The organism is Streptomyces sp. NPDC001093 (assembly GCF_040298985.1).
Taxonomy (GTDB): domain Bacteria; phylum Actinomycetota; class Actinomycetes; order Streptomycetales; family Streptomycetaceae; genus Streptomyces.
Genome location: NZ_JBEPBF010000012.1, coordinates 1 through 57,671, shown reverse-complemented (window position 1 = coordinate 57,671; position 57,671 = coordinate 1). Strand labels below are relative to the sequence as shown.

Here is a 57,671-nt window from a genome sequence, read left to right as displayed (position 1 = left end):
TGCATGTGCGTGGAGGTCTACAAGGACGCGGCCGTGCTGTGGGTCCATGACGCGGGACGGGATGTGTCCAGGGTCCGGGCACGGTCCGCGGGGATATCGCTGGATGAGCTGACGGACAGTGGTCTCGGGCTGCTACTCGTCGGGGAGTTGGCCTCCGCGTGGTCGGTCTGGCCGACCGCGATCGGCAAGGAAGTAGTCGTAGTTCTCGCCCTGGACTCCGGTGAGCTATCCGAGCGGGACGTTCTTCCGTACGTCCCAGCGGTACGTCCGCCCGTCACGGCGGAGTCCCACCAACTGGGCAGCATATACGGTGAGTTCGACGGCTGGAAGAGCGCGGAGCCCTGAGACCGCCTCCACGACGGGAGCGGCGGGGCGCTGACGATTGTTGTAGGCGAGGCTCAGGTGCGGACGGAAGGCGGACGTCGGCTTCTTCGGGGGGAGGCCAACGCCGCTCCCTGCCTCGGCCAGCGCGTGATGGAGCTGGAGCAGGGGTTCCCAGGGACCGAGGGACAGGCGGACAGCACCTCGGGAGCCGGCCAGCGGCATCGCGCGTATGGAGAAAGCGGAGGGCAGCAGTGCCTCCGCCTCGCGCGCCAGGGTGTCCAACTGGCCGGGGGTGACGACGCCCGGCCGCCCGACTCGGGCGAGGGTGATGTGGAGGCCGTCCGGCGGCACCGGGTCGAGGCCGAGGTGCCCGAGCTCCTGCTGGCAGTGCGCGGCGAGATCAGCGAGCCGCTGATCCTCCGGGAAGGTCAGCATCCAGTAGTACGCCCGGCTACCGTCCGACCAGCCGGGGCGTGCCCAGTGGTCGATCATCTCGTCGAGTGCACTGAACGCCGCCCAGTCGTGGGCCGCGGTGACCGCCGGGTCGTGTGTGTCGGCGGGCGGCTCGGCAGGGAACGCGGCGGGGTCGGCGCTGAGCAGGGGCACCCGTCGGACTCCTTCGGCTTGACACTGCCCCGGCGTTACGACGACACCGACGACGTCTACGACGCGGATGACGCCATGGCCAGGGCTGCTGGCTGCGAGCTCCAGGTCCGGAACTCGTCGCCATAATCGCGTACCGCCGGCTGATCACGCCACGGCCCGGCCTGCTCATGCAGGTCGCGGGAGCGCTGGTAGACGGAGCTGATCGGGGTGTCTCCGCACAGCCGCAGGGCCTCGCGGCCCAGCGCCATCGCCTGATCGATGTCGGGTGCGCGCTGCTGCAGCAGCGCGGTGGCGACGTCGAGGCGTACGAGCGAACGGCTCCAGGAGGAGCTGGAGTGCTCCACGAGATCGTCGATGTGCTCGGCGTCGCGCAGGACCTGCGCCGTGTTGCGCAGGGCCACGTGTGACGTGACGGCGTTGGCCAGCGTACGGGCCCGTCCGTACGGCTCGAAGGAGATGCAAGGGGTCAGCCCGACGGGTACCTCGTGGAGGTCCGAGAGACGGAGTGCTTGTCCGAGGACCTGTTCGACGGCGCGCCGGTCGCCGGTCTTGCCGAGGGCCCGGGCCCGGCCGTTGGCGAGCAGGCGAATTGACTGCGCGTGGCGCGGGGCTCGCTCGACGGCCGCGGCGGCGCAGGCGTCCGCCTCCTCGTACCGGCCGGCGTAGTAGAGGCTGAAGGAGAGGGTGCCGCACGCCCAGAGCTCGGTGTCCAGGTCGCCGATCTCACGGCTGAGATCCCGTGCTTCGGTGCAGTACGCCTCCGAGAGCGCGAAGTCGCCCGTGTTCACCGCCATGTAGCCGAGCAGGCCGGAGGCGCGGGCGGCAAGGCGGAAGAGCTCCCGGCGCACACGAGGGGGCTGACGGCCGTCGAGGAGGGTGTGGGCGAGCTGCCGAGCCTGGCGGGCATGGGGGCGGAGGACGTACGGTCCGTCTTGTTCGTACCGGCTGGTGATGCCCCCCAAGGAGGCATCGAGGAAGGCGAGCGTTGCATCGTCGGCGTTGCTGGCCGTCAGCTGCCGGGTCCGGGTGACGATGTCCAGCGGGTCCTCATCGTCATCGCGCGGCGGAGGAGGAGGCGGGGACTGCCGGCGTGTGGACGGTTCCTTGGAGCGGTCGTGTGCGCAGTCGCCGTCGTATGCAGTGGAGAACAGCTCGGACACGGGTCTGCCCAGCATGTGCTCCAGTACCCGGCAGGCGTCAGGACGGGGCAGAGTGAGTAACTCACCGCCGTACCAGCGGTCGAACTGGCGTGGAGAGACCTGGAGGGACGCCAGGCGGGGGTCCCGATCGAGTTCGGCCAACCGGGCGGCGGCCCGCTCGTACTGGGCGGCGAAAGCCTCGTGCGTCGTCAGGTGCCGTTGCTGGAGGAGCTGCCGGAGCAGCGTTGTCCGTGGCATGGCCCACTCTCCCGGTACGGCGTACGGGACCGACGCGGAGGCACGTGCCGGTGGCGGGGTGGCGGCGATGCGTCGCCCATCGGTCGGCTGCGGCGCACGCCCATACGGACGCGCGCCGTGACTCATGACAGCATGCCGACGCAACAAGCAACTAGGCAATATGTCCTCTGAAGTTGACCCATACGAGTTGTACAGGCGTCACCGGTACGGAGAGACTTACGGCATGGCCTTGAAGAGAAGCCTGGTCCCGCAGTCGGTGTACCGACGACAGCTCGCCGCACGACTGAAGGAGCTACGCGATGCGACCGGGCTCACCCTCACCGAGGTCGCTGGCCAACTGGAGGTCAACCAGGGGTCACTGAGCCGGATCGAGAACGGCGAACGCGGTACGACGCCGGTCCTCGTCCGGGCGCTGCTGGACCTGTACGGCGTCGACGACGTGGACCGGCGCGCCGACGTGCTCGACCTCGTACGAGCGGACAAGGAGCAGCAGAAGCCCTGGTGGCGGAAGTACTCGACGGTGCTCACCCCGACCCGCTACGACGGCTACCTCGCTCTGGAGGCCGGCGCGACGCACCTCGCCAACTACCAGCCGATGCTCGTGCCGGGCCTGCTCCAGACCCAGGACTACGCCCACGCGGTGATCTCCAATATGAGGAAGGACCTGTCCCCGCCACAGGTCGAGTCCCTGGTCAGGGTCCGCATGGAGCGGCAGAACAACCGCCTGGGCGGGGAGGCCCCCGCCAGGCTCTATGCGATCCTCGATGAAGCCGTGCTGCGAAGGACCGTCGGCTCCGTCCAAGTGATGCGCGACCAGATGCGGAAGCTGGTGGAGGCGAGCGAGTTGCCGAACGTCACCGTGCAACTGCTGCCGTACTCACTCGGAGCGCATCCTGGGCTGTACGGCCCGTTCGTCATCCTGACCTTCCCGGCCCCCACGCCAGACCTGGTGTGGCTGGAGAATCCCAAGAACTCCGTGTACCTCGAGTCCCCGGAGGACGTGGACAACTACACGGACATCTTCGATCAGCTGAGGGGCACTGCCCTCAACCCGTCGGAAACTCGCACCCGCGTCGCACGGATCAGCAAGGAGCTCGAAGAGTGAGCACGCCCAGCACAGCCGCCCCTCACGACGTCACGACAACTCCGCACGACATCGACCTCACACATGTGCGGTGGCGCAAGAGCTCATACAGCGGGGGCGCCAACGACTGCGTGGAGATCGCGGAGCTGGGCATGTTCGTGGCTGTGCGCGACTCCAAGGACGTCCGTCGCCAGCCTCTGATCTTCTCACGGCAGGCGATGCGTCCGCTGGTTCGCGGAATCGCCAGCAGGCAACCGGTGAGCGTCGAGGTTGAGCATGCCACCGCCCGTGGTAGCACTCCGTGGCCGCCTCGGACGAAGGCCGCCGACCGCTCCGCCGACACGCTCCTGCACATCGTTAAACGGTGCACGTGTGGCGCCGCCCGCTCATGACGCCATACGGGGGCTTCACCCTCACCCCTGATCAGGAGGTGTACCGAAGTTGAGGGAGCCCACAGTGCCGGCCTGAACCACTGTTCCGTGCTGCACACCTCCACTGATCGAGTTATGGACAGTCATTACCTGCCGATCTCCGGAGCTGGGCGCCAATTCGGCCAGTACTTGATGCAGTTCGGCAGCCGCACCCGGATTGGCCACCAGGGTGCGTCGCAATCGCGTACGCCACTCCGCCTCGACGTCCGAGGCGGTCTGCTCGTCGCCGGCCTCCATCGCCAACGTCAGCTCTCCGCGCGAAGCCTCTAGCTCTCCCTCGACCAGGCCTTCCTCACCGCCGCGGCGTGAGAAGAACGAGACGATGCGATCACGAGCTTGTGCCCACGAGTCCGCTGCCATCTGCTGAACGAACGTTGTAGCGCCTGCGGCAGCGAGTGCCGTCAACTCCGCTTCCATCAAGGCCCCTTCGCAGCAAGTGAGGCGGCCACCGTATCCCCTGATGCTCGACGACCCGAGCACCGGTACCTTGTGGTACGCCGTCACTCCACTCGCCCGAGCAGCAGCACCTGCTCACCAGTACAGCCGGGAACGCGGCACCTTGATCGTCTTTCTTGCGTTCCACCTCCTGATAATCCATGTAGCCCGTACCCAACCGATTACAGAGGCGGCCCCCAGCAGCAACGCTCCGAGCGCGCCCATCTGTTGACGCCCAGGCAACACCCATCCATGCATCTGTTCCCATACGACCGCAGCTCCTGCGAGCAGCAGGAACAGGACCGAAGTACGTCGGCGCCAGCGCATAACGGTCACGTATTGCTGGGCCCGGCGGTGACCCTCCGCAGCTCGGGAAGCGTCGGCGGCCGCGATTCTCTGCTGTCGCTGTGCCCAATGACGCTGCGCTTCCTGCACCTCGGGACTGATGGAGGCCCCACCGAACACTACGTCGCCGTGGATAGATCCCGCCTGTACGACGTTCCCCCCGACGTGGCCACTCAACTCGTTGCGCGTGCCCGGCTGTTCGCTCATGAGCGGAAGATACGCCAGGCCTTCGAATGATCACCATCGGAGGAACCATGCCCCTGCCGGAGACCGGCGCCCCGTGGCCGCCCCCGTCGTGTGCCCCGCACTACGATGATCCGCTTCGACGACGCGTGGTACACCGGCGACCGGCGCCGTCTGTGGGGACGGAAGTCGTTTCAGCACCGCCTCGACCAGCGCGACCACCGGCTACACGTCCCCCTCGCCGACGACATCGCGAGCACCAGCGCCGACCTGCTGTTCGCCGACATGCCGACGATCACGGTCGAGGACCAGGCGACACGAGCGGGCCGGAGAGCTGTGCCTGGACGGCATGCAACGGCTGCTGAACCAGGCCAACTGGGATGCCGACGCGGTCCGTGACGAGGTTCGCGTCTTCGTACTGGAGCATCTGGGCGCCGAGGACGGCGTGCTGGCCGTGGACGAGACCGGCTTCATCAGGAAGGGCACGCGGTCGGCCGGAGTGCAGCGACAGTACACCGGCGCCTCCGGAAAGATCGACAACTGCCAGCTGGGGGTGTTCTTGGCCTACGTCTCCGCGAAGGGGCGGGCGTTGATCGACCGGGAGTTGTACCTGCCCACCTCCTGGATCGAGGATCCGGCCCGCCGGGCGGACGCGAAGATCGGCGACGAGGTCACCTTCCGCACCAAGCCCGCCCCCGCCCAAGAGGCACGGCGCTGGCCGAGATCGTGTGGGAAGCCGGCGCCCGCTGGGCGATCGAGGAGTGCTTCCAGGCTGCGAAGAACGAGGCCGGCCTCGACCACTACCAAGTACGCCAATACCCGGCTGGTACCAGCACATCACCCTGGCCATGGCCGCCGCCGTCCACCTGGCCGCCGTCCGGACCACCGCTCATGAAAAGGGGGACACGGCCGCGATCTGATCCGACTGAGCGTGAACGAGATCCGCCGCCTGCTGAACAGATTCGCCCACACCGTCCGGCACGAAACCGGTCATATCCTGCACTGGTCACGCTGGCGACGCCGCCATCAGCACCGCGCCCGCCTCAGCCACTACCGACGCCGAGGCCACCCACCCCCGTAACTGCGGCTGGAGTATTAGCCGGTTTGTGCCCCGCCAGGGGCCCTGCAGCTGCGGATTCCGTAATCGGTGTCATCAATGGGCGTGAGCCGAGAGAATGACCTTGTGTCAGAAGCATTGTTGGAGCATGCCCGGGAAGCTGTTCGCATCCAGGCCCCGGAGAAGCTGTTGGGCCTGCGCGAATGCGTGTGGCTGGATGCGAAGCGCGACCCATACCATCTGTCCAGCCCAGCGCAGATCGAGGAACTCGCCAAGGACGTCGCGGCGTTCGCCAACGCGCCGTCGGGCGGCCTGTTGGTCCTGGGGATCAGCACCCGGCGCGAGGGCGAGAGTGAGGTCTTCCACGAGCTGTGCCCCTTCGAACGCGATGCGGTCAACCTGGATCAGGTGCGCAAGCTCATCCGGGAGCGCATCACCCCGCCACCCCGGGGCGTAGACGTGGACTGGATCCCGTACGGGGAAGGTCGCGGGATCGTCGCCGTCGATGTGCCCCCGCAGCCGGTGTCCAGTCTTCCCTACGTCTTGGCGGCCCCCGTCGGCAAGCACGGCCAGGTCAACCCGCACACCGTGGTTGTCCCGGTCCGGGAGGCGGACGGCACACACTGGCTTCCGAGGACCGAGGTCCAGCGTCTACTGGCCGCCGGATGGGCGTCCCGCAGAGGTCCGAGCCCACAGTTCCTGGCCAGCGTGGTGGAGAAGGCGGTTTCCGAGGCGCACGACCGGACACAGATCACAGGCCCGGTCTATCGACCAGGCCAGGGCCTGCCCGCGCGGCAGCAGGAATTCGTCCAGGCCTACGAGGCGCTTAACCGCAAGGTGCCTGTCGGCGGGCCCACGAGCGAGGTCCTGCCCGAGGGCGTGGGTGTCGTGCAGCATTTCGCGCCCGCCACGTCCTCCGGGTACGGCTGGGTGCTATGCGCCTTGCCGCACCGGCGGCCGGTAGCGGTGGCCGAGCCGCTGTGGCTGGAGCTTCTCGCGGCCGGTGGCGCGGCACCCGGCGGCGACCCGACAGCAGCGCTCGGCTATCCGATCGCCGACGCGGTTGAGCAGGCGATCTTCGACACGGACACCCGAGTACTAGATTTGAGTGAGGGCCGCTGGGGCCCTGGCCGACTGGTGCGCGGGCCCGACGGGCAGCGGCGGTGGGAACCGGTACCCCGGATCGACTTTGCCCTGTCACCGTCGGCCCGAAACTGGACCGGCGACCGCGACGTGCCGCAGCTGCGGCTTCGTGCCCTAGCCAGGATGCCCTGGGCTGACGCCAGCACGCTCGAGGTCTCCACCGAAAAGCACCGACAGCTTAAGGCGACACTCCCCGCCAGCACGCTGGCCAGCGTAGTAACCGTGCTCTCCGCCCGCCGCGGAGCGCACCTACCGGCGGAAGCGTGGCTATCCGGACCGCACCCCAACTCACTGAAGCAGGTCAGCTACTCCAGCACCATCACGGCACCCAACGGCTCTCCTGCTCTGGTCGGCGAGGTGATGATGGCCCTCGACAGCTGGGGTGTGGTCACCTGCGCCGAGGTCCGGGTCGCGGACACCGCCGCGTGGAAGGCAGCGCTGGGTGCCACCAGCATGGTCGCAAGCGCGACGAAGCTGACCCTGGAGGAAGTGCAGGAGGTCCTGTTCGCCGCCTGGACAACCGCCGCCCACCTGCTGCCACAAACAGCCACCCTCGAGCCGTCCGCCCACCGTTGGTCGGGCAGCCCCACCGTCGAGATCTGTCTGTCAGCAGAGCACGGATACGACCAGCCCGGTCCGCACCTCATGCTCCCCGACCTGATCGACCTCACCCCGCTCGGGTCAACCGACCGGAACACGCTGCCGGAGATGTCCGTGGCCATCACCACCCTGCCCTGGAAAGAAGAGACCGACCAACGCCAGCTGCTGCGCCGGGCCATGGCACGGATGGTGCAGGGTTTCGGGTTCTTGGAGGCTGACGAAACGCGGCTGTGAACCCGGCCCACCATGCCGGGTCATGGTGAGTGACCGACACAGCTCAACTCGGTAGCGTTGTCGCCCAGTCGAGGTTGGGGGAGGCGCTCATGAAGTACGGAGATGCAACATACTTGGCGGCCAAAGACGCGATGGCGGAGACCTTGCGGGGCTGGGCCCGGGAGGGTCGAGTGGACACCTACAAGGCGCTGAGCGAGGCGCTGGCGCCGGATCACCGTGTGCACTATCACGGACGGATGATGTCGCTCCTGCTTGCGGACGTCTGCCGCTTGGACAAGAACGGACCGATGCTCTCGGCCATCGTAGTCAACGGACAGAGCAAGAAGCCGTCGGGCCAGTTTTTCGAGCTGGCCGTGACCGAGTTCAATCGCCGCGACACGCACTGGACGTGGCAGCAGGAGAGAGACGCGGTGTTGGCCCGCTACAGCGAGAACTGACATCGACACGGAATGGCAGCAAGCAGGAGTGACGGACAGGAGCACCAGGTGTGGGGGGCTGCCTCAAGCCCCGGCTCCCCCACCCTGGTCGCCATGGTGCGTTCGGTTGTGCCGTCCAGCGGGCCGAGAAGCGGCATGGCTGGTCAGCAACGGGGCCCTCTGCGCCGCCCGAACGACCGATCCCGCCGTCGCGAGCACCACTGTGGTGTTCACCGAATGGGCAGGTCTGCCCACTCACTCGTCCACGAGACGCCCTCCCCCGGACGTTATCGGCGCGCCCGGCCGAGCGCGTGGTCCAGGCGGACCGCCAGTTCCTGTGCTACGGCGGGGATGTTGAGGCGCAGGCTGTCCACGCTGAGCGCCTCAACGTCCTCAGTGCGGACGGGCTGAGCGTTCATCATCCCATCGATGGTGGCCCGATTAGCGACGACCCTTGTCACGGAAGCGGCACGAAGGCTCGGTTGCACACCTTGGGAGCTCGACCATGCCATCTGGTCGGGCGAGCGCTCCCGCACGCGGTAACAAGGTGAACCGGGCCGTCCGGACACACCCGCCCCACGCCCGGAGCAGCCCCTACAGAGACTCAGGAGTTCATGGGGCTCCAGATTCGGCTGGCCCAGCGCAGCAGGTGCACGATGTCGATTGCGATGACTTCTCCCTTCTCGGCGGCCCAACGGGCGGCGTCACGGGTGTACTCGTTCGTGGTGACGAACAGCCGCAATGCCCCGGGATAAGCCGCCGCGGCACCGGCGAACTCCCTTACCTCGCGCGGGCTGACCTTCTGGGCACGGTAGTGCTTGCACTGGACCAGGACGCTGCGGCCGTCAGCCGTCCTGCCGACCACGTCGATGCCCTCGTCGCCGCGGCCCCCGACCCGGTCGGCGTAGGCACAGCCGTCACGCCGCAACAGGGCGGCGACCATACTCTCCAGCCCCTCCGGCGTCATTTGTTCCACGTCCTGACGCCGGACTTCGGGGCGGAGCGGTGACGGTCCCGCTTGGGACGCAGAATGGCTGAGGGATGAGGGCGTCGGAGCCAGGCGCGCGAACGGAGGCGACGGGGCTATCGAGTGACTCGGAGAAGGCGTGTCCGCCGGACGGCGTCGGGGCTGCGAGGCTCGACGGTCCTTTCCCCCACCGAGCGGGAACCGGACGCGTGTTCCGCAGCGGCACGTCGCACCGGGGACAGGCCACTCGTCTGACGTCCGGCACTGCGGGCAGCGGAGCGTGACCCACTCAGCCGCGTACACGGGTGTTGTCACCTCGACGACCCTAGCTCGTATGTCGATGGGGATGCGGAGCCGAGCCGTGCAGGTTTGGCAGGTCACGACGGTCTGCTGCTGTGACGGCTCCAATTCCGCACGACAGGTTGGGCACCAGAACACAGCCACCCCCAGGTCCACGCCGACACCGCGCCGATGCACTATCTGATGATGCATCAAATTAGCTAGTCATGGGCGGGTTGGTTACCCTCGCACCAGTCGGCGGCCAGAATGTCGACGATGGGGGGCAGTCTGTCTCGTTCGACTCCGTGGTGTGAACACTCTCGTATAGCGGGGCTGCCGGTCACGTGACCGGCAGCGCAACGTGGACTCAGGGAATAAGGAGTTCGCATTCGCACCGGGGCGCACGACCTTGTTCTTACCCTCGTAATACGGAGGCATGGAAGCCAGGCGGGGCAGGCGACGCAGAACGCCACGCGGCCTCCAAACGCCGTCGACTCCACTTTTCTGCGGTGGCTGCGCGAGCACGCGCTGACTGCTTGCGCTCGCGCAGCGACGGCCGGAGGTTCCTCGCGGTGACAGGGTCACTGAGAGGCGACCGGCTCCAGCGTGATGACCGAGTCCTCCGGGCCGGTGAGGGTGCGTCGGGCCCAGTCGGCGACCAGGCTTTCTTGGGCGAAGAGGATGACCTGCTGGTGAGCGGAGAGCTCGTGGAGCAGGTCGAGGAGGGCCAGTGTGCGGGCGGCGTCCGACTGCACGGTCACGTCGTCCAGCAGCAGTGGGCAGGATTCGTCGCGCGTGGCGAGGTGGCGGGCGAGTGCGATGCGCAGGAGCAGGTAGACCTGTTCGGCCGTGCCGCGGGAGAGACGGTCGGACTGGCGCAGGATCCGCTGGCTGCCGCAGACCCGGATGCGCAGGTCGGAGGGGTCGACCATCGCATCGGTGTAGCGGCCGCCGGTGACGCGCGGGAGCCATTGCCTGAGGTTTTCGGCCAGCACTGGTGCGATGTCGCGGTGCACCCGCTCCTGGGCATCACGGAGGAACTGCTGGGTCAGGGAGAGGGTGCTGTCGAGCTGCTCCACCCGATCCAGTTCGCTCTGGGCTACGGACAGTGCTTCCTCGGCTTCGGCGACCGAGGGCAGGTCCTTGGCGCGCTGGGCGAGACCTCCGTCGGCGGTTGCGGCGGTGTCGGCGGCCTCGCCGGCCGCGCGGCGGGCGTCGCTGAGAGCTTCTCGGACCCGTTCCCGCAGCTCTGCAAGCCTGCGCGGGTCCGACTGCGTGATCCCTTCCTGCGTTGCCTCCGAGGTGAGGCGAGCCGATGCGGCCTGAGCGTCTCTGTCGGCATCAGCTGCGTCGGACTCCGCCTGCTGGTTCTGTGCCTCCAGGGCGGCAACCGTGGCGGCGAGGTCCTGGATGCCGGCGCCGTCGAGGAGGGTCTGCAGCTCGCTCCACTGGGTCCGCTTCTCGTCAAGGACAGCCTGCGCGGCAATGCGCTCCTCCTGCCACTGTTCCAGGGCGGCGAGCAGGGGCTGTATGGAGTCGGTCAACTCGCACTCGCGGGTGGCGGCATTGACCTCGGCAGTCTGTGCTGCGGCGAGCAGGGCTGCGCGAGCGGCGGCGCGGTTCTCCTCGGCCAAGGCGGCCTCGTGTTCCCGCTCGCGGCGGACGTGGTGCTGCTCGGTGAGGGCCACCCGCCGACTCGCGGCTGCGGCCTGCTCGGCTCGGGCACGGCACTGTTCCTCATACGCACGCAGCGCGGCTTGGATCGAGTCGCCAGGGCCGTCCGCGCCACGGGCGGCCAGCGCATTGCGCAGCCGCCGCTCGGCCTCGGCCGCATCCGCGTGGAGCCGCTCGCACTGCTCCCTCCAGCGCTCCTCGGCCACAGTGGCGGCGATGGCTCGCTCGGCCTCGGCGGCCAGCGCTGTCAGCCGCTCGGGCCCGCCCGGCACGCCGAGTTCGGCGCAGCGTGCGGCTGTCTTCTCCCGTCTCGCCTCTGCGGCGCGGACCGCTCGCTGATGCTCCTCCTGCCGCGTTTGAGCGACGGTAGCAGCGCGCTCAGCTGCCGCGAGGTCGTCGCCGATCCGCCTCAGGGCAGCGGCGCTGTCGGCCACCCGCTGCCTGGCCTGGGCCAGCCGTTGCTCGAGGGCGGCCTTCTCCCGAAGCGCCTCTCCGGCAGTGTTGGCCTGTTGGCTGCTGTTCGTTCGCGAGGGCCGGGTCAGCGCCGATGCCGCGAGCAGGGCTGGACTGATGATCCCGCACACGGCCGCGGCGGCGAAGAGGCCGGCAGCGAACAGTGCTGCGCTGACAGCGAGGGCTGCTACCGCCGCCCCCGCCAGACTCGTCCGGCGCCGCTTCGCGGCGGCCGCTTTGGTACATGCCGCTTCGGCCCGCGCCTCCTGCCGGGCGGCCGCGCGCGTCTGGGCGGCCGCCAGTGCCGACTCGGCGTCATGCAGCGCGCCCTTCGCCTCGGCGTCCTGCTGCCGCGCCTGCTCCAGGGCCGCGGCGGCTCTGTCCTGCTCCGTGGTGGCGGCCTCAAGCTCGTTCGCGAGCCCGTCCGGCATCTCGGGCAGTGGCGTGGCCAGGGACTGGATGAGCTCCCGGATCTGTTGCGGACCGGCCTTGACGGCGGCAGCCACGTCCGCGTCGGCCTCTAATGCGGCGGGCCTGCTGCGCAGGTGCTCTTCGAGCACGGCCGCGGCCTTGTCGTACTCGGACACGGCGGTGCGTACGTCGTCGTGGACGGCCGTGTCTCCGTCCGGTCGGTCGGGCAGTGCGGCGATCTCCTCGGCCAGCTGGGATGCTGTCTTCCCTGTGAGAACGATGGGGGCGGGTGCGGCCTTCCATGCACTGAGCGCGTCGCTGACCTGGCGGGCGGTGTGCTCGCTGACCAGGGTGTCCGTGGGTGGCTTGCCGCCGAGCGCGGCGTGGAGCTGCCGGGCTCGCTCGAGCCGGTTCCGTTCGCGGCGGAGGTCGGCACCGACAGCGCCCAGCCGCTCCGCGAGGCGATCCGCCTTCTCTCGCTTACTGACAGCCGCCGTGGCGATGTCGATCAGGCGCTCCAGCCGGGCGATCTCGGACTCGTAGGCCGACACTTTCTCGCCGGCGGAGCGGGATGCCTCACGGCATTCCTGTGCGTCGGCGAGGAAGGCCAGGTAGTCACGGTGGAGCCGTTCAGCCTCTTCCAGGTGCTCCTTGGCCTCGGTGAGCCGGTCCTTGGCCAGCCGCAGGGGGCGGGTGCTGTTGCGCCGGTCCTGGCCGACGTGCTCGCGCTGGAACGCCTGCAGGCAGTCCAGCGCCTGGGCGGCCGTGCTGTCGGTGTTCGCGTTCGCTGCCGCGCGCTGCAGGTGCTCCTGCAGGCTGTCGGCGTTGTCGAGGACGGACAGCAGCTGGGCCTGAGTGACGCTGGCGGTGGCGGCGAAGGAGCGGCGGTCCAGGCCGAGCCAGCGGGAGCCGTCGGGCGAGCCGTCGTTCATGATCTCCGCAGACACGTCGCGTCCCAGCGCCAGGTCGGTGGCCCTGCAGTCGACCAGTCCTGCCAGGTCGTGGCGAAGTTCGATGCGGCGCCCGCAGTCCAGGGACAGGGTGCAGGAGACCACCCACTCCTCTGGACGGTCCCACGGACGGTGCCGGTCGGAGAACTCCTGGTCGTCCTTGTTCGGGCGGCCCCTGGCGCGACGCCGGCCGCACAGGGCGGCGTACACGGCGGCGTGCCAGCTGGACTTCGCTGCCTCGTTTTCGCCGCAAACCACCGTCATCGCCGGGGCGAGCGTCAGAGTCTCTCCCGCCAGGGGGCCGAAGGCGTGGGCGGTGACCTTCTCTATGCGCATCAGCGCACCTCCAGTTCGTCCGTGCGGCCGTCGAAGGCCCGCAGACCGGTGATCAGGACCCGTCGGCGGGTGTCGTCGTCAAAGTGGGTGGCCGCCTGTACGTCCCGGACGAACTGGCCACGTACGGTGGCCTCCTCCGCCAGTGCCGTGAAGTCGTAGGCGGCGCGGACGGTCCCGAGCCTGGCCACCAGCGCATGCAGGTGCGGGGCGACGCGGTCAAGCCCCTCCGTTCGGACGTCGACGTCCGGGGCGACCTCGCCCTCCAGCGTCACCCGGACCATGCCGGACAGAGCGGCGACGGCTGCCGCGACACGGTCGCGTACCTGCCCGGTGTGCTGGATGCCGTCCAGTCGGACGGTCACGTCGTGGACCTCGCTGCGCGCGACGCGGTGCCGCGCCCGCTGCACGGTGCCGTCCGGCGCCACGGTAATGACAACCGCGGCGCGTTCGCCCGTCTCGCCGAACTCCAGCGAGTCGGGGTTGCCCGGATAGGTATGGGTCTCGGCGTCCTTCGGCAGGTGGAAGTGGCCGAGCATGGCGTGGTCCAGGCCCGCCTCGCGGATCTGACGGGCCTTGAAGGGAGCGTGCGGCACCTTGCCGGACCCCTGATAGGGCAGTTCCGACTGCTCCGAGCCGTGAAAGAGCGCCAGGTTCACCCCACCGCGGTCGACTTCGAAGCCGTCCAGGAAGTTGTCGGTGTTTGCAGGCGCCTGGTGGGCCGCGCCCCACAGCGTGAAGCCGTCGGTGAGTTCGACCGGGGACAGCCTCGACTCGGTGAAGACGTGCACGTTGGAGGGCCAGTTGACCTGACGGTACAGGCTGCTGGGCCCGTACCAGTCGTGGTTACCGGGGGCCAGGAACACCGGGCGCGGATGCAGCGCGCCGAACGCCTCGCGGAGGAACGCCCCCGTGTCGGGCGACACCCGATCGTGTTCGTACAGATCGCCCGCGCACACCAGAGCATCGACGTGCTCTGATTCTGCCAGATCACGGATCTGCTCAAGCGTCTGACGCAGGGCCAGCCGACGTTGCCTCGCTACCTTCGGTCCGGCCCAGCGAAACGGTGTGTCCAGGTGGAGATCCGAGAAGAGCAGCAGCTTCACCGGGCCGCTCCGGTGGTTCGTGGACCCATGGCAATGGTTCCTTTCGCAGCGGGAGTGTGAGGCGCGGGCGGCGCGGGGTCGCCCGCCCGCAGTGATGCATCGTCCCGGGTTCTTGGGTGGCCTCTGGAGTGCGTCAAGCGGCCCGGGAGCGGCGGGTGGTCTGCGATGTGCCGTGGGGAGCGCTGAGCGAGCCCCCAAAGCCGCCAGTAGTTGATCTTTGGTCCTGGGCTGTCTCAGCCGTCACCCGTTCGACTCAGAGGTGATGGCGGCCGACTGCGGGGCGGCCGGGCGCGATGCGATGCGGCTACGCCGGCTCAGCATCCTCACGGCGCCAGCGGGCCCCGTCGCGCAGCGTCAGCCCGTACCAGATGCCGATCGCTCCAGCGGTGCCCACGGCCGCGATCCAGGCTGCGGCGCCTCCGTCGAACAGCCAGCCCCACAGGACCGCTAGCCAAGGAACTTCCATCAGCAGCACGAACCTGCCGTGCGTGAGGCTCCAGCCGGCGGCTGCGGCGCGGCGCACCATCCACGCTCCGAGGAACAGCGGGCCCAGCGCCAGCACAGCCACGGTGACCAGCACGATGAGAATGAACTCCCCGCTGTCCTCGCCGTCCTCGCTGGACATGTTGGCCTGCAGGTGGTTGTCAGCAATCTCGTAGTAGGCCGCCGCCCCGCCGACCGCTCCTGCGGCGGCCGCAGCAGCCCCGGCAGCGGGCTGATCCCACGGCTGGGCGTGAGCGCGGGGAGCCCGAGGTGCATCGCCTCCCACGTAGTTGTACCCGTATCGTTCGGCTGAGCCGAGCTGGTGGTTCTGGGTGAAGGCGTTGCCGTGCGCGTCGTAGTGCGTCGTCTCGTAGACGGCGCCGTTCGTGTCGTTGTACCGCTCGCGGCGGTACTTCCCAGGGTGCAGTACTTGGTTGGGTTCCTGGACGTACCGTTCCTGATCCACTAAGCCCCCCACGGCTTCAATGTCGGATGTTCCCGACTGGTTCGGATTATGCACTGCTGATCGCAACGCTGGAGCCTGATCATCAGGCAGCGGCCGAAGGCGGGTGATCGACGGAGCTCCGTGAGCGCAGTATCCGCGCTTCCTCCTTGTGGGCTGCGAAGGAAGAGAGACGGCCAGTGACGCGGCGGAAGGCGAGGCTGGCGAGAGCGATGACCTTGCCGTTGACCTTCAGCTAGCAGGTGACGTGGCCGCCGCCCTGAAGCTGCGCGGTGATCGAGTAGTACGGCGCGTCGCGCGGCGGCTTGGTCACGGTCATCGGCACGCCGCCCTGGGCGGAGGACCCGGCCGGGCCGTACTGGACGTCGGCGCCGCCAGTGCCGGTGACGACGTAGGTGACGGTCTGCGGCGTCTTCTTCCGGGTGGAGGACGGCGGGGCGGCCTTGCCGCTGTGCCTCGCGTCGGAGGACGCGGTGGCTGGGCTCGGCGCGGCGGGCTTGCTGTCCGGCTTGCCGCCGCCGGCCACGGACATCAGGGTGCCCAGGATCAGGACGGCGACGATGCCGAGGCAGCCGGCACCGGCACAGGACTTGATCTTGTTCTCTTCGGCGGTTTCGGGACCTGCGGCTGCTGGCCCCAGGGAGGAGTGGACATGACCTGGTACCCCCATGGGTGCTGTGAGGAGAGGACGGATGCGGCCGACAGGGAATGCCGAAGACACGGCGCCGCGACCGAGGTGCGCTCCCAACCGGGAAGCAAGACCAGACAAGCACGCCACTGAAAGCACTGTCAATCACGTTGACAGATTTGACGGCTGCTGTACGTTGTTGCCATGTCCTCCACCGAGAGGCCCGGGACACCCGCTGCGCCTCAGCCATCCGCCCAGGTGACCGCCGCCGAGATCTCCCGCATCGCGGGGGTCACGCGCGCCACCGTCAGCAACTGGCGTCGCAGGCACGACGGCTTCCCGGCGCCGTCCGGCGGTACCGAGGCCAGTCCTCTGTACGACCTCCAGGCCGTGCGCGACTGGCTCGCCTCCCGCGGTCACGCCTCAGCCGCAACCGCGTCGGAGGAGCTGCGCACAACCCTCCGCCTGCACGCGCGCACCGCCGGCCGTACGGCCGAGCTACTGCTCCTGGTCCTTGCGTCAGCCGGCCGCCCGCGCGATGAACTGACCGCCGCCGCGCAGTTGCCGGACGCGGGCCTCGCCGCTCACGCCGAGCGCGACGCGGCGGCCGTGGCCGACGCCGTACCGGGCGGGGACACCGTCCGCTTCGAGACAGCGGACGCAGAAGTCCTGCGCGCGCTGTACGTGTGTGTAAGAGAGGAGGGCGGCCAGGCAGCGCTGGGCGTGCTCGCGGAGCGGGAGCTGGAGGACAGCGCGGCGAGCGGCGCGTACCGGACGCCCACGGCGCTCGCGGATCTTCTCGCGCGCCTGATCCCCGGCACTCCTACCCGCGTCCTCGACCCGGCCTGTGGCAGCGGTTCCCTGCTGGCGGCCGCCGCCCGCCGCGGCGCGCGTGAGCTGTACGGCCAGGACGTGCTGCCCGTACAGGCCCAGCGCAGCGCGGTGAGCCTGATGCTGACGGCGCCGGACGCCACGGTCACCGTGCGCGCCGGCGACAGCCTCCGTGCGGACGCCTTCCCCGACCTCGTCGCGGACGCGGTGCTGAGCAACCCGCCGTACGGCGTCCGGGACTGGGGCCACGACGAGCTGGCGTACGACCCTCGCTGGGCGTACGGCGTTCCGGCCCGCGCCGAGTCCGAGCTGGCCTGGGTGCAGCACGCGCTGGCCCACGTGACGCCCGGCGGCTACGCGGCCCTGCTGCTGCCTCCTGCCACGGCGGGCCGCGCATCGGGGCGCCGCGTACGGGCGGAGCTTGTACGCGGCGGCGCACTGCGCGCGGTCATCGCCCTGCCGGCCGGCGCGGCGGTGCCGTTGCACATCGGGCTCCAGGTCTGGGTCCTGCAACGGCCCGAACCGGGCGGCGCGGAGCGCAAGTCAGTCCTTTTCCTCGACACGGCGGAGGCGGAGACGGACTCCGCACGCCGCGGCGCGGCGGCCACGCGCACACGAGGCGGGAGTCGCTCCTCCTCCCTGGACTGGGAGCGGATCGCCGCGCAGGCCCTCGGCGCGTGGGAGGCGTTCACCGGCGACCCGGACGCGTTCGAAGGCGAGCCAGGCACCTCTCGGGCAGTCGGAGTGGTCGACCTGCTGGATGATGTCGTGGACCTGACTCCTGCACGGCATGTGAGGACGTCACGCGCCGCCATCGATCCGGCGGAACTCTCGGCGGAGGTCGATGCCACCAGCCGGAATCTCGTCAGAGCCGCGAAGTCCCTCGCGCAGGCCGCCGGTCACGAGGGCTGGAGCGCCGCAGGCACCGCAGCGCGCGAGTGGCGGACGGCGACGGCGTCCGACCTCGCTCGCGGTGGAGCGCTCACCATCCTGCGGACGCTGCCCGAAGGCGCGCGTGGCCGTGGGGACGGCGCGGATGACGAGCAGACGGCTCGCGCGGTCCTCACAGCATCCGACATCGCGCGCGGGTCGGGTCCCACCGGCGACCCGGCCGAGCTGCGCAGCGACACACCGCGCGTGATCGCCGCCGGGGACGTCCTCGTACGAGCGGTCGCGAGCGGAGGCGGCCCGATGACCCGGGTCGCGGGAGAGGCGGACGCGGGAGCGCTGCTCGGGCACCACGTCCACCTCTTCCGGCCGGATCCCGGCCGCCTGGACGCCTGGTTCCTGGCCGGGTTTCTCGGCGCGGAGGAGAACATCGCGGGTGCTTCGACGGGCAGCACCGTACTGATGGTCAGCCCGGGACGGCTGCGTGTGCCGCTGCTGCCGATGGAAGAGCAGAGGCGATACGGCGAGGCGTTCCGGCGCGTGGACGAGCTTCGGGCGGAGGCCCGGCGAGCGACACGACTGGCGGAGGAGACAGCGCGGCTGCTGGCGGGAGGGCTCACCGGAGGGCAGTTGCTCCCGTCCCGGGACACGACTCGGCATCCACCAGGCGACGCGTCGCCCCGAGGTGTCTCCACAGGTTCTCCACCTTCATCAGGTTGATATCTCCATCCCGCAAACCCCGCATCCGGCCACGACCACATCCACTACCGTGTCTCATGGCGCCCATCGCGGCTGATCAGGCGCTCGCCATGACGGAATTTCGAGGACACACGTGCAGATCACGCCCCTGAACCCCGAGGACCCGGTTTCGCTGGGCGACTTCGAGCTCCTCGGCCGGATCGGCCAGGGAGGCATGGGTCAGGTCTATCTCGGGGAATCCCTCGGCGGTGAGCCCGCCGCGGTGAAAGTGATCAAGCCGTTGGTCGTGGACTCCGAGTCCCGCCGACGGTTCGCGCAGGAGATCGAGGTCCTCAAGACCATCTGGGGTCCGCGCATCGCGGCATTCCTGGGAGCCGATGCGGAGGCGGAGCGCCCGTGGCTGGCCACCGAGTACGTGGCCGGCCCCGACCTCGCCCAGCACGTGGAGACGCACGGCCCGCTGCCGACCGTCCTCACCGCCGCGCTCGGCGCCATCCTCGCCGAGGCACTGGCGGCCGTACACACACAGGACCTGCTGCACCGTGACCTCAAGCCGGCGAACATACTCCTCGGCCCCAACGGTCCGAAGATCATCGATTTCGGCCTGGCCGCCTTCGCCGAGTCGAACGTGTCACTGACCGCGCCCAACCAGGTGGTCGGCACCCCGGTCTGCATGGCCCCGGAGCAGGCGGCCGGTGAGAAACCCCTGACGCCCGCCGTGGACGTCTACGCACTCGGTGCGGTGCTGCTGTTCGCCGCGACCGGCCATTATCCGTACCAGGCGGCGACGCCCTACATGGTCTTCCACCTGGTCACCGACCCTGACTCCGCTCCGGACCTGTCCGGCGCACCCGCCGACCTGGTGCCCCTGCTGACGGCGATGCTCGCCCACCGCGCACAGGACCGTCCGTCGCTGGTCGAGGTGGTGCAGCGGTGCCGTTCGGTCGTCGAGGCCCACGGGCTGAAGATCGCCCAGGCGCGCCGCCGGCTCACTGCCCACACCGCACGTCAGCACGGGCCGACCGCGCCGCCGCCCGCACCCGCCCCGCCACTCACCATGCCCTTCGAGGACCTGCCCACGGCAACCGCTTCGGCCACACCGGAGCCTGTGACCGAGGCCGACTCGGTGGTACCCACACCCACGCTTCCGGCACCGACCGTCGTCACGGACGCGACCGAACCCCGAGAGCCCGTCACCTCCGAGCCTGGCGAAACCCCACACCGCTCCCACGGGGAGCAGCCGGCGCCGAGCCGTCCTGTGAGACCGCCCCGGCACGGTACGGAGGCGTCGCGCGCCCTGCGCCACTCCGCCCAGGCGCGCAAGACGGCCCAACGCATCAGGGCCGCATACGCGGTGGGAGCGCCGTTCGCACCGAGCGGCAGCGCCTGACCATGGCACGGCACCTCCCTTGACCCACGCCCTCCCCGGCCGCACGGTGGCACCACAGTCGCCCCGGACGCAGCACCGCCCAGCACTTCGACACGACGATCCAGGAGGCACCCGAGTGACCGCCGACCTCGCAACGGCCCCCGCGACGAGCGACCAGGACGCCCAGTTCCCGCCGGGCGCCCAGATCCTCGTGCGCGACGAGGTGTGGCTGGTACGCAACTCGACGCGGACCGAGCACGACGGGGTCCGCGTCGAGGCCGTCGGCGCGTCGGACTTCGTACGCGACCAGGAGGCGGTGTTCTTCACCGGGCTGGACCGGATCGAACTGCTCGACCCTAGGCGGACCCGCCTGGTGCGGGACGACTCGCCGAACTTCCGTCGCTCGCGCCTCTTCCTGGAGGCGGTCCTGCGCAAGACGCCGCTGCCGCAGGCCGAGCGCGGCCTGGCGCTCGCGGACTCCTTCCTCCTGGACTCGCTCCCCTACCAGCAGCGTCCTGCGCAACTCGCCCTGTCGGGCCGCAACCTGCGCCCGCGCCTGCTCATCGCGGACGTCGTCGGCCTCGGCAAGACCCTGGAGATCGGCCTCACGCTCGCCGAGCTGATCCGCCGCGGCCGGGGCGAGCGCATCCTCGTCGTCACCCCGCAGCACGTCCTGGAGCAGTTCCAGCACGAGCTGTGGACGCGGTTCGCGATCCCGCTGGTGCGCCTGGACTCGGTGGGCATCGAGCGGATCCAGCGGGAGATCCCGGCGGGCCGCAACCCGTTCACGTACTTCAAGCGGGTCATCGTCTCCATCGACACCCTGAAGAACACCGACCAGTACAAGCACCACCTGGAGCGGATCACCTGGGACGCCGTCGTCATCGACGAGTCGCACAACCTCATCAACAAGGGCTCCCTGCGCAACCAGCTGGCCCGCACCCTCGCCCCGCACACGGACGCCCTCCTGCTGGCCTCCGCGACCCCGCACAACGGTGACGCCCGTTCCTTCGCCGAGCTGATCTCCCTGCTGGACCCGGCCGCGATCCGCGACCCCGAGCACTACCGCGCCGAGGACATCAAGCACCTGTTCATCCGGCGTACGAAGGTCAGCCCCGAAGTGCGGGAGCAGATGAAGGGCCAGTGGGCGGACCGCGGCCCCTCCCGCTCGATCCACGTGACGGCCACCCCCGCCGAGGAGAGGATCTTCGAGGAGCTGGCCGCGGTCTGGCTGCCGTCCGACGGTTCCAAGTCGGTCAGCGACGTCCCCCTGTTCCCGTACACGCTGCTGAAGTCCTTCCTCTCCTCCCACGCGGCGCTGAAGGCCACGGTCACCACGCGCATCAAGACGCTGGAGAAGAAGAACGCCCCGGAGTCGACGGCCGCCGAACGCGCCGCGCTGCACCGGCTCCTGGAGCTGTCCTCGGGCATGCCGGAGACCGACTCGGGCAAGTTCCGGGCCCTGCTGGACCAGCTGCGGGAGATCGGGGTCGGCCCGAAGTCCGACACCCGGGTCGTCGTCTTCTCCGAGCGCGTGCAGACCCTGGAGTGGCTGGCACGGACCGTGCCGCAGGCCCTCGGCTTCAAGGGCAAGGCCGCGCAGGAGGCGGCCCGCGTGATGCACGGCGGCCTGTCGGACGAGCAGCAGATGCAGTGCGTGGAGGACTTCGGCCTCGCGGACACGCCCGTACGGATCCTGTTCACCGGCGACGTCGCCTCCGAGGGCGTCAACCTGCACCGCCAGTGCCACCAGCTCATCCACTACGACGTGCCCTGGTCGCTGATCCGCATCGAGCAGCGCAACGGCCGCATCGACCGCTACGGGCAGGCGCACGAGCCGCAGTTCCGGGCGCTGATCCTCACCAGCTCGGTCGACGGTGCCAAGGACGACACCCTCGTCGCGGAGCGCCTGCTGGAGCGCGAAGCCCAGGCCCACCAGTCGCTGGGCACGGCGGAGGCGGTCTCGGGCCTGTACCGGGCGGAGGCCGAGGAGAAGTCCCTCATCCAGGACCTGCTGCGGGGCCGCACCGTGGACGAGTCCCTGGACACCCGCCGCTCCCCCGGCACCGGCGCCGCCGCCACGGACGACGACGCGATGGACGACTTCCTCGCCGACTTCTTCGGTGCCGTGAACGACGAGCCGGAGGAGACCGCCGGCGCCGGCACGGACGGCGGCGACGGCACCGCGGCGGTGCCCAGGGCGCACGTGCCCCGGCTGTTCGCCTCCACCCGCGAGTTCCTCGACGAGGCGCTGCGCGAGGTCTACCCGGACGCGCACGACCGCCTGGACCTGTCCACCGACCCGGAGACCGGCCTGCTCTCCTTCGTCCCGCCCTCCGACCTGGTCCACCGCCTCAGGGCGCTGCCCCCGGACTACGTCCGCGAGCAGGGCCTGCGCGACCGCCTGAAGGTCACCTTCAACCGGCGGCTCGCCGACCACAGCCTCACGCGCGCCCGCGCCTCCGCGACGTCGAGCTGGCCGGACATCTCGCTGCTGACCGACCTGCACCCGGTCATGGAGTGGCTGACGGACAAGGTCCTGGTCCGCCTGGACCGCCAGGAGGCGCCGGTGCTGACCGCCGACGTGTCCCGACCCACGTATCTCGTGCAGGGCATCTACTCCAACGCGCTCGGCCGCCCGACCGTGGTCAAGTGGATGGCGGTGACCGAGGACGGCGAGGTCGACGACGACATGGTGGCGGTCCTGCGCCGCGCGAAGGTCGGCCCAACGATGGCGAACCCGGGCCTGGCCCACGACACGGCCCGCCTCGCCGAGGCGATCCCGGGCGTCCTGGACACCGCCGAGGCGTTCCTGGAGCAGCACCGCGAGGCCTGGGACGAACCGCTGAGGGCCCCCATCGAGGAGTACAAGACCCGCCTGGGCGCCTGGGAGCAGCCGACGCTGACGGGCAACGGCTCCGCGCCCACCGGCACCCGCGAACGCCTCGCCTCCCTCGCGGACTCCCTCCTCACCACCGGCCGCCCGATGCTCCGCGTCCTCGCCGTCCTCGCCCCGACCCACGCCGCCTGACTCATCACCCAGAGGTTCACCACGATGACGTTCGACTCCCTGGTCAACCGCGGCGACTACTTCTCCGCGCACTACCTCGCCGAGGTCCTGCCCAAGGACCTGAAGTCCGGGCTGCTCGCCGAGTGGAAGCAGCGCGAGGAGGACGCCGCCGGCGCCGAGCGCGCCGAGGGCGCGCTGCCGGTCACGCCGCGCGCGGGCCTGCGGGCGCTGCGCCGCCCCTACTTCGCGGCGCGCTCGTACTTCACGATGGACGAGGAGCGGGCGGCGACCGGCGACGACGCCGTGACATACGACGCCCCCGAGTGGCGCGACCGCGTCCGCGCCCTCAACGCTGAGGTGCTGCGCGCCCTCGGCTTCGACGCCAAGCCCGGCACGATCACCGTCGTCCGCGCCGACCAGTCCTACGAGGTGACGGTCGCGCACACGGAGAAGGACCTCGTCGCCCTGGACTGCGGCTGGTCCGCCGAGCCGGACGACGCACTGGACCCGGACGGCGCGGGCCGCCTCCTGGACGAGCTGCGCCTGGACGGCCAGCACACCATCACCACGGGCTCCAAGCTCGCCTCCTTCCTGTTCGCCTGCGAGGACGCCCCGCGCTACGTGCTGCTGCTGGTCGGCGGCGTCGTCGTGCTCGCCGACCGGGCGGCATGGGGCGAGGGCCGCTACCTGGCGGTGTCGCTGGACACGGCACTGGAGCGCAACGACACCAAGGCGGGCGGCGAACTCGACACGGTGGCCGCCCTGTTCGGCGCGGACTCGCTGCGCACGCCGGAGGAGGGCGGCGAGAACCCCCTCGCTTCGCTTGTCGACAAGTCGACGAAGCATGCGGTGGGCGTCTCCAACGAGCTGCGGGACGGCCTGCGGCTGAGCGTGGAGTTGATCGCCAACGAGGTCCTGGACCGGCTGCGCGAGGCGGGCGTCCGCCCGGAGCAGGTCAAGGAACTCCCCGAGCTGGGCCGCCAGTTGACCCGAGAGTCCCTGCGCTACCTGTACCGCGTCTTGTTCCTGCTGTACGCGGAAGCCCGCCCCGAACTGGGCATCCTGCCCTCGGACTACCCCGAGTACCAGATGGGCTACGGCCTGGGCCGCCTGGGCGAGCTGATCGCCGAGCGGGACCTCGTGGACGAGAAGTCCCGGAAGGGCTTCTACCTGTACGAGTCGCTGGACCTGCTGTTCCGCAAGGTCCAGGAGGGCTACCGCCCGCGCCGTACGCACGGGGTGGACGCGGAGCCGGCGGAGGCCGTGACGGCGAAGACCTCGGAGGACCTGGGGCTGCGGTTCGAGCCGCTGCACTCCAAGCTGTTCGAGCCGGATGCGATCCGGCTGATCGGGCGGGACGCGGTTCCGGACCCGCGCGTCGACAGTGAGGCCGTGGCCGAGGCGGGCGCTGAGGGCGGGGAACGCTTTATCGACACCCGCCTGCGCAACGAGACGCTGTACCGGGTGCTGCGCCTGCTGATGCTGACGCGCAGCAAGAAGCGGGAGCGCGGCGGCTTCATCTCCTACGCCCAGCTCGGCATCAACCAGCTCGGGGCGGTGTACGAGGGCCTAATGTCGTACTCGGGCTTCGTCGCGGGCGAGGAACTGTACGAGGTCGCGAAGAACGGCGACCCCAAGGACGGCTCCTGGCTGATCCCGGCGACCAAGGCCGACGAGTACCCGGACGAGGTGTTCGTCCGCCACAAGGACGAGGACACCGGCGAGGAGCGGCGCGTGCGGTACGCGCCGGGCGCGTTCGTGTACCGCCTGTCGGGGCGCGACCGCCAGACGTCGGCGTCGTACTACACGCCGGAGTCGCTGACCCGGGTGACGGTCCAGCTCGCGTTGCAGCACCGCCTCGACCAGGACGGTACGACGACCGAGGCGCGCGAGCTGCTGGACTGGAAGATCTGCGAGCCGGCGCTCGGCTCGGGCGCGTTCCTCAACGAGGCGATTAACCAGGTCGCGGCGGAGTACCTGCGGCGCCGCCAGGACGAGCTGGGCGTCGCCATCGACACTGAGAAGTACGCGGTCGAGTTGCAGAAGGCCAAGGCGTACATCGCGCTGCACAACTCCTACGGCGTGGACCTCAACGACACGGCGGTGGAGCTGGCGGAGGTGTCGCTGTGGCTGAACACGATGCATCCGGGGATGGAGGCGCCGTGGTTCGGGCTGCACCTGCGGCGCGGCAACTCGCTGATCGGCGGGCGCAGGGAGGTGTACTCGGCCGAGCGCCTGAAGAAGGGCGGCTGGCTGGGTGCGACTCCGGAACGCTTCCCGTTGTCGGAGGCGCTGGCGGGGGCGGCGCTGCCTGAAGGCGCGGTGCACCACTTCCTCCTCCCGGCGAAGGAGTGGGGCGCGGTCGCGGCCGAGAAGGAGGCCAAGGCGCTGGCCCCGGCGGAGGCGAAGGCGCTCGCCGCTTGGCGGAAGGCGATCACCAAGTCGCCGAGTGCCACGCAGACCAAGCGGTTGCAGGGGCTGGCCCGGCGGGCGGAGTACCTGTGGGGGCTGGTCGTGCGCCGACTGGAGATCTCCGAGCGGGAGATCTCGCGGCGGATCGACGTGTGGGGTGCGGAAGACGGCTGGCTGCGCTCGCCCGAGGTCGCGGTGCCGAGGGAGAAGGTCAAGGCGGACCTGGAGGCCGTCGACACTCCGTACTGGCGTCTGAAGACGCTGATGGACGCGTGGTGCGCGCTGTGGTTCTGGCCGGTGCAGGAGGCTGCGCTGCTGGACGGTTCGCATGAGGCGTACGCGCGGGCGGCTGAGGTTGCGTCGCAGTCGGGCGAGTGGGTCGTGCCGTCGGCCCCGGCTTCGGTTCCGGGCCAGTCGGGTGCGCCTGCGCGGGAGACGTATGAGAAGGAGGACCTGTTCGGCGGGGTCGAGGTTGTCGAGGTCAAGTCGAAGAGCCCGCGGGGCGGCAGCCGCAAGGAACAGATCCGGGGGGAGCGCCGCCCGGTGATCCCGCTGGCCTCGCTGGACGACTGGCTGGACTTCGCGGAGTCGCTGCTGGGCACGCAGGGGGTGCCGGAGGACTCGCTGGTAGCCCAGTTCGACACGCTCGATGAGCTTGAGCAGTACGAGGACGAGCTGCCCGAGTGGATGGGCATGGAGCGGTTCTACTCGCTGGAGTCGCGTTATCCGTGGGCGGGGGTTGCTCGGGATGTGGCTGAGCGGCAGGGGTTCTTCCACTGGGAGTTGGAGTTCGGGCAGGTCTTCGCGCGGGGCGGGTATGACTTGCAGGTGGGGAATCCGCCTTGGGTCAGGCCCCAGTGGCACGAAAACCTCGTGCTGGCCGAGAGTAATCCCTGGTTCGCCCTGGAAAGCAAGCCATCCACCGAGAAGCACCGGTTCGAGATGCATGAAACGCTGAGCAGCTCGAAAAATTCAGAATACTTCTTGAATGAACGCGTCATAAATTCCGGAGTCGTGGCTTTCCTTGGATCCGAATCCACGTACCCCGACCTTACTGGCACGAAAGCAGACCTCTACCGCGCCTTCATGTGCCGCACATGGGCCAATTCCAGCAGCACAGGAATCATCGGACTACTGCACCCGGGATCACACTTTGGCGGGGTAAGGGAAGCGAAGCTTCGCGCTTCCGCATACAGGCATCTCCGATTTCATGCCCACTTCGTAAACCAACGAAAGCAGCAACTTTTTGCCGAGGTTCACAATCTCATCGAGTTCGGAATTCACGTTTACGGGTCACCCCAAGAAGTCAACTTCACGCAGATGGCCTGGCTATACGACCCAAGCGTGATCACTGAATCTCTGCAACATGACGGGCGGGGAGAGACACCGGGCCTTAAATACAACAATGACTGGGACCTTCGAGCTCACCGCCATCGGATCGTGACAGTCAATAAGGAGACACTTCAGCGTTGGCGGTCTCTACTCGGGGACACCGCTTCCCCACTCGAGAGCACCCCTCTTCTCTACCCCGTCAGCTCCGAAGAGACTCCAGTCATCAACGCATTTGCGGCCATCCCTCTACGCTTGTCACACATGAAGCCGTTCATCACTATCGGACTTGATGAAGGAAAGGCAAAGAAGGAGGGCCATATTCGCTGGAAGACAGCGCATCCAGCGACCGTTTCAGAGGAGATCCTTCAAGGCCCCCATATCTCCTACGCCAACCCCTTCAACAAGCAGCCGAATATTCCCTGCAACAGCAACAAGGACTACTCATCGTTCGATCTCACGCAATTGCCACCGGACGCTATCCCAGCCTGCAACTATTTCAGGTCATCCAGTCTTGACGATTTTGAATCAGAAAAGGACCATTGGAATGGCGTTCCCTACACTAGCTACTTCCGTTTGGCCTGGAGGCGAATGATTGGTCTCTCGAACGAACGGAGTCTCTTCGCTGCCCTGATCCCACCTGGCCCCTCCCATGTCCACGCCATGCAGTCCATGGCCCTCGCGGACAACCGCCTCACTTCTCTGAACGCCGGGTTTTGGGCGACGCTTCCCTTGGACTATCTACTGCGTATCACCGGGCGTTCCGACCTCCAAGTCGCCGAAGCCCACAAGATGCCTGCCCCCTCACCCGACCACCCTCTTGCTCACCCTCTCCTTATCCGCGCCCTGCGCCTCAATGCACTTACTACCGCTTACGCGCCACTTTGGGGAGACTTGTTCCACGGCATCTGGCCGGGTTACGAGGATTGGGCCAACCCGAATTGGCCGAATATCAAGCCACTCGCCGCGCATCTCAAGCCGACTTGGGAGTACGACACGGCTTTGAGGTCGGAGTACGAGCGTCGCGCCGCGCTCGTCGAGCTCGATGCGCTCGTATCCGTCTGGCTGGGCATCACCGCCGATCAGCTCGTGGCAATCTACAAGTCCCGCTATCCGGTCCTGTCCGACTACGAATCGGAGATGTACTTCGACGCAGACGGCCGCAAGATCGCCGCGAACCACAACGCCTTCGGACACGGTCAGACCAAGCAGGATTACAGCGACCTCATGGCCCATCTTGAGCACCCGGAGAGCACCCCCCCTCCGGGCGGATACAAGGCCCCCTTCTACAAGGCCGACCGTGAGGCCGAGATGCGCGCCGCGCACACACACTTCCAAGCTCGCTTGGACAAGGAGATCGCTGCCGGGCGTTGGACTCCGCCGAAGCGCTGAGACTCGTAAGGCGTAACGCTGGGCGGGCTCCTCCATGGAGGAGCGCGCCCAGCGCGAGCCGTCGTTCCGCTCAGATCGTCTCAAGCAACGCTGTCCATGCTGCCGGACCCACCTTCAGGGCAGGCCCGCCCAACACTGTCTGCTTCGAGTCCCGCACGTGAACGGCACCCCCGGCGACCGCGACTTCCACGCACTCGCCACCCTCGCCACTGCTGTAGGTGCTCTTGCGCCAGACCAGTTCACCGTTCGCCTTCGCTTCGTCCACGGCGTTCACCGCTCTCCCAGTAGCTTCTCGATCAGCTTCAACGACTCGCGGGGCGTCAGCGCCTGTGCTCGGAGGATGCCGTACTGTTCCTCGTGCTCACGCACCGAACTCCGCCCGTGGAGCAGACGGCTTTCCTTCTGCACCTCGACATAGGCGATCCTCTGGCCTTTGACCGTCTCGATCAAGGTGAACGGCCCTGCCAGTGCAGCATGTTCGCTGACCTCGGTCGGCATGACCTGAATCTCGACGTTCCGACTCCGGCCTCGGAGGAAGATCTGCTCCAACTGCCCACGCCAGACGTCCCACCCGCCGATCGGCCGCCGCAGCATGGACTCCTCAATCACGAAGCTGATCGTCGGCAGTGGCTTCCGCTCGAAGATCTCCTGCCGTGCGAGGCGGGCAGCCACGCGCTCGGAGATGACCGTCTCGTCCAAAAGAGGACGCCGCGCATCGAACGCCGCCCGCGCATACTCCTCCGTCTGCAACAACCCCGGCACCGCCTGGTTGGCATACACATGCAGCTCAACCGCCTCCGCCTCCAACTTCGCCGCATCCCGGAAGAACGCCGGATACCGAGCCCGCGCCACCTCCTCCTTCATCACCACCAGTAACCCGCCAGCCCCCAACACCTCATCCGCCCGATCAATGAACTCCGGCCTCGGGATGCGCCGCCCCAGCTCCACCGACGTCACCATGTCCTCGCCGTACCCGAGTTTCGCGCCCAACTCCGCCCGTGTCAGCCCCCGGCTGGTCCTCAGCAACCGCAACTGCTGCCCGAAGCACCGGAGGATGCCCGCCTCGCTCTCACCGTGCGCCGCCATGGTGAACTCACCTCACTCACCCGCACAAAAGGCACCCGCCCGCACCTCGTCCCGCCGCAGGCACCGCAGCCGTCCGTCACTCACAGCACACTGTAAAGACACGCAGCGTTGCCTCGATCCCACTTCGCCCAGATCCCCCGTACCGCGTACGAGCGTCCGCCCCCGCGTACAGCGCCCCTCTTGTACACCCGCACCCGCGTGACGCACGACGGCACCGGTCGCCCGACGACACGCTAAGGTTCCGCCTCAAGGGGAGGACAGAGCGGCCGTTGTGCCGCTCGCCGAATCACCGCGCGGAGACGGCAGCCGGGGTGCCCGCACCCCGCAACTCAGCCGGCCGCGCAGCAGCCTGGGGGCACACGCCATGACAGACGCGCCGACGCACACTGCCGACACCGACACGGACGAAGCCGACGAGGCCGCCGACCGGAAGGTCGTCGAGCAGGAGCAGGCCGAGATCAAGGACTTCGTCAAGAGCCTGAGCGCGGACGACATCAAGTCGGGCGGCTGGTTCACCAAGCTCGCCGCCCACGCCATGAACTCGTACACCGAGAAGGTGGACTGGCAGTATTTCCAGGACCGGTACGAGGGTGTACCCGCGGACGCCGTCGTGGACCAGCGGATCAAGATGGCGGCCCGGTACGCCGCGCTCGAAGGCGGACTCTCCGCCGGGGCCTACACGGCGACCGTCGCCGCCACCATCGGGAGCCTCGGTGGTGCCTCACCGGCGACCGTCCCCGCGGCCGTGGCGACCCTGATGGCCGACATCGCGTTCGTCACCCGGCTCCAACTTCGCCTGGCTTACGACATCTCCGTCCTCTACCGGGTCCCGCTCGACGTGCACGACCCCGATGACCTGTGGAAGCTGATCCGCGTCGCGTTGACGATCAAGAGCGGGGAAGCGGCCAACAAGATCGTGACCAAAACGGTCCCGCCCCTGGTGCGACCGTTGGTCAAGCGCTTCTACTCGAAATCGGTGCTCGCCGCCGGGAAGGCACTCCCCGTCGTCGGAAAACACCTCCTGCAACGCAACGTCATCAAGATCGGCATCCCCCTGGTCGGCGTCCCCCTCGCCGTCCTGCTGAACCGCTACACCACGCTCCTCGCCGGCCGGCACGCGCGGGCCGTGTTCCGGAACGAGGCGCGGGTGATCGAACTCGCCGAGGGAATGAGCGAGCGCAGCCGGCACCCTCAGTTGATGCTGTGGGTCGCGTGGCTCGTGCTCAGGGCGAACGCGAAGGCCAAAATAGCCGACGACGAGGCGCTGCTGATGCGGCATCTGGTGAGGCTGGTCCGGGAGCGGCACGAGGTGGTCGACGAGAGGCTCGCGAACGTCGTCGACATCGACCCCGCCGAGGTATGGAAGCGCGTGGACGCCGAACCGGGCGATCTCAGCGACGTCATCGACGCGGCGGAGCGCGTCGCCACCGTGGACCGTGACGTCGACTCCCGCGAGAAGGCGATCCTCGCGGAGCTTCGGGAGCGGTGCCGCCGGGACTGACGCCGCCGTACGGCACCGGCCCGCACGCCCCTCCCCCGCCGCGCGGCCCGACGCCCGTGTACAGCGCGCGGCCGTACAGGCGTCGCTCCTGGTGACACGCCCGACCCGGCCGCAACGCTGGCCGCATGCACACGACGCTCTTCCCTCTCCCCGGCCCCACGGGGACCAGTGAGTTCGCGATGTCGTTCACGTCGACCCCGCGGGGCGCCCGACTGGCGCGGCTGTTCGTCGCGCACTGCCTGGACGCCTGGGGCCACCCGTACGACAGCGAGGTCAACGAGACGCTGACGCTGATCACCGCCGAGCTGTGCGCCAACGCCGTACGGCACGGCCGGGTCCCCGGACGGGACTTCCACGTGCGGCTGACCGGCGAGGCGAACGGTGAACTGCGGCTGGAGGTCTCGGACACCCGCGGCGAGCGCCGGGCCGCCGTCGTCCCGCCCGCGGATCCCGACGCCGAATCCGGCCGGGGGCTGCTCCTCGTCACCGCGCTGGCCGACGAATGGGGCGTCACGGACCGCCGTGGCGGCCCGGGCAAGACCGTCTGGGCGTCGCTCAAGGCAGGCCTGCGCCCGGCGGAGGTGAGCGTGGCGGATCGATGAGTCGATGTCAGCCGTGGCGGATACGCTGAGCCACGATCGTCCACGGACGGTCGATCATCGTCCGTCCATGGACGCACGACACGACGGAGGAGGCGCGGTGCCCGCTCATCGGAACGTCCACGAACAGCGCTCGTGCAGGAGCGCGCACCTCGCGTCGCCTCCGTCCGCTCCGGCGTTTCCGCCGTACCGTGCATCGACTCGATAGGTTGCCCATGCCCGGCCGTCTGCTAGAACTCCACGTCGAGAACTTCCGCAGCCTGCGCGAGGTGACCGTGCCGCTCGGTCCCCTCACGGTGCTGGTGGGCCCGAACGGCGCGGGCAAGTCGAACGTGCTGAAGGTGTTCGACTTCCTCGCCGACATCATCCGCACCGACCTCCAGCCGGCGCTGGACTCGCGCGGCGGGTTCGACGAGGTGGCCTTCTGGGGCGGGAGCAGGCCGCCGACCTCGATGCGCATCCAGCTGAAGGCGACCTGGACCAGCAACGCGTCGCTCAACGCACCCGACGAGTACAACCTCGTCATCCGGCGCCGCTCCCTGCCGTCGAACCGGGACGACAGAGGCACGCGGTACACGCTGTCCCGTGAGGAGAGCTTCGCGTTCAAACGCAAGCAGGGACGCGGCCGGCGCATCACCATCGCGGGCGAGGAAGCCCGCGTCGTCGACGAACGGGCGGGACAGACGAAGGACAGCGGCAGCTTCGGTATCCGCAGGCTCAGCAGCGGTCTGTCCACGCTGCCCCGGCTCGGTCCCGCCGACGGCGGCGACGAGGTGACGCGGGTCGCCGACCGGCTGTCGTCGTTCCGGGTCTTCGACGTCGATGTGGAGGCAGCCCGTCAGCCGACACGGCTGCGCGGCGCGGACTTCGCCGCACTCTCGCCGCATGCCGAGAATCTGGCCGGATTCCTGATCCACCTGAGCGGCCGTGAGGAGATCTGGGATGATTTAGTCGCCGACGCCCGGACCGTCCTGCCGCAGTTGGAGAACATCGAGTTCGAGGAGGTCGGCGGCTCCACGGACCAGTTGACCGTCGTCCTGCGCGAACACGGCCTGCGCCGCCTCACCCCGCTCGCCGACGCCTCGTACGGCACGGTTCGCCTGCTGGGACTGCTCGCCCTGCTCTACGACCCGAACCCGCCGGCGTTCACCTGTATCGAGGAGATTGACCACGGGCTGCACCCGCAAGCCCTGGAACTCGTCGTGCAGCGGCTGCGCGAAGCCGCCCAGCGGACGCAGTTCATCGTGGCCACCCACTCCCCCGCACTCGTCAACCGGCTGCGGCCGGAGGAGTTCGTGGTGTGCGACCGCGACGACGACGGCGCGTCGATCATCCCCGCGCTGACCGTGGACGAGGTGAAGGCCATCGTCGAGGAGTCCGGCGAACAGCCCCTCGGAGAGCTGTGGTTCTCAGGTGTCCTCGGTGGCGACCTCACCGGAGGTGAGCTGTGACCCCGGGCAGGCGACAGGCCGGCGGGCGGACGTCCAGGAGCGAGGCGCGGGGCGTCATCGTGCTGGCCGGTGAGGACCAGAACGACTGCCAGATCCTCGCCGAGCTGATACGGGCCCACCGGCCCGATCTGAGCGAGACGGCCAAACTGGTCCGCATCAACGACCCGGTGCGGCTGCGCAGGAAGTCCGGCGCGGAGCTGGCCGCCGCCGTGAAGACCCTGGCCGGGAAGGCCCGTGCGAAGGCCCTCCGGGAGCGCGCCGACCTGCTCGGCTTCGTCGTCCACGAGGACCTGGACGGGTACGCGGACGCCGGCTACGACCGGATCCGCAAGGCGCTCGCCGACGAACTGGCCCGCCAGTGCCCGGGGTTCCGCACGGCTCTCGCGCTCGCCGCCTGGGAGAGCGAAAGCTGGTTGCTGCTGTTCCCGGACGCCTTCCGGCATGTGCGTCCGCGGTGGAAGGTGCCCGCGAAGCTGCTGGACAAGGACACCGGGCGGATCAGGGACGCCAAGGAGGAACTCAAGCGCGGGCTCGGCCCGCCGGTGTTCCGGGAGAGTGACGGCCCTGCGGTGGCCCGCGAGGCGCTGGCCCGTCGGCTGATCCCCTCCCCGCGCGGCAGCAACCGCTCGTACGACGACTTCGTGGGCGACCTCACAGGCTGGACCTGACCGACATTTCGGTCGCAACGGGCATGCGGGCAGCGCGTGACCGGGACCTGAATATGCCGGGGCGGCTCCCGTTGTCGGAGGTGAGCGGTATTTTTGATGCTGATCGTCACGCCCCTCTCTCCGACTGTCACGACGGTGCGTGCCCGTCGGTCTTGGAAGCCGTCCTGCCCGAAAGGTCCTCGTGAAGCCCACCTTGGCCGCCGCTCAGCTCCGCGGCAGTCTGACGCAGTACCTCACGACGACGTACGCGCTGGCCGACGAGGACACACGGCTCGCGCTGGAGCGGTTCCTCGGGGATCCGGAGACAGGGATCTTCCGGGGTCCGTACCTGCGAATCAGGACGCCGTTCCACCCCGCCGAGGACGGGTGGCAGTCGGCGCTGGAGTGGCAGCCGTCGTTCACGCCGTGGCGGCACCAGGCGAAGGCGTGGAAGCGGCTGAGTACCTACAGGGGCGCAGCCGAGCCGACCCTCGTGACGACGGGCACCGGGTCCGGTAAGACCGAGTCGTTCCTGATTCCCGTGCTCGACCACTGCCGACGGCAGAAGGCGCTGGGCCGGCACGGGGTGAAGGCCGTGCTTCTGTACCCGATGAACGCGCTCGCCACCGACCAGGCCGGCCGTATCGGCGACTACCTTGCGCAGCCTGAACTGGCGCAGGTGACGGCCGGTCTCTACATCGGGGACAAGCCGGACACGGACTTCCGGCGGGTGATGACGCGTCGCGAGGAGATGCGCCAGTCGCCGCCGGACGTGCTGATCACCAACTACAAGATGCTGGACCTGCTGTTGCAGCGGGCCGAGGACCGGCCGCTGTGGGAGGGGGCGGACCCGGCGTACGTGGTGCTGGACGAGTTCCACACCTACGACGGCGCGCAGGGCACGGACGTGGCGATGCTGCTGCGGCGGCTGGCGGCGGCCGTGGGCGCCTCGAAGCCGGAGCGGCCGCTCGGATCGATCTGCCCGGTGGCGACCTCGGCGACCCTCGGTGAGGGCGGAGGCGACTCCGGCGGCATCCTCGCCGTCGCCGAGCAGGTGTTCGGCGTGCCGTTCGGTCCGGACGCGGTGATCGGTGAGGAGCGGCTGAGCGCCGACGAGTTCGTCGGCGACATCGACTACGAGCTGCCCGAGCCTCCCGGGCCCAAGGAGGTCATCGAGGTCTCGGGCGGGCCGGGCGTGGAGTCCGACCCGGACCGGCTCGACCTGGACGGGCTCGCGGAGCGGCTGCTGGGGCGGCGCGGCCTGGACGCCTTCCAGATCGGGCGGCTGCTAAAGAAGCACGACTTCACCCACGGTGTGCTCGCGCTGCTGAACGGCGAGCCGCTCGACGAGTGGGGGCTGCGGGACCGTATGGCCCGCTTCGGGTACGCGTGGGCGCGCACCGCGCGGGAGAATCCGCGGCTCGCGCTGGAGGCGCTGTCGCGGTTCGTGGCGCTGCTGTCGTCCGCGCGGGATCCGGAGTCCGACGAGCGCCGGCCGCGTCCGCTGCTGCACATCGAGGCGCACCTGTGGGTGAGGCCGGTGGGGCGGGTGCTCAGCGGGGTGAGTGGCCGTCCGGAGTTCCGCTGGTACGAGGACGAGCGCGCCGTCGCGCGGCGTTCGGCGCTCACCGCGGCGTCGGCGTCCGAGGAGCTGTCCGACAGCGACGAGTGGCCTACGGCGGACTCCCGGCGGCCGGAGGCGCTGCCTGGTTCGGACACCGTGCAGCGCCCGGCGCAGGCCCATCTGCCCGCCGTCTACTGCCGTGTGTGCGGCCGGTCGGGCTGGGCGGCGCTGTCTCCGGAGGCCGATCCGCAGAAGCTGGAGACCAGCCCGCTGCGGATCTGGTCGGCGGCCGTGGGACGGGACAAGCGGCGGCTGCGGTATTTCATCTCGGCGACGCTGGCCGAGGCGCGGGACGCTCTGGCGGCGTTGACCGGCACCGGCCCGAAGCAGGCGGGCGGCGTCGATCCGCAGACCGTGGTAGTGCTGGACGGGGCGCAGGGCACCTACCGCCTGCCTGTCGCCGAGGACGGGGAAGGGCTGCAGGACGCCTGGTTCGCGCGGGCCATCCTCGACAAGAAGACCGCCGATCAGGCCGCCAAGGACGACACCTGCCCAGCGTGCAACACGGACAACGGCATCCGGTTCCTCGGCACGGCGCTCGCCGCGCTGGCCTCGGCCACGGTCACCCAGCTGTTCACCGGCGGCCACGAGATCGCGCTGGCGCCGGAGGAACGAAAGACGCTGCTGTTCAACGACTCCACGCAGGACGCGGCGCACCGGGCCGGGTACGTGGCCAACGCCTCGTACAAGTTCTCGCTGCGCTCGCTGCTGGCGCACCAGCTGGACGAGGCCGGCGCACCGCTCCCGCTCAACGACCTCATCGGCGACGTCCTGGACTCGGTGGACGACCCGCAGACGCTGGCCGCGGTCGTCCCGCCGGACCTGCACGACGAACCGGGCGTGGACCGGCTCCTGTCGGGGCGGGGCACCGGTGACGCGCGGACCTGGAAGCTCATCGGGGAACGGCTCGCGTTCGCGACCGTCATGGAGTTCGGGCTGCGCTCCCGGCTCGGGCGCACCTTGGAGCTGACCCGGACCACGGCCGCCGAGGTGGTGGTCGACGATCCGGACCGGATCGTCGCACTCGCCCGCGACCTCCACCTCAGCCTGCCCGGGCAGCTGGGCCTTGAGGGCAGCCTGCCCACGCCCGAGCGGTACATGGCGTTCGTGCGCGGGCTGCTGGAGCGGCTGCGGCTGCGCGGCGGCGTGCGGCACCGGTGGCTGGACACGTGGATCAGGGAAGCGGGCGTCAACCAGTACCTGATCTCCGGACAACGGCCGGAAGGCATGCCCGCCTTCCCCGAGGGGTATGTGGCGCCGCCCAGGTTCCTGCTCGACGGGCCCAAGGAGAAGACGAAGTTCGACACGATCACCGGTCGTGGCAACTGGTACCAGGACTGGACGCGCCGCTGCCTCGGCCTGGACGCGACGCAGGCGACCGAGTACCTGCGCAGACTGCTGCCCGTCCTCGCGGACGAGGGCGTGCTGTCGGTGCGCACCGCCAAGGACCGCACGAGTCGCGTCTACGGGCTGCAGCCGGGCCACATCCATGTGCGGCTCCTGACGGACGACCTGGTCAACAAGGCGTTCGTGTCCTGCGAGGAGTGCGGCTGGCAGCAGGTGGTGCCGCCCGAGCGGCGCACCCGCTGGTACGGGCACCCCTGCCCGCGCTGGCGCTGCACCGGCATCCTCACCGCGCCCCAGCACGGCATGTCGTCGGCCGGAGCGGGCAGCGGCGGCTTCGGCGGGAAACTGGAGCGGGACTACCGGGCCGACTACTACCGGCGGCTCTATCTGACCGGCGGCACCTACCGGGTCGTGACGGCCGAGCACACCGGCATGCTCACGCGGCCCGAACGGGAGCGCGTGGAGCGGACGTTCCGGCAGGGCACCCACTACACCGACCCCAACGTGCTCTCCTGCACGCCCACCCTGGAACTGGGCATCGACATCGGCGACCTGTCCGCGGTGCTGCTCGGCTCGCTGCCGGGCGGCCCGGCGAACTACGTGCAGCGGGCCGGGCGCGCCGGACGCCGGACCGGCAACGCCCTGGTGGTCGCCTTCGGCGGGCGCCGGGCCCGCGACCGGTACTACCTCGACGACCCGACCGAGATGATCGCCGGTGACATCGTGCCGCCGGGCTGCTACCTGTCGGCCGTGGAGATCCTGCGCCGCCAGTACACGGCGCATCTGCTGGACCGGGCGGCGCGCGGCGAACTGACCACGGCGGACGGCGAGCCGCTCATGCCGCTCCCCCGCCTGTCGTCGGCGCTGTTCGGCACCACCGGCTGGTGCCAGGACCTGTCGGACGCCGCGCTCACCCACGGGGCGCGGCTGGTGGAGGAGTTCCTGACGCTGTTCCCGCAGGCGCCCGGCGGCCCGGACGACGACCGGGGCGTGTCCCCGCACGCCGCGGACGAGCTGCGCGCGTACGCCACCGGCGGCATCGCACGGGCCCTGCAGGAGGCCGAGGAGGAGTGGACGGCGCGCCGCGAGGAGCTGCGCCGCCGAATCGCCGCCATCGACACCGCGGTGGACGGTCTGCTCGCCGAGGACCGCGAACAGGGCGCCGAGCGGCGCGAGCTGCTCGCGGAACGGCGCGCCACGGGCGAGCTGCTGCGCCAGCTGAGCCAGACCAGTGCGCACGGCGCCCTCGTCGAGCTGGGCCTGCTGCCCAACTACAGCCTCACCGACACGACGACGTCGCTGGAGGCCACGCTCTACTGGAAGGAGACCCCGGGCGACGACGAGAGCGCGGAGGCCACGGACGGCGACGACGAGCGCCGAAACTGGGTGTACCGCAGCGAGGTGCGCGACTACGAGCGGTCCCGCAAACTGGCCCTGACCGAACTCGCCCCGGGCAACAGCTTCTACGTCAACGGCTACCGGCACGTGGTGCGCGCCCTCGACATCGGCAGCCCGGAGCGACGGGCCTGGGCGGTGTGGCGTATGTGCCCGGCCTGCGGTTACGCGCGCACGCACGGCGACCCGAAGAACGACACCTCGCCGTGCCCGCGGTGCGGTTCGCGGGAGATCGCCGACGCGGGCTGCGTGCACCACGTGCTGGAGCCCCGGCGCGTGATGGCGCGCGACAAGCGGGACGACGCCCGGGTGCGGGACGACCGTGACGAGCGCGACCGCAAACGGTACGCGGTGCTCACCACCGTCGACATCGACCCGGCGCGCCTGGCGACCGGCTCCTGGCGGCACGACACCGCCGTCTTCGGCGCGGACTTCACACGCAAGGCCGTCATCCGCACCCTGAACCTCGGCGTCGACCGCCAGGACGGAAGCAGCACGGTCCCGCTGGCCGGCGACGACGTACGCCTGAACCCCTTCTACGTCTGCACGAGTTGCGGTGGGGCGACGGCCGACGGACGGCCGGTCGTCGACCAGTCGCAGCACGCGCTCACCGCCTCGCTCGCCCGCTCCACCCGCGCGAGCGCCCACCACCAGTTGTGGTGCCCGCGCCGACGGCTGCGCGGCAGCGGGGAGGAGCAGGGCGCCGGGCTGGACGTGCCGCTGCTGCTGGCGCACGAGCTGACGACGGAGGCCGTCCGCATCCTGCTGCCGGCGTCCGTGGCACGGGCCAAGGAACGGCTCGCCTCCTTCACCGCCGCGCTGTTCGCGGGCATAGCGGCCCGCTACGGCGGCGATCCCGACCACATCGACATCACCGCCGCGTCCATGCCGGACGGCGAGGACCGCGACTGGCCGCGCCGGTTCCTGGTGGTGTACGACCGGCTGCCCGGCGGCACTGGCTACCTGCACCGCCTGGCGACCTCGGACGGCTTTCGCGAGGTGTTGCTGAAGGCCCGTGAGGTCATCGAGAGCTGCGGCTGTCTGGAGAAGGGACTCGACGGCTGCCACCGCTGCCTGCTGCGCCGCGTGCCGCCGGCCGACTACGACAAGGTCAGCCGCAACGAGGTCCGGCAGATGCTGGACGAGCTGCTCGGCGCGGACGGCGAGCGCTGGCGCACCTCGCCCGTCGCCACCACCCAGCACATCCCGATGCACAGGCAAGCCGAGAGCGATCTGGAGGTGCTGTTCATCGACACGCTGCGGGAGTGGGCCGGGCTGCCCGAGAGCCGTGCCAGCGGCGACGCCTACATAACGCCGGCCGGTACCCACGCGCTGGACCTGCGGCTGACCGCGGCCGACGGCACCACGCTGAGCTGGCGGGTGTCGCAGCAGCGCGTCCTCGACGGCACCCGCCCCGACGTCCTCTTCGAGCGGGTCGACGCCCCCGGCCCGCGTGTCGCGGTCTATCTGGACGGCTACGAGTTCCACGCCGGCCGTGAACACAACCGCGTGGGCGACGATGCCGACAAGCGCACGCGGCTGCGCGCGGAAGGGCTCCGGGTCTTCCAGCTCACCTACGGCGACGTGGCCGAGTGGCAGCGCCGCGTCCGGGACACCGGGCACGCCGGCGCCGGGCCTGCCGACCCGGTGTGGGAGCCGTACGGCGACCAGGCGCGCGCCAGGGCCCGCGACTACTACGCCAAGGTGTGGCGCGCCCTGCCCGGTGAACTCGCGGAGACGGTGTGGGTCAATCCAGCCGTGCAGCTCGTGGAGTACCTGCGCCGACCGGACGCGAAGCGCTGGCAGGGGCGGGCGGAGGCGGCCCTGGCGGGCTTCATGGGAGCCGGAGCCCGTCCCGTCCCGCTGCCGCCTGACGTGCTCGGCGAGCAGATCACGGTGGCGCTGCGCGGCGGAACACCCGCAGGGCCCCCTGGCCTCGTGCAGCTGTTCACGGTCACCGACCGCTCGGGGCTGCCGTTGGTGTTCGCGGCGGACGGGCGGGTGAAGCCGCCCGCGTGGACCGGCATTGTCCTTCTCGACGACGCGCCGGGCGTCCACGCCCAGGAGGAGGCGCACAAGCGCCGCTGGCGGGCCTGGCTGTACTGGTCGAACGTGCTCCAGTTCCTGGACACGGGCGGCGGTGACGCCGTCCAGCTCACGACCGGCCGTCTCGACGGGTTCCCCGTCGAGACGCTGGCGGTCACCGGCGGCCGCGGGGTCCTGGAGAGCGTCCGCACCGCGCTCGGCTCCGCCGCCGGTCCTGACACCCCGACCCCCACCTCCGCGCCCGCCAGTCGCACGCCCGCCCAGGCCGGGACGACCGCACCTTCGCTCCCGGCCGCCGCAAGAGTGTCCGTGGCGGGGCACGCCCCGCCCGCGCGTGACGCCGCGTGGGACCGAGTCGTCGAATACCTGGACCCGGACGAGCCCGGCCTGCTCACGCTCGCCGAGGCCCTCGCCGCACGCGGCCTTCCGGTCCCCGAGGACGGTTACGAACTCGACGAGAACGGCTGGCTGGCCGAGCTGGCGTGGCCCGGCGCGCGCATCGGCGTCGTCCTCGCCCCGCGCCCGCCCGAGGGCCAGGAGGAGGACCCGGAGGCCGCCGACCGCGACCGAGCGTTCGCCGCGGCGGGCTGGGAGGTGCGTCCTGCAGCCGACTGGACCCCGGACGACATCGCGGACGGGCTCGACGGCGCACAACCATCCGACGACCGGGAAGGTCGTAACCAGCCAGACGGCACCACCACGGACACCGGGGAGAACGAACAGCCGTGACCGGCAAGAACGTGACGCTGCGCCTGCTCGACAAGGCGGACCGGGAGATCCTCAAGCTCCCCCGCCCGGTAAAAGGCGCGATCTACGACTTCCAGCACAAGTTCAAGACCAACCCCGATTCCGCGGGCCTGCGTCTCAAGCAACTGCAGGGGCACGACAAGCTCTACTCGGCGCGCATCAACGACGAGTACCGTGCGCTGCTGCTGCGGCTGGCCGACGACGACTGGCTGATCGTCTCGGTCAAGCACCGCAAGGACGTGTACGCACATCTCGACCGGCTCACGTACTCGGTCAACCGCGTCACCGGCGGCATCGAGTATGTGGACCTGCAGGTCGTGCAGGAGGAAGTGCTCAGTCCTCCGGCCCCGCAGACGGCCACGCCCTCCTCGCCCACCGAGCCACTTCACCCCGCCGAGCCTGCCGCTCCGCAGCCGCTGTTCGAGAAGTGGTCGGAACAGCAACTCACCGACCTGGGTGTGGCACCCTCCCTGATCCCTGTCGTCGCCGCGCTGACCACCGAGGACCAGCTCCTCGGGCTCGTCGAGTACGCGCCGCAGCTCACCGGCGAGGTGCTGCTGGCGCTGTACGACGGCAAGGAGTACGACGACGTCCTCGAGCAGGTCACGGCCCCCGTGGCGGCACTGGAACCCGTGGACACCGAGGACTTCCGGGCTGCCGTCGAACGTCCCGCCACCATCGTCACCACGACCGACGACGCGCTGCGCGAGGCGCTGGAGGGCGAGGACTTCGGACGCTGGAAGGTGTTCCTGCACCCCACGCAGGCCAAGCTCGTCACGCGGGACTACAGCGGTCCGGCGCGCGTGGGCGGCGGGCCCGGCACCGGCAAGACGATCGTGGCACTGCACCGCGTCAAGCACCTGGTCGAGCAGCTCCCGGCCGGCCGGAACAAGCCGGTCCTGCTGACCACTTACAACAAGAACCTCGCGGCGGATCTGCGTTCACGGCTTCTCGCCCTGGGCGGCGAGCCGTTGCTGTCGCGCGTCGAGATCAGCCACGTCGACCAACTCGCGCTGCGGACCGTCCGGGAGGCCGAGCCCGGCAACCGCAAGCGGATCATCGACGAGGCGCAGGCGGTCCGCGAATGGCGCTCGCTCCTCGACGAACTCGGCGAAGACGACTGGGACGCGGAGTTCCTGAACGACGAATGGACGCAAGTGATCCTCGGGCAGGCCGTCACCTCCCGCACGGACTACTTCCGGGCCCGCCGTGCCGGACGCGGACGCACGGTCAGCCGGTCCGAACGCGCTGAGATCTGGCAGCTGGCCGAACGGTTCACGCAGCGCCTAGACCGGCTCGAGGTCCAGACCTGGGATCAGATCGCAGAGCGGGCGGCTCAGCTGGAAACGGAACGGGCACGGCGCATCCAGGCCATCGACCGTCAGCGAGAGGAAGCGGGCGGCCTCGACAACATCCACATGGCCGACGGTTCGGGAGGCTGGCTGCGCTACCGGTACCGGCACATCGTGGTGGACGAGGCTCAGGACCTGCGGCCCGCGCACTGGAAGATGCTCCGTGCGATGACCGCTCCTGACCGTAACGACCTCTTCCTGGTCGGCGACACCCACCAGCGCATCTACAAGAACCAGGTGACCCTCGGCAGCCTCGGCATCAACATCCGCGGCCGGTCCTCGAAGCTGTCGCTGAGCTACCGCACCACCCGGCAGATCCTGCGCTCCGCGCTGAACGTGCTCGGCCAGGAGACCTACGACGACCTCGACGGCAGCACGGAGACGCTGGCTGGCTACCGGTCCGTGCTCAGTGGCGCCGTCCCGGACCTGCACAGTCTCAACGACTGGGAGGACGAGCGAGAGGCGATCGCGGCGCTGATCGAGTCCTGGGGCGACGTGCCGCACGAGCAGATCGCGATCGCGGTGCCGACCAACCAGATGGCGAGCGAGGTCGCGTACGCGTTGGCCCAACACCGCATCCGTGCACTGGAGATCGGCCCGGACGGACCCCGCGGCGACAGCGGCGTCCATATCGGGACGATGTTCCGGTTCAAGGGGCTCGAGTACCAGCGCATGATCATCGCTGGCGTGACCGACGGACTGGTGCCACGTGCGAGCGTCCAGCAGCAGCGGACCACGGACCCAGCGCGCTACCGATTGGAAATGCAGCGCGCCCGGTCCCTGCTCTTCGTAGCGGCCACGCGCGCCCGGGACAGCCTGGACGTCTTCTGGCACGGGGAGCCGAGCCCGTTCCTCAAGGAACTGATCAAGGTTCGGCCGCCCGTCGCGGCATGACTGACTCCTGGGCTCGTGCCGCGGTTCGCTCTGGCTAACGCGGCACGACCGGTCCATGGGGTACGAGGAACGGCCGCCGGGGATCCTCCGGCGGCATCCTGCGCATCGCGAGTGCCGGATCAGGAACCGGCAGGTACGGGGCAAGAGCCGCGTACACTTCCGCCGCACCGCCGGGACGATCCTCGGGACGCTTGGCGAGCAGTGCTTGCAGCAGGTCCTGAAGCGCGGCGGGGGCCTCGGCACCACAGTCGGCCAACCAGGGCGGGGACGCGGTGAGGTGATTGGTTACCAGCTCGGCGGGACCCTTGCCGTGGAAGGGAGGTCGGCCGGTGAGCATGTGGTGCAGCAGGCACCCCACCGCATACAAGTCGCTGCGACCGTCCAATGATTGCTCACCAGCCAGGAGTTCGGGCGACGCGTAGGACACATTGCCGAGCGTTTCACCCGTCATGGTGAGCCGCGGGTCGGTGTCCGAGAGGACCTTGACAAGACCGAAGTCGAGAATCTTCACCAGTCCGCTGGAGCTGATCATCACGTTCTGGGGCTTGAGATCGCGGTGCACCAGGTCGGCCGCATGCGCGGCGGACAGCCCCGAGCACGTCTGCGCGGCCACGGAGACGGCCGCGGGCACGGACAGACGCCCACCGTCGGCGCCGTCGATGACGTTGTCGAGGGTCGTCCCGTCGACGAGCTGCATCACCAGGCAGCAGATGTCCTCGGTGACGGCGGCGTCGTACACGGTGGTGATGTTGGCATGGTCCAGACGAGCGGCGGCCTTGGCCTCCCTCTCGAAGCGTGCCAGGGCGGTGGGACGCCAGTCCGGCAGGGCTAGAAGATCCGCGGCAACGGTCTTGACCGCCACCGGCCGCTCCAGATAGACGTCCGTCCCCTGCCAGACGTGCCCCATCGCCCCTCTGCCCAGAATCCGATCCAGCCGGTACCTGCTGCGCAGAACCTTGCCCGCGGCAAACTGCTCCACGTTCACTTCCCTCGGTGAGCTCCAGCGGCATGTCGATGCGCAGGCAGCCTGGCAGAGGCCGCTGTCGACAGCCCGCACGGAGGAACGCGACCAGTCTCGCGCGCACCAGGACGATTCTCCTGGACAGGGGAGACCAGCCCTCACAGGGGTGATGCCTGATCACCCGCCTCGTGAAACGGCAGGTTAAGCGCTACGGAGTGCTCTGCAAGAGATTCCAGGGATCAGGGCTGCGGCAGCCCCGCTGGCGCTGCTCTCCCCGCAACGGGGCCGCCCGGCAAGACCATCTAGGCGTGCTGTCCCTCTGGCGGGCTGAGCACGTAGGTCGTCCGCGAGCCGACGAGGTGACGCGGGTCGTCGAGATCCGGGATGCAGCGGACTTGGACGAGATCAAGTCGGCATACGAGCGGGTGTTCGTCATCGAAGCCGCGGCTGTTCGCGGAGTTCTTCGACGGGACCTCACCGAGGCCGCAGCACACAACCGGGCTCTGCAACTCATCACGCCATGCACCAGATGCCCCACCCTGCCCACCCTCGACATACGCACCACACCACTGGAGCGTCCCGGCTACGACCACGGCCTCTCCGGCGCCCGGCTCACTGGAACGACGGCGCCATCAGAGCCCTCACCACCGCCAATGGACAGCCCCTCGTCGCCGAACCATTCACACCCGGTGCCCCTCGCCATCCCCCCAGGTCCCGAACTGCCACCCGCCCCGATCTCCCTCCCCCTCGGTCCGGACGCAGTACACAACACCGCCCTGCGCCACACGTCCCAGCCAGCCGTCAACCTGTCCCCCACCCGACTCGGCCCCGCGGCGTCCCAGCGCTTCACTACGCCCTGGGCGACGGCACCGACCTCAAAGCCTGGGCCACCCTCCAGCACCTCAACAGCACGTCCGGGACGATATGACCCGAGGAGACCGCTGTTCTGACGTGCCGTCTGCGGGCCAGAGGGGACCTGGACGGGTGCATCAACAGCGGGCCGGATGGCACGCGCAGACTTACCGGCCCGTGATCGGCACCGGGCGTCAAATCTGCCGTCCTACATCTCTATAGGAGATGTGTCAGCACTCACGAGTCATTTGGCCCGACACCCGACGGCTCATACGGCGGCCCCATCCGAGCACCCTCAGACCATCCACGCGGTGGTCCCCAACGAGCCACCCGTTGTTACGGAGTCCGTGGCAGTCGCCCTTCTGCAGCTTCTTCAAGCTATGAGTGCCCATTCGAGGTACGACAGAACGCCACATATAACACCCGCAAAACGCGCTCAACGCGCCACACGTACGGGAGTCTCACCGCTCGTGATCCGCTTCGCCTTCGCCGGCCGCTGCTCCACCGAGGACCTCCAGGACCCGGAGGCCTCCAGAAACTGGCAGCTCACCCGCGCCCGAGCCCTGATCGAACCCGCCGGAGGCCAGATCGTAGGCGAGTACTTCGACGTCGGCCACAGCCGCTCCCTGCCTTGGCAGCGCCGTCCCCGCGCCAACGAACTCCTCCAAGCCCTGCGCAACCCGAACCGCGGCTTCGATGCCGTCGTGATCGGAGAACCCCAGCGCACCTTCTACGGCAACCAGTTCGGCAACACCTTCCCCTTCTTCGTCCACTTCCGCATCCCCCTCTGGGTCCCGGAGGTCGGCGGACCCATCGATCCGGACAACGAAGCCCACGACCTGGTCATGTCCGTCTTCGGCGGCATGAGCAAGGGCGAGCGCAACCGCATCAAAATCCGGGTCCGGACCGCGATGAGCTCTCAGGCTCAGCTCCAGGGCCGCTACCTCGGCGGGCGGCCGCCCTACGGCTACCGGATCGCCGACGCAGGCCCCCACCCCAACCCGTCCAAGGCTGCCGCCGGACAGCGCATCCACAAACTCGAACCCGACCCCGCCGCCGCACCCGTCGTGAAGCGGATCTTCCGTCTGTACGTGGACGGCATGAGCTACAGCGCCATCGCCGCCCAGCTCACCCGGGAAGGCATCCCCTGCCCCTCCGCCCACGACGCCGCCCGAAATCCGCACCGCAAGAAGACCGCATGGCAGCAGGGCGCCGTGCGTGCCATCCTCCTCAACCCCCGCTACACCGGCCACGAGGTCTGGAACAAACAACGCAAGGAAGAACGCCTCCTCGACGTCGACGACGTCACCCTCGGCCACCGCACCCACATGACCCACAACCCGCCGGACGAGTGGATCCACTCCAACGAACCCGCCCACGAAGAGATCATCAGTCCCGATCTCTTCGATGCCGCCCGCACCGTGCGCACGCAGCGCGCCCGCAACCAGGGGCGGCAGGAGCGCGCCGGTAAACGGGGCGCGCGCCCCTACGCTCTGCGCGGCCGGGTCCGGTGCAGCCTGTGCGGGCGCAAGATGCAGCCCGCCACCATCCGCAGCCGCGTCTACTACCGCTGCGAGTTCAAAGAGGAAGAAGCCGCCCTCTACCCCGACCTCACCCACCCACGCACCGTCTACCTGCGGGAAGACACCGTGTGTCAGGCCCTGGACCGATGGATCGCCCGCGCCTTCGCCCCCGACCGGCTCTCCGCCACCATCGAAGCGCTCACCCACGCAAGCACCGCAGAGCCCCACACCCCCGGACAGGCTCAAGCACAACACCGTTGCGTTAACGCTGTGACCTGCGGGGCAAGGGGGTTGGGCGAGGCAATGAGGTCATGGTAGCCCGGCCGGTCACGCGCGCTGTGGCACCGCCCGGGAGCCGAGCGATTCAACCCGAGGACAGCCGAAGCGTCAGTCAGTGGGCGGGTCAGACGCCCGAGCGGTGCCAGGTCCCAGTCTCAATGTCGGTGGGGGATGTCATCCTCGGCTCCATGGATCACTCTGCGCGGATCACCGCGTTCACAGGTCTCGTCGGACCGCCGCCCGGCCCGGCGCCCGCCGTCGACTGGGCGGCGGTCGAGGGCTGGCTCGGCACCCCGCTGCCCGGTGACTACAAGGCGCTCGTGTCGGCGTACGGTGCGGCCGAGATAGGCGGCCCGGGTGCGGCGATCCGGCTGCACCCCCCGTGCGTCAGCACCGACGGCCGCTTCGAGTACGCAGCATGGATCGTCGAGACGCACCGGCACTCGGCGATCCGGCCCGGCATGTTCACCGCGCGTCGGCGCCCCTTCCTGCCCGAGGAGGGCGGCCTGCTCGCCTTCGCCACGACGAGGAGCGGCGACCACCTCTTCTGGAACACGGGCGCGTCGGACGACCCCGACGAGTGGCCGGTCACGCTCATGACCACGAATGTGGCAGTCGGGGTGAGCGAGCCCTGGGTGGACTACGAAGTCCCGCTCTTGGAGCTGCTGTTCACGCTGCTGCGCACCGGCGTGCCGCACCCGGGCGAGCCCGGCGGGCTGCTGGGCCCGCTGTCCTCACAGATACGGGTCTGGCCGCCGCTGGCCAGGGCCGCACCCTGGTCGCCACCGCCTGCGGGCACCGCCGTGGACGCGCGGCAGCACGCGGCGCTCACCAAGGGCTCGGGCCTCGACGCCGTCATGGCGCTGGTTCCACCGCCCCTGGAGCCGTATCTGGGCGAGGGCACATGGGAGCAGGTCTTCGAGCGGCTCGGCACCCGGCTGCCGCCGGACTTCGTGGCGCTCGCGGAGCGGTACGGGGCGGGCAACTGGAGCTGGTGGCTGGACATGAGCGCCCCACTGTCCCTGGACCGGCCACGGGAGCAGGGGCTCGCGGCCACCGTCGAGGGCATGCTTGACGGATACCGCCAACTGCGCGCCGCCCATCCCCAGTACTACCCGATGCCCGCGTGGCCCGAGCCCGGCGGCTTCCTGCCGTTCGCGTCGACGATCGACGGGGACCAGATCGGCTGGTGCGCGGACGGCCCGCCCGAGACATGGCGCGTAGCCGTCAACCCGCGCCACTGCGACCAAGGACCGCCCCTGCCAGGCGACTTCACGGCAACCCTGGTCACGTGGTTGCGCGGTGGCCCCGCCGAATCCGGCTTCCCCGGTCTGACCGGCCGGGACCTGCATCCGCTGGACGTCATGTTCTTCGAACCGTTCGGGCCGGGCGCGCCGTGGTGAAGGCCCCAAAACGACGGGCTGGGGCCTCATCACCGTTGCGTTAGGGCCATGAGCGGCTGTTGAGGCCGTGGGCGAAGAACACGACGGTGGTGTGGACGGTGTAGTTCTGGGCCTTGTGGGGGTGTTGTCCCGCGTTCGGGCCGTACTTGCTGGTGGGGTTCTTTCGGGTGCGGGCCTTCACCCGTTGCCGTCGGTGGGCGGGCAGGAGGTCGCCCAGGGCCGCGCGGCCGATCGTGCCGACCAGGTCGACGAGGGTGCTGGGGAAGATTCCATGGCTCGCGGTGACGGTGTCGGTTGCGGCGGCCAGCAGGACGGTGAGGCTGATCCGTTCCATGGGTATGTCCGGCCGTCCGGTCAGGGCGTCGTCGCCGGCGCGGATCAGGGCCTGGTAGGCGGTGAGCAGGGCGTAGACCTCCTGGTCAAGGCCGTCGATGCTGCGGGAGCGCAGGACACGGCCGTCGAGCATCGTGGCCTTGATCGAAAAATATGCAGTTTCTGCCTGCCACCTGCGATGATAGAGATCAACGAGCTCGGTGGCCGGATACTTGACGGGGTCCAGCAGATTGGTGATCAGCCGCCACTGCTCGGTGCGGACGGTGCCGTCGGCCAGGGTGACGGTGAGGGTCGCCTCGATCACGCGGACCGGCAGAAGTACCCGGAGGACGCCGTAGCCGACGCGGGCGATGTAGGAACCGTCGCCCAGGTGCTCGGCGGAGGTGGGGACACGGCGGGCCCCGGAACGCACGAGGAACCTCGCCCCGCTTTGATGGACGGCATGAAGGTACTCGTTGCCGTCGAAGGCCGCGTCGGCCAGCAGGAGCATCGTCTTGTCCAGGGCAGGCAGAAGCCGCTTGGCATAGGGGAGTTCTCCCTCGGACTCCGGTCCGAAGGCGGCGGTAATGAGCGCTCGGATGCCACACTCGACCAGGGCCAGCAGCCGCAGCAGCGGATAGCCGAACTCCAGACTCTCCCCGGCCCGCTTGGGGTAGCGCCAGGTGAGCTCTCGTCGTCGGGGGTGTGCAGCAGGGTCCCGTCGACAGCCACCGTGCGCAGGCCCTGGTAGAAGGACCCGTCCTGCCCGGGGCGGGCGACGGGCCCAGCAAGCGTCTCGAACAGACCCCGCAAAGGCGCGGCCCCCACCCTGCGCCTGGCCCGTGTCAGCGAGGAGACCGAGGGACGCACCAGAGCCAGCGGGGTCAAGGCCGCGGTCAGCTTGGACCACACCATGCGATAGGAGTGGCGCTCGAACAGCGCGAGAGCGAGCACGAAGTACACCACCACCCGCGAAGGCAGCAGCCGCAGCCGCTTCTCGCGCCGACCGGTCTCCTCCAGCAGCGCGTCCACCAACGCGAAGTCCACGATCTGGGTCAGCTCGCCCAGGTGCCCCGGAGCGAACACCCCCGTGGCTGTCTCGACCGTAGACGTGATGACAGACTTCTCCTGCATCGGGACCCCTGACCTTGATCGACTTTCTCGCCGATCGTTGATCTACAGGAGTCCCATTGCCTCGCCCAACCCCCTTGCCCCGCAGGTCACAGCGTTAACGCAACGGTGTTGGGCTCAAGCACGCCATGCGATCAAGGAGTGCGAGCGGCGCCTCGCGCGCTACCAGGCATCCCTCGAGGCCGGAGCCGACCCCGCCGTCGTCACTCGGTGGATCAACGAGGCCCAGCGGGACAAGGACGCGGCGCAGAAGAAGCTCGACGCGCACCCCGCCGTCACTCGGAAGAAGCAATCGCCGCTCGAGGCGCGACAGATCCGGCAGATCACTGAGAGTCTTGGAGATATTGCACAGCGTATCCAGATTGCCGCCGTCGAGAAGAAAGGCCCGCTCTACGAGGCCCCGGGGATCACTATCAGCTACGAACATGCAACGAGGACCGCGACCGTAAGGTCGAGGCCCTCGTCACCGTATCGTCAATCGTTGAATCGTTGTGTCCGAGGGGGGACTTGAACCCCCACGCCCGATAAAGGGCACTAGCACCTCAAGCTAGCGCGTCTGCCATTCCGCCACCCGGACTAGGTGTCTGCCGCCTTGCGGGGGATGTTCCCCGCGGCGACAGGGACAACAATACCAAGGTTTCGGAGTGCGTTTCACCTGCGTATCCGTCCCGTGGGGGCGGCCGGGGCCGAGCCGAGCCGCCGGGTCGGCGACGGTGTACGGAATGCATGATTCCGTGTACGTCGTGTGAGGGTCACGGCATGAGCTGGTACTCCGGGAAGCTCCCGGGCAGCGGCTCCCCCACCGGACCCCGGGTGACGGCCCGCACCAGAAGATCGCCGACGACGAACGCATCCCGCCAGAAGGCGCCGAAGCCGCCGAACAGTTCGTCCTGGTCGCCCCGGGAGCGCGGGACACCGTGCCCCGTCTTGAAGGCGTGGATCTGCGGGGCCAGGCGGTGACGGGGGCGCCGCGGTGGCTGTGCGCGTCCCGCCACTGAACGCTGGTGTGGCCGCCGTGCCAGACGGCTTGGCGCTGATCCGAGTCGACGGTGAAATGGGTGCTGTCCCGCGCACGGCTACGCCGCTTCCCGTCGGCGGGAGCGTTGTACGTGCCTTGTGACTTCCCTGTGTGGCATGGGACACGCCGCCTGCTGGTGATCTCGGGGCTGCTTCCGCTGGGTCAAGTGGGGGAACGCGTTCCGCGTGCGGTCGAGATGCGGACCTGCGCGGCCGCCTTCGTCTCGCGTGTCACCGCCCGGAACCGGCTTCCGCTGGACTACTCCGAACGCAGCCTGCGAATCGTCGGCTTCCTGATCGACGGGTTGCGGAAGGGAGGCGCGTGCCGGGAGGAAGCGCACGACACCCTCTTCGGGCTCGGCGCGTACGTGGGTGAGGTGCTCGTGCACCGTGCGGGGGCGCTTTGGTGGGAGTTCGACGCCTCCCAGCGTGCCTACTTCGGCCAGCCCATCGGCGTACGTATGCCGGACGGGCGTGTGTGGAAGCCCCTCGGCAAGGTTCTCAACCGCTTCGAGGTGGGCGGTCCCGAAGAGTCCCTGCAGCTGTTCTACATGACGCTGCACGGGCGGGCCCGGCGAGCCGCCGCCTGATGGCCGGCCCGGAGATCGTCGACGTCGTATACGGCGAAGGGCGGGACTCCGGGCGCGCAGCCGTGCTCGGACCGATCGACACCGCGGTGGCGGTCGCGCGGGACGCCGCAGGGCTGCCGTACGCGGTGGTGCAGCGACAGCAGGGCAGCCCCGGGGTGATCGTCGCGCATGTGGCCTGGGAGCGTCACTGCCTCGGGCTGTGGGTGTACGACGCGCAGGGGCGCCGGTTCCTGGAGATGGACCTGTGGCGCCTGGCGGAGGACCGGCTCTTCCTCATTCACCAGCGCGGCTGGGCGTACAGGGACGACGACATACCGGAGTTCGCGGCGGACGCCGGGCGGGTGACGATCCAACTGCTGCCGGACGGACGCGGTACCAGGACCGTCAAACCACGGGGCGACAAGGGGGGGCTTGCTGCAGACGACCGCGGATGTGTCCGAGGAACGGCGATGGTTCCCGGTACCGGCCTTCGGGCGGTGGCAGGACCTGCTCGCCGTGCTCGGCTTTCCGGGCGTCGACAGCTGTGAACTGCGCGAAGCCCCGGAGCTGCCCGAAAGCGAGCCGGTCCGGCCCAACTGGCCGGCACCGCAAGGAATGCGGCCCCGACATCTGAACGAACTGTTCACCGCGGGCGCCCGCTTCACGACCGACGAGGTGCCTGCGGACCGTCAACGCAGGTGAGCGGCACTCCAGTTGGTGATCAGGAGCCGCTTCGCTCGTGGTAGGAGCGGCGGGTGTGTTCCGTGTGGGTGCGCATCAGCTGGGCGGCCCGTTCATCGTCGCGGGCGGCGATCGCGGTGATCAGTTCGCGGTGTTCGATCCAGGACTGGCGTCCGCGCCGGCGGGCCACCGGGGTGTAGTACCAGCGGACCCGGCGGTCGACCTGGGCGGCGAGTTCGGCGAGGACCGCGTTGCCGGCCAGTTCCATGATCTTGGCGTGGAAGGCCGCGTTGAGGACGACGGCGCGGTCCACGTCGTCGGCGGCGACGGCCTGCTCGCCCTCGGCGCACAGCTCCTCCAGCGCGCCGACGCCCGGGGCGCCGGCGTGGGTGGCGGCCAGCCGGGCCGCCTCCGCCTCCAGCAGGGTGCGGACGGTGAGGAGCTGGTCGGCCTCCTCCTCCGTCGGCTCGTGCACGAACGCGCCCTGTGCGGGCCGCAGATCGACCCAGCCCTCGGTGTTGAGCCGCTGCAGCGCCTCGCGCACCGGCTGCCGGGAGACACCGAGGTGACCGGCGAGCTCGCTCTCGACCAGATGCTGGCCGGGCTGCAGGGCGCGGGTGGTGATGAGCTCCAGCAGTGCCTCGTAGACGCGCTCGCGCAGCGGTCCGGGGCGTTCCAGCCTGGGCACCGCCCCCTGCGGCAGTCCGGTCGACAACATCGCGGTCCCCTCCTGGGCAGGTCTGGCCGTGCGGACGCTGGACGCTCAGTGGCGATTGTCTTTTGTCTACAGTCTACGGTGCACAAAATCCAGACCTTTGTGCGCCCACTTCGCCGTTCAGGGGCAGCGTACGACCTGCCCGGCGTACGACAGATTGCCGCCGAAGCCGAACAGCAGCACCGGGTCGCCGGAGCGGAGCGCACCCTGCTCGAGCAGCTTGGAGAAGGCGAGCGGGATGCTGGCGGCCGAGGTGTTGCCGGACTCCGTGACATCGCGGGCGACCACGGCGTTGACGGCGCCCAGCTTCTCGGCCAGTGGTTCGATGATGCGCAGGTTGGCCTGGTGCAGGACGACACCGGCCAGGTCCGCGGGCGTCACGCCGGCCTTCTCGCAGGCGCGGCGGGCGATGGCCGGAAGCTGGGTGGTGGCCCAGCGGTAGACGCTCTGCCCCTCCTGCGCGAACCGCGGCGGGGTGCCCTCGATCCGCACGGCGTGCCCCATCTCCGGCACCGATCCCCACAGCACCGGCCCGATCCCCGGCTCCTGACCCGGCGGGCAGGCCTCGACGACGGCGGCCCCGGCCCCGTCGCCGACCAGGACGCAGGTGGTGCGGTCGCTCCAGTCGGTGACGTCGGACATCTTGTCGGCGCCGATGACCAGCGCACGGGTGGCCGCGCCGGCCCGGACGGTGTGGTCCGCGGTGGCCAGCGCGTGGGTGAACCCGGCGCACACCACGTTGACGTCCATCGCGGCCGGCTGCGGGATGCCGAGCCGGGCCGCGACCCGGGCGGCGGTGTTCGGGGAGCGGTCGATCGCCGTGGAGGTGGCGACGAGGACCAGGTCGATGTCGCCGGGGGCCAGACCGGCGGCGGCCAGGGCCTTGGCGGCGGCGTGCGCGGCCAGCTCGTCGACCGGCTCGTCGGGTCCGGCGATGTGCCGGTTGCGGATGCCGACCCGGCTGCGGATCCACTCGTCGCTCGTGTCGACCATGCCGGCCAGGTCCTCGTTGGTGAGCACCCGGGCGGGCTGGTAGTGACCGATGGCGGCGATGCGCGAGCCGTTCATGGCGGGAGTCCCCTCGTGGCCGTGGGTAGCGGGATCCACCAGTCTGATCAGTGACCCACGGGTACGACGGCAGGTGAAGCCACAGGAATCGGGCGTCCGAGTTGTCGGCTTCCCTCAGACCCTCGGACGCCCGAGCACTCACCCCGTGAACAGCTGCGTCGCCTTGTGCACGAGTTCGTACACCCCGTAGGCGAGGGGCGCCCCCACCCACAGCCAGGCGAGGATGATCAGGCCGCGCCGGCTAGGCGGGCTGCTGTCGCTGGGCATCGGCGGCCTCCCTCTGGGCGGGGATGTGGTGGCGGGTGTGCACGGGACGGACGAGCTCGTTGGCGACGAAGCCGACGACGAGCAGGCCGATCATGATGCCGAACGACAGCCCGTACAGCGCCGGGCCGTGCTTCCCGGCCTCCTTCTGCCGGTCCGCGATCCAGTTGACGATCAGCGGCCCGAGCACGCCCGCGGTGGACCAGGCGGTGAGCAGCCGGCCGTGGATGGCGCCGACCTGGTAGGTGCCGAAGAGGTCCTTCAGATAGGCGGGGACGGTTGCGAACCCGCCGCCGTAGAAGGAGAGGATCACGAGGGCGCACAGGACGAACAGCGGCTTCGCCGAGTCCCCGAACAGCGCGATGAGCAGGTACATCAGCGCGCCGACGCCGAGGTAGCAGCGGTAGATGTTCTTGCGGCCGATCCGGTCGGAGGCGGACGACCAGCCGATCCGCCCGGCCATGTTGGCCGCCGACAGCAGCGCGACGAATCCGGCGGCCGCGGAGGCCGACACCGGCGTGGAGCTGTCCGCGAAGAAGTCCGTGATCATCGGGGCGGCCTTCTCCAGGATGCCGATGCCGGCGGTCACGTTCGTGCACAGCACGATCCACAGCAGCCAGAACTGCGGCGTGCGCACCGCGCTGCGGGCGGACACCTGCACGCCGTCGGCGGAGCTCGGCCCGCTCGCGCTCGCGCCGGGTGTGTCCGCGCGTGGCACGCGCACGAGGAGCACGCCGAGCGTCATGAACAGGGCGTACGACAGTCCGTGCACCAGGAACGCGAGGGCGATCCCGGAGTGGCCGGTGCCGAAGGAGGCGAGCATCTGCGCGGACCAGGGCGAGGCGATCAGGGCGCCGCCGCCGAAGCCCATGATGGCGATGCCGGTGGCCATGCCGGGCCGGTCCGGGAACCACTTGATCAGGGTGGAGACGGGCGAGATGTAGCCGATGCCGAGGCCGATCCCGCCGACGAAACCGTAGCCGAGGACGATCAGCCAGTACTGCTTCGTCTGGGCGCCGAGCGCGGAGATCAGGAAGCCGGAGGAGAAGCAGACGAGGGCGACGGTCATGGCCCAGCGCGGCCCGTTGCGCTCCACGAGCGTGCCGCCGAACGCGGCGGACAGACCGAGCATCACGATCGCGAGCTGGAAGGGCAACGCGCTCTGGGTGCCGTCGAGATGGAGCGCGGATTCCAGCGGCGGTTTGAACACGCTCCAGGCGTAGGCCTGTCCGATGGACAGATGGACGGAGAGGGCGGCGGGCGGGACGAGCCAGCGGCTCCAGCCCGGGGGTGCGAGAGGGGGGCTCATGCCCGCGGACGGTAGGGCGAGCGACGGGAGTTGAGAAGGGCACGGTCGACCGTATGCGGTGAACGGTCTCCGGGAGGCGCTCAACGGTCGCCGCGCGAACCCTTGCTGAGCGGCATTCCATACTGTAGACAACAGGAAGACGCGATCCAGACCGTGGAGCACTACCACCGGCCGATCATCGACATCACCGGCACCCTGGATCTCCTCACCGACAACGGACGTGCAATGGCCCGCGTGATCGTCGCCATGGCCAACAAGCAGTCGCTGGCAGACACGGGTGATCTTGGTCGAGAACCCGTCTACCAGGAGCTTCGTCGTCGCGCATGCGTGTCCAGCACACGGTCAGCACCGCCGGCTCGGAAAAGGCTCAAGGCCAAAGAGCAGTCGACATCGCTCACAGGCAGGATGACGACCTCGAGCTTGTACTCCATTTGATTATTCTGGTGCAGCACGGCACAGCCCCGCCACCGAGCGTGCACGGCATGGACGATCCGCCCGGGAAAACGAGTGGACATGGCCTTCCGCGCCGGTCCCTGCGTCCGAATCTCAGCGAATGCACCAAACGATTCGTGATCACGGAATCGCGGCGGCCCCGGCACGGGAACTAGGATCGGTCCCAGCGCACAGATCACGGGGCTGTGAGGGGCTGACCCGGCCGGCCGGCCCGCAGGAGGTCCGCAATGGCGACGCTGCTGTCCGTGAACGTAGGCATGCCCAGAGACGTCCCCTGGCAGGGAAGGACTGTCCACACCGGAGCCTGGAAGGCCCCCGTCCAGGGCCCCCGCATGGTCCGGCGGCTGAACGTCGATGGAGACGGTCAAGGAGATCTGGCCGGGCATGGCGGGGAAATTCGAGCCGTTCTCGTCTACCAGTTGCAGTCCTATCAGTACTGGCAAAAGCAACTCGGTCGCGACGACCTGGCCTTCGGGATCTTCGGGGAGAACTTCACTGTCGACGGTCTGCCCGACGACGAAGTGTCCATCGGCGACCGGTACCGCATCGGCGAAGCCGAATTCGAAGTTACCCAGCCGCGCGTCACCTGCTACCGGGTCGGCATGCGCCTGGGCGAACCGACCATGGCCTCCTTGCTGGTCGCCCACCACCGACCCGGCTTTTACCTGCGCGTCCTCACCGAGGGGCGCGTCGAAGCCGGCGATGAGATCAGCCTCATCCGCAAAGGTCCCGAACAACTCAGCGTTGCCGAGATCGACGCGCTGCTCTACCTCCCCGGTCGCGACCCCGCGAAGCTGCGTAAAGCACTGAACATCCCCGCTCTCAGCCCCGGATGGCAGCAGTCCTTCCGCGAACTCGCCGCCGCCCAGCAGCCTGAACAGGAACCGGGATGGCCGGGCGAACGTGCCAGCTGCCAGCAGCCCAGACAAGAGCCGCAATGGCCGGGGTTCAAGACCATGCGCATCGCCCGCATCGTCCCTGAGACCCCCACCGTCTCGTCGATCTACCTCGCCGCCACTGATGGCACACCCTTGCCCGAAGCCCGTCCGGGCCAGTACCTGTCCGTCCGCCTCGCCGTCGGCGATGCCGCCCCCGCAGTGCGCAGCTACTCACTCTCCTCCGCACGCACAGCCGACACCTACCGCATCAGCGTCAAGCACGAGCCCCACGGGAAAGTCAGCAGCTATATCCATGCCACGCTCCGCCCCGGGGACCTCGTGGACATCGCCAGCCCCCGCGGGACATTCGTACTCCAAGAAAGCACCCGCCCGATCCTCCTGATCTCCGCAGGGATCGGTGCCACCCCCGTGCTCGCCATGCTCCACCGACTCGCCGCCACAACAGACGCACGCCCTGTCTGGTGGATCCATACCGCCCACGACCGCGCCCACCACGCTTTCGCGGAGGAGAGCCACGCCCTTCTGGCGCAACTCCCCAACGCCCACGAGCACATCTACTACACCTCCGAAACCCCGCATCCCGGCGAGCTCTACATCACCCAGGGCCGCCCGACCGCACGATCACTCACGGCCATGGGCATCCCCACCGACGCCGACGCCTACCTGTGCGGACCACCCGCCTTCATGGACGACGTCGGTGGCTTCCTGCGCGATCATGGTCTGCGCCCCGAGCGGATCCATACGGAACAGTTCAGCGCCCTCCCGGCCATCAACCCCGGCGTCACCCCCACCGCCGTGGTGCGGCCGCACCAACCATCAGGTCCACCGGGCACCGGCCCCCTCATCACCTTCGCCCGCAGCGGCATCACGACCCCGTGGTCACCCGCCCACGCGTCCCTCCTCGATCTCGCCGAAGCCTGTGACATCCCCACCCGCTGGTCCTGCCGCACGGGCGTCTGCCACACCTGCATCACCCACCTTGTGTCAGGCGACATCACCTACACCACCCCACCCCTCGAACTCCCCGAAGCCGGCACCATCCTCGTCTGCTGCAGCGCGCCGACCACCGAAGTCGTCCTCGACCTCTAGCCGGCCGGCAAAGGCACAGGCCGGGCCTGCGCATCACCGTCGCCGACCGCTTCCAAGACGGATAATTCGACGGCGAGTTCGCCGACCGTGGCTAGTGCTCTGACCGGGAAGGTTGGCCGGGGTAGTGGTTCCCGCGGTTGGATGTCCGGAGACGTCCGTCGGACTGCCGGGGGTGTAGTGGCTGAGCCTGTCCGTGTGCGTAGGTTGACTGACCAGGAGGGGCAGAAGCTGCAGCAGATCGTGCGCCGGGGCAGCACCAGTTCGGTGCGCTACCGCCGGGCGATGATGCTGCTCGCTTCGGCCGGCGGCAACCGGGTCCCGGTGATCGCCCAGCTGGTCCAGGCCGACGAGGACACGGTGCGGGAGGTGATCCACCGGTTCAACGAGATCGGCCTGGCCTGCCTGGACCCTCGATGGGCGGGAGGCCGTCCCCGCCTAATGGGACCTGCCGGGTCGTAGAGACTCGGTGCCGTAGCCGCCAGCAGGTGAGCACTCTCCCCGCCGGAAGCGTCGACTTCTGTGAGC

General features: G+C 69.5%; 41 protein-coding genes, 1 tRNA gene and 4 pseudogenes (1 of these 46 running past the window's edge). 24 read left to right on the top strand and 22 right to left on the bottom strand.

The annotated features are described in order from the left end of the window. On the top strand, positions 1–345 hold the 3' portion of the coding sequence (locus ABT288_RS08960; RefSeq protein ID WP_351604261.1) for an ATP-binding protein. Its footprint begins 216 nt before the window's first position; 345 of the gene's 561 nt are visible here — the last part of the coding sequence; its start codon lies off the left edge, out of view; the stop codon is at positions 343–345. On the opposite strand, the gene ABT288_RS08955 is transcribed toward ABT288_RS08960, so the two are convergent. Together ABT288_RS08955 and ABT288_RS08950 are read right to left on the bottom strand one after the other, a co-directional pair. Then, complete coding sequence (locus ABT288_RS08955; RefSeq protein ID WP_351604259.1) at positions 226–930, bottom strand: 2'-5' RNA ligase family protein; 705 nt, start codon at positions 928–930, stop codon at positions 226–228. The two genes, ABT288_RS08960 and ABT288_RS08955, sit on opposite strands and share 120 nt — an antisense overlap. A gap of 56 nt (positions 931–986) precedes the next feature. Further along, the gene (locus ABT288_RS08950; protein WP_351604257.1) at positions 987–2,327 is read right to left on the bottom strand and encodes an NsdA family TPR-like regulatory protein; all 1,341 of its coding nucleotides are present in this window, start codon (positions 2,325–2,327) and stop codon (positions 987–989) included. Between the two features lie 223 nt (positions 2,328–2,550). Between ABT288_RS08950 and ABT288_RS08945 the strand changes: the two genes are divergently transcribed. Continuing rightward, a complete protein-coding gene (locus ABT288_RS08945; RefSeq protein WP_351604255.1) occupies positions 2,551–3,432 on the top strand; it encodes a helix-turn-helix domain-containing protein in 882 nt (293 codons plus the stop codon). Continuing rightward, positions 3,429–3,803: a DUF397 domain-containing protein gene (locus ABT288_RS08940; protein WP_351604253.1), complete on the top strand. Its 375-nt coding sequence runs from the start codon at positions 3,429–3,431 to the stop codon at positions 3,801–3,803. Before ABT288_RS08945 ends, ABT288_RS08940 begins: the two co-directional genes overlap by 4 nt. 21 nt (positions 3,804–3,824) lie before the next feature. Here ABT288_RS08940 and ABT288_RS08935 read toward each other — a convergent pair whose 3' ends face one another. Together ABT288_RS08935 and ABT288_RS08930 are read right to left on the bottom strand one after the other, a co-directional pair. Then, a complete protein-coding gene (locus ABT288_RS08935; protein WP_351604251.1) occupies positions 3,825–4,259 on the bottom strand; it encodes a hypothetical protein in 435 nt (144 codons plus the stop codon). Between the two features lie 114 nt (positions 4,260–4,373). Next, positions 4,374–4,829: a hypothetical protein gene (locus ABT288_RS08930; protein WP_351604249.1), complete on the bottom strand. Its 456-nt coding sequence runs from the start codon at positions 4,827–4,829 to the stop codon at positions 4,374–4,376. A gap of 295 nt (positions 4,830–5,124) precedes the next feature. Here ABT288_RS08930 and ABT288_RS08925 point away from each other — a divergent pair. From ABT288_RS08925 to ABT288_RS08915, 3 genes and pseudogenes are all read left to right on the top strand, one after another. Continuing rightward, positions 5,125–5,725: pseudogene (locus tag ABT288_RS08925) on the top strand (IS701 family transposase); the annotation flags it as partial. Positions 5,726–5,988: 263 nt separating this feature from the next. After that, a complete protein-coding gene (locus tag ABT288_RS08920) occupies positions 5,989–7,839 on the top strand; it encodes an RNA-binding domain-containing protein (protein ID WP_351604247.1) in 1,851 nt (616 codons plus the stop codon). Positions 7,840–8,009: 170 nt separating this feature from the next. Beyond that, positions 8,010–8,276, top strand: coding sequence for a hypothetical protein (locus ABT288_RS08915; protein WP_351604246.1), 267 nt, complete (start codon positions 8,010–8,012; stop codon positions 8,274–8,276). Between the two features lie 266 nt (positions 8,277–8,542). Here ABT288_RS08915 and ABT288_RS08910 read toward each other — a convergent pair whose 3' ends face one another. Then, on the bottom strand, positions 8,543–8,677 hold the full coding sequence (locus ABT288_RS08910; protein ID WP_351604245.1) for a hypothetical protein: 135 nt from the start codon (positions 8,675–8,677) through the stop codon (positions 8,543–8,545). A 7-nt stretch (positions 8,678–8,684) separates the two neighbouring features. Here ABT288_RS08910 and ABT288_RS50160 point away from each other — a divergent pair, with 7 nt between their 5' ends. Next, on the top strand, positions 8,685–8,798 hold the full coding sequence (locus ABT288_RS50160) for a DUF8548 family protein (RefSeq protein WP_502972736.1): 114 nt from the start codon (positions 8,685–8,687) through the stop codon (positions 8,796–8,798). A gap of 61 nt (positions 8,799–8,859) precedes the next feature. Here the strand turns inward: ABT288_RS50160 and ABT288_RS08905 are convergent, their stop codons facing one another. From ABT288_RS08905 to ABT288_RS08885, 5 genes are all read right to left on the bottom strand, one after another. Continuing rightward, complete coding sequence (locus ABT288_RS08905; RefSeq protein ID WP_351604244.1) at positions 8,860–9,222, bottom strand: restriction endonuclease; 363 nt, start codon at positions 9,220–9,222, stop codon at positions 8,860–8,862. An 860-nt stretch (positions 9,223–10,082) separates the two neighbouring features. Next, the gene (locus tag ABT288_RS08900) at positions 10,083–13,325 is read right to left on the bottom strand and encodes an AAA family ATPase (RefSeq protein WP_351604243.1); all 3,243 of its coding nucleotides are present in this window, start codon (positions 13,323–13,325) and stop codon (positions 10,083–10,085) included. Continuing rightward, the gene (locus tag ABT288_RS08895; RefSeq protein ID WP_351604242.1) at positions 13,325–14,428 is read right to left on the bottom strand and encodes a metallophosphoesterase family protein; all 1,104 of its coding nucleotides are present in this window, start codon (positions 14,426–14,428) and stop codon (positions 13,325–13,327) included. The genes ABT288_RS08900 and ABT288_RS08895 overlap by 1 nt, the downstream gene beginning before the upstream one ends. Positions 14,429–14,732: 304 nt before the next feature. Next, positions 14,733–15,377 (bottom strand): hypothetical protein, encoded by a 645-nt coding sequence (locus tag ABT288_RS08890; protein ID WP_351604240.1) that lies wholly within the window; start codon positions 15,375–15,377, stop codon positions 14,733–14,735. A gap of 232 nt (positions 15,378–15,609) precedes the next feature. Next, positions 15,610–16,044, bottom strand: a complete 435-nt coding sequence (locus tag ABT288_RS08885; RefSeq protein WP_351604238.1) for a hypothetical protein — start codon at positions 16,042–16,044, stop codon at positions 15,610–15,612. A 162-nt stretch (positions 16,045–16,206) separates the two neighbouring features. Here ABT288_RS08885 and ABT288_RS08880 point away from each other — a divergent pair, with 162 nt between their 5' ends. The 4 genes from ABT288_RS08880 to ABT288_RS08865 all read left to right on the top strand — a co-directional run bounded on the left by ABT288_RS08880 (position 16,207) and on the right by ABT288_RS08865 (position 27,932). Next, a complete protein-coding gene (locus ABT288_RS08880) occupies positions 16,207–18,441 on the top strand; it encodes an N-6 DNA methylase (protein ID WP_351604236.1) in 2,235 nt (744 codons plus the stop codon). Between the two features lie 112 nt (positions 18,442–18,553). Then, a complete protein-coding gene (locus ABT288_RS08875; RefSeq protein ID WP_351604234.1) occupies positions 18,554–19,810 on the top strand; it encodes a serine/threonine-protein kinase in 1,257 nt (418 codons plus the stop codon). Positions 19,811–19,925: 115 nt separating this feature from the next. Next, positions 19,926–22,820, top strand: a complete 2,895-nt coding sequence (locus tag ABT288_RS08870) for a DEAD/DEAH box helicase (RefSeq protein ID WP_351604232.1) — start codon at positions 19,926–19,928, stop codon at positions 22,818–22,820. Positions 22,821–22,844: 24 nt separating this feature from the next. After that, positions 22,845–27,932 carry a class I SAM-dependent DNA methyltransferase gene (locus ABT288_RS08865; protein ID WP_351604230.1) on the top strand — a complete coding sequence of 1,696 codons (5,088 nt, stop codon included), beginning with the start codon at positions 22,845–22,847 and terminating at the stop codon, positions 27,930–27,932. Between the two features lie 70 nt (positions 27,933–28,002). Here the strand turns inward: ABT288_RS08865 and ABT288_RS08860 are convergent, their stop codons facing one another. After that, entirely contained in the window at positions 28,003–28,197 is a 195-nt protein-coding gene (locus ABT288_RS08860; protein WP_351604228.1) for a DUF397 domain-containing protein, read from the bottom strand. 5 nt (positions 28,198–28,202) lie between these two features. Continuing rightward, a complete protein-coding gene (locus ABT288_RS08855; RefSeq protein WP_351604226.1) occupies positions 28,203–29,018 on the bottom strand; it encodes a helix-turn-helix domain-containing protein in 816 nt (271 codons plus the stop codon). A 364-nt stretch (positions 29,019–29,382) separates the two neighbouring features. Here ABT288_RS08855 and ABT288_RS08850 point away from each other — a divergent pair, with 364 nt between their 5' ends. From ABT288_RS08850 to ABT288_RS08825, 6 genes are all read left to right on the top strand, one after another. Next, positions 29,383–30,519, top strand: a complete 1,137-nt coding sequence (locus tag ABT288_RS08850) for a hypothetical protein (RefSeq protein ID WP_351604224.1) — start codon at positions 29,383–29,385, stop codon at positions 30,517–30,519. A gap of 125 nt (positions 30,520–30,644) precedes the next feature. Beyond that, positions 30,645–31,121 (top strand): ATP-binding protein, encoded by a 477-nt coding sequence (locus ABT288_RS08845; RefSeq protein WP_351604222.1) that lies wholly within the window; start codon positions 30,645–30,647, stop codon positions 31,119–31,121. 212 nt (positions 31,122–31,333) lie between these two features. Next, complete coding sequence (locus ABT288_RS08840; RefSeq protein ID WP_351604220.1) at positions 31,334–32,569, top strand: AAA family ATPase; 1,236 nt, start codon at positions 31,334–31,336, stop codon at positions 32,567–32,569. Beyond that, on the top strand, positions 32,566–33,237 hold the full coding sequence (locus ABT288_RS08835) for a hypothetical protein (RefSeq protein WP_351604218.1): 672 nt from the start codon (positions 32,566–32,568) through the stop codon (positions 33,235–33,237). Before ABT288_RS08840 ends, ABT288_RS08835 begins: the two co-directional genes overlap by 4 nt. A 181-nt stretch (positions 33,238–33,418) precedes the next feature. Further along, positions 33,419–40,357 (top strand): DEAD/DEAH box helicase, encoded by a 6,939-nt coding sequence (locus ABT288_RS08830; RefSeq protein WP_351604216.1) that lies wholly within the window; start codon positions 33,419–33,421, stop codon positions 40,355–40,357. After that, the gene (locus tag ABT288_RS08825; RefSeq protein ID WP_351604214.1) at positions 40,354–42,621 is read left to right on the top strand and encodes a UvrD-helicase domain-containing protein; all 2,268 of its coding nucleotides are present in this window, start codon (positions 40,354–40,356) and stop codon (positions 42,619–42,621) included. The genes ABT288_RS08830 and ABT288_RS08825 overlap by 4 nt, the downstream gene beginning before the upstream one ends. Positions 42,622–42,655: 34 nt before the next feature. On the opposite strand, the gene ABT288_RS08820 is transcribed toward ABT288_RS08825, so the two are convergent. Beyond that, entirely contained in the window at positions 42,656–43,600 is a 945-nt protein-coding gene (locus ABT288_RS08820; protein WP_351604212.1) for a serine/threonine-protein kinase, read from the bottom strand. A gap of 1,304 nt (positions 43,601–44,904) precedes the next feature. On the opposite strand from ABT288_RS08820, the gene ABT288_RS08815 reads away from it, so the two are divergent. Both ABT288_RS08815 and ABT288_RS08810 read left to right on the top strand, forming a co-directional pair. Then, on the top strand, positions 44,905–46,275 hold the full coding sequence (locus ABT288_RS08815) for a recombinase family protein (protein ID WP_351604210.1): 1,371 nt from the start codon (positions 44,905–44,907) through the stop codon (positions 46,273–46,275). Between the two features lie 149 nt (positions 46,276–46,424). Next, entirely contained in the window at positions 46,425–47,639 is a 1,215-nt protein-coding gene (locus ABT288_RS08810) for an SMI1/KNR4 family protein (RefSeq protein ID WP_351604208.1), read from the top strand. Positions 47,640–47,679: 40 nt separating this feature from the next. Here the strand turns inward: ABT288_RS08810 and ABT288_RS08805 are convergent, their stop codons facing one another. The 5 genes and pseudogenes from ABT288_RS08805 to ABT288_RS08785 all read right to left on the bottom strand — a co-directional run. Further along, positions 47,680–48,861 (bottom strand): transposase, encoded by a 1,182-nt coding sequence (locus ABT288_RS08805; RefSeq protein WP_351604206.1) that lies wholly within the window; start codon positions 48,859–48,861, stop codon positions 47,680–47,682. Beyond that, positions 48,759–49,085, bottom strand: a pseudogene (locus tag ABT288_RS08800) (transposase domain-containing protein); the annotation flags it as partial. The gene ABT288_RS08805 and the pseudogene ABT288_RS08800, both read right to left, overlap by 103 nt. 94 nt (positions 49,086–49,179) lie before the next feature. Further along, positions 49,180–49,509 carry a hypothetical protein gene (locus tag ABT288_RS08795; RefSeq protein ID WP_351604204.1) on the bottom strand — a complete coding sequence of 110 codons (330 nt, stop codon included), beginning with the start codon at positions 49,507–49,509 and terminating at the stop codon, positions 49,180–49,182. Positions 49,510–49,574: 65 nt separating this feature from the next. Next, a tRNA-Leu gene (locus ABT288_RS08790) sits at positions 49,575–49,659 on the bottom strand. A 175-nt stretch (positions 49,660–49,834) separates the two neighbouring features. After that, positions 49,835–50,044 (bottom strand): annotated as a pseudogene (locus ABT288_RS08785) (aldehyde dehydrogenase family protein); the annotation flags it as partial. Positions 50,045–50,257: 213 nt separating this feature from the next. Here ABT288_RS08785 and ABT288_RS08780 point away from each other — a divergent pair. Both ABT288_RS08780 and ABT288_RS08775 read left to right on the top strand, forming a co-directional pair. After that, positions 50,258–50,689, top strand: coding sequence for a hypothetical protein (locus tag ABT288_RS08780; protein ID WP_351604354.1), 432 nt, complete (start codon positions 50,258–50,260; stop codon positions 50,687–50,689). Next, on the top strand, positions 50,689–51,216 hold the full coding sequence (locus tag ABT288_RS08775) for a hypothetical protein (RefSeq protein WP_351604202.1): 528 nt from the start codon (positions 50,689–50,691) through the stop codon (positions 51,214–51,216). The genes ABT288_RS08780 and ABT288_RS08775 overlap by 1 nt, the downstream gene beginning before the upstream one ends. Positions 51,217–51,389: 173 nt before the next feature. Here the strand turns inward: ABT288_RS08775 and ABT288_RS08770 are convergent, their stop codons facing one another. The 4 genes from ABT288_RS08770 to ABT288_RS08755 all read right to left on the bottom strand — a co-directional run bounded on the left by ABT288_RS08770 (position 51,390) and on the right by ABT288_RS08755 (position 54,705). Further along, on the bottom strand, positions 51,390–52,067 hold the full coding sequence (locus tag ABT288_RS08770) for a GntR family transcriptional regulator (protein WP_351604200.1): 678 nt from the start codon (positions 52,065–52,067) through the stop codon (positions 51,390–51,392). 117 nt (positions 52,068–52,184) lie between these two features. Beyond that, on the bottom strand, positions 52,185–53,132 hold the full coding sequence (locus ABT288_RS08765; protein WP_351604198.1) for a beta-ketoacyl-ACP synthase III: 948 nt from the start codon (positions 53,130–53,132) through the stop codon (positions 52,185–52,187). Between the two features lie 138 nt (positions 53,133–53,270). After that, on the bottom strand, positions 53,271–53,399 hold the full coding sequence (locus ABT288_RS08760; protein ID WP_351604196.1) for an MFS transporter small subunit: 129 nt from the start codon (positions 53,397–53,399) through the stop codon (positions 53,271–53,273). Then, the gene (locus ABT288_RS08755; protein WP_351604195.1) at positions 53,374–54,705 is read right to left on the bottom strand and encodes an OFA family MFS transporter; all 1,332 of its coding nucleotides are present in this window, start codon (positions 54,703–54,705) and stop codon (positions 53,374–53,376) included. Before ABT288_RS08755 ends, ABT288_RS08760 begins: the two co-directional genes overlap by 26 nt. Positions 54,706–54,858: 153 nt before the next feature. Between ABT288_RS08755 and ABT288_RS08750 the strand changes: the two genes are divergently transcribed. The 3 genes and pseudogenes from ABT288_RS08750 to ABT288_RS08740 all read left to right on the top strand — a co-directional run. Further along, entirely contained in the window at positions 54,859–55,140 is a 282-nt protein-coding gene (locus tag ABT288_RS08750) for a hypothetical protein (protein WP_351604193.1), read from the top strand. A 245-nt stretch (positions 55,141–55,385) separates the two neighbouring features. Further along, positions 55,386–57,146, top strand: coding sequence for an MOSC domain-containing protein (locus ABT288_RS08745; protein WP_351604191.1), 1,761 nt, complete (start codon positions 55,386–55,388; stop codon positions 57,144–57,146). Between the two features lie 177 nt (positions 57,147–57,323). Next, positions 57,324–57,593, top strand: a pseudogene (locus tag ABT288_RS08740) (helix-turn-helix domain-containing protein); the annotation flags it as partial. Positions 57,594–57,671 lie beyond the last annotated feature (78 nt).

Coding starts and splice junctions, on each gene's coding strand:
- ABT288_RS08950 (WP_351604257.1), bottom strand. CDS start 2,327: ATGCCACGGACAACGCTGCTCCGGCAGCTCCTCCAGCAACGGCACCTG.
- ABT288_RS08945 (WP_351604255.1), top strand. CDS start 2,551: ATGGCCTTGAAGAGAAGCCTGGTCCCGCAGTCGGTGTACCGACGACAG.
- ABT288_RS08935 (WP_351604251.1), bottom strand. CDS start 4,259: ATGGAAGCGGAGTTGACGGCACTCGCTGCCGCAGGCGCTACAACGTTC.
- ABT288_RS08930 (WP_351604249.1), bottom strand. CDS start 4,829: ATGAGCGAACAGCCGGGCACGCGCAACGAGTTGAGTGGCCACGTCGGG.
- ABT288_RS08910 (WP_351604245.1), bottom strand. CDS start 8,677: ATGATGAACGCTCAGCCCGTCCGCACTGAGGACGTTGAGGCGCTCAGC.
- ABT288_RS50160 (WP_502972736.1), top strand. CDS start 8,685: ATGGTGGCCCGATTAGCGACGACCCTTGTCACGGAAGCGGCACGAAGG.
- ABT288_RS08905 (WP_351604244.1), bottom strand. CDS start 9,222: ATGACGCCGGAGGGGCTGGAGAGTATGGTCGCCGCCCTGTTGCGGCGT.
- ABT288_RS08900 (WP_351604243.1), bottom strand. CDS start 13,325: ATGCGCATAGAGAAGGTCACCGCCCACGCCTTCGGCCCCCTGGCGGGA.
- ABT288_RS08885 (WP_351604238.1), bottom strand. CDS start 16,044: ATGGGGGTACCAGGTCATGTCCACTCCTCCCTGGGGCCAGCAGCCGCA.
- ABT288_RS08880 (WP_351604236.1), top strand. CDS start 16,207: ATGTCCTCCACCGAGAGGCCCGGGACACCCGCTGCGCCTCAGCCATCC.
- ABT288_RS08865 (WP_351604230.1), top strand. CDS start 22,845: ATGACGTTCGACTCCCTGGTCAACCGCGGCGACTACTTCTCCGCGCAC.
- ABT288_RS08855 (WP_351604226.1), bottom strand. CDS start 29,018: ATGGCGGCGCACGGTGAGAGCGAGGCGGGCATCCTCCGGTGCTTCGGG.
- ABT288_RS08850 (WP_351604224.1), top strand. CDS start 29,383: ATGACAGACGCGCCGACGCACACTGCCGACACCGACACGGACGAAGCC.
- ABT288_RS08845 (WP_351604222.1), top strand. CDS start 30,645: ATGCACACGACGCTCTTCCCTCTCCCCGGCCCCACGGGGACCAGTGAG.
- ABT288_RS08840 (WP_351604220.1), top strand. CDS start 31,334: ATGCCCGGCCGTCTGCTAGAACTCCACGTCGAGAACTTCCGCAGCCTG.
- ABT288_RS08810 (WP_351604208.1), top strand. CDS start 46,425: ATGGATCACTCTGCGCGGATCACCGCGTTCACAGGTCTCGTCGGACCG.
- ABT288_RS08795 (WP_351604204.1), bottom strand. CDS start 49,509: ATGTTCGTAGCTGATAGTGATCCCCGGGGCCTCGTAGAGCGGGCCTTT.
- ABT288_RS08775 (WP_351604202.1), top strand. CDS start 50,689: ATGGCCGGCCCGGAGATCGTCGACGTCGTATACGGCGAAGGGCGGGAC.
- ABT288_RS08770 (WP_351604200.1), bottom strand. CDS start 52,067: ATGTTGTCGACCGGACTGCCGCAGGGGGCGGTGCCCAGGCTGGAACGC.
- ABT288_RS08765 (WP_351604198.1), bottom strand. CDS start 53,132: ATGAACGGCTCGCGCATCGCCGCCATCGGTCACTACCAGCCCGCCCGG.
- ABT288_RS08760 (WP_351604196.1), bottom strand. CDS start 53,399: ATGCCCAGCGACAGCAGCCCGCCTAGCCGGCGCGGCCTGATCATCCTC.
- ABT288_RS08755 (WP_351604195.1), bottom strand. CDS start 54,705: ATGAGCCCCCCTCTCGCACCCCCGGGCTGGAGCCGCTGGCTCGTCCCG.
- ABT288_RS08745 (WP_351604191.1), top strand. CDS start 55,386: ATGGCGACGCTGCTGTCCGTGAACGTAGGCATGCCCAGAGACGTCCCC.